At 70.7% G+C, this 55,883-nt stretch carries 55 protein-coding genes and 1 pseudogene (1 of these 56 running past the window's edge); 32 read left to right on the top strand and 24 right to left on the bottom strand.

Going from position 1 to position 55,883, the window contains the following annotated elements; genetic code table 11:
• The first annotated feature begins 143 nt into the window (after window positions 1-143).
• The 10 genes from ACWEV3_RS37360 (at window position 144) to gndA (ending at window position 12,309) form a co-directional block, all read left to right on the top strand.
• Window positions 144-1,235, top strand: a complete 1,092-nt coding sequence (locus ACWEV3_RS37360) for an ABC transporter ATP-binding protein (RefSeq protein WP_452618419.1) — start codon at window positions 144-146, stop codon at window positions 1,233-1,235.
• Between the two features lie 26 nt (window positions 1,236-1,261).
• Window positions 1,262-2,467 carry an ABC transporter substrate-binding protein gene (locus ACWEV3_RS37365; protein WP_452618420.1) on the top strand — a complete coding sequence of 402 codons (1,206 nt, stop codon included), beginning with the start codon at window positions 1,262-1,264 and terminating at the stop codon, window positions 2,465-2,467.
• A 71-nt stretch (window positions 2,468-2,538) separates the two neighbouring features.
• Entirely contained in the window at window positions 2,539-3,429 is an 891-nt protein-coding gene (locus ACWEV3_RS37370) for an ABC transporter permease (RefSeq protein WP_452618422.1), read from the top strand.
• A gap of 211 nt (window positions 3,430-3,640) precedes the next feature.
• Window positions 3,641-4,447 (top strand): ABC transporter permease, encoded by an 807-nt coding sequence (locus ACWEV3_RS37375; protein WP_452618423.1) that lies wholly within the window; start codon window positions 3,641-3,643, stop codon window positions 4,445-4,447.
• A 182-nt stretch (window positions 4,448-4,629) separates the two neighbouring features.
• Window positions 4,630-5,577, top strand: coding sequence for a LysR family transcriptional regulator (locus ACWEV3_RS37380; protein WP_452618424.1), 948 nt, complete (start codon window positions 4,630-4,632; stop codon window positions 5,575-5,577).
• 282 nt (window positions 5,578-5,859) lie between these two features.
• Window positions 5,860-6,609 (top strand): succinate dehydrogenase cytochrome b subunit, encoded by a 750-nt coding sequence (locus tag ACWEV3_RS37385; protein ID WP_452618425.1) that lies wholly within the window; start codon window positions 5,860-5,862, stop codon window positions 6,607-6,609.
• Window positions 6,610-6,617: 8 nt separating this feature from the next.
• Window positions 6,618-8,555 carry a fumarate reductase/succinate dehydrogenase flavoprotein subunit gene (locus tag ACWEV3_RS37390; protein ID WP_452618426.1) on the top strand — a complete coding sequence of 646 codons (1,938 nt, stop codon included), beginning with the start codon at window positions 6,618-6,620 and terminating at the stop codon, window positions 8,553-8,555.
• A 15-nt stretch (window positions 8,556-8,570) separates the two neighbouring features.
• Complete coding sequence (locus ACWEV3_RS37395; RefSeq protein ID WP_452618427.1) at window positions 8,571-9,326, top strand: succinate dehydrogenase/fumarate reductase iron-sulfur subunit; 756 nt, start codon at window positions 8,571-8,573, stop codon at window positions 9,324-9,326.
• 392 nt (window positions 9,327-9,718) lie between these two features.
• Entirely contained in the window at window positions 9,719-10,753 is a 1,035-nt protein-coding gene (locus tag ACWEV3_RS37400; RefSeq protein WP_452618428.1) for an L-idonate 5-dehydrogenase, read from the top strand.
• Window positions 10,754-10,860: 107 nt separating this feature from the next.
• Window positions 10,861-12,309, top strand: coding sequence for an NADP-dependent phosphogluconate dehydrogenase (gene gndA, locus ACWEV3_RS37405; protein ID WP_452618429.1), 1,449 nt, complete (start codon window positions 10,861-10,863; stop codon window positions 12,307-12,309).
• Window positions 12,310-12,397: 88 nt separating this feature from the next.
• On the opposite strand, the gene ACWEV3_RS37410 is transcribed toward gndA, so the two are convergent.
• A complete protein-coding gene (locus ACWEV3_RS37410; RefSeq protein WP_452618430.1) occupies window positions 12,398-13,771 on the bottom strand; it encodes a phenylacetate--CoA ligase family protein in 1,374 nt (457 codons plus the stop codon).
• Window positions 13,768-14,670 (bottom strand): TetR/AcrR family transcriptional regulator, encoded by a 903-nt coding sequence (locus ACWEV3_RS37415; protein ID WP_452618431.1) that lies wholly within the window; start codon window positions 14,668-14,670, stop codon window positions 13,768-13,770. The genes ACWEV3_RS37410 and ACWEV3_RS37415 overlap by 4 nt, the downstream gene beginning before the upstream one ends.
• Between ACWEV3_RS37415 and ACWEV3_RS37420 the strand changes: the two genes are divergently transcribed.
• From ACWEV3_RS37420 to ACWEV3_RS37440, 5 genes and pseudogenes are all read left to right on the top strand, one after another.
• A complete protein-coding gene (locus tag ACWEV3_RS37420) occupies window positions 14,627-15,244 on the top strand; it encodes a TetR/AcrR family transcriptional regulator (protein ID WP_452618432.1) in 618 nt (205 codons plus the stop codon). The two genes, ACWEV3_RS37415 and ACWEV3_RS37420, sit on opposite strands and share 44 nt — an antisense overlap.
• Window positions 15,241-15,834: a GNAT family N-acetyltransferase gene (locus ACWEV3_RS37425; protein ID WP_452618433.1), complete on the top strand. Its 594-nt coding sequence runs from the start codon at window positions 15,241-15,243 to the stop codon at window positions 15,832-15,834. The genes ACWEV3_RS37420 and ACWEV3_RS37425 overlap by 4 nt, the downstream gene beginning before the upstream one ends.
• 84 nt (window positions 15,835-15,918) lie before the next feature.
• The gene (locus ACWEV3_RS37430; protein ID WP_452618434.1) at window positions 15,919-16,410 is read left to right on the top strand and encodes a hypothetical protein; all 492 of its coding nucleotides are present in this window, start codon (window positions 15,919-15,921) and stop codon (window positions 16,408-16,410) included.
• Window positions 16,411-16,715: 305 nt separating this feature from the next.
• Window positions 16,716-17,933 carry a CaiB/BaiF CoA transferase family protein gene (locus ACWEV3_RS37435; RefSeq protein WP_452618435.1) on the top strand — a complete coding sequence of 406 codons (1,218 nt, stop codon included), beginning with the start codon at window positions 16,716-16,718 and terminating at the stop codon, window positions 17,931-17,933.
• A 29-nt stretch (window positions 17,934-17,962) separates the two neighbouring features.
• A pseudogene (locus ACWEV3_RS37440) lies at window positions 17,963-18,873 on the top strand (hydroxymethylglutaryl-CoA lyase).
• Between the two features lie 93 nt (window positions 18,874-18,966).
• Here ACWEV3_RS37440 and ACWEV3_RS37445 read toward each other — a convergent pair.
• The 3 genes from ACWEV3_RS37445 to ACWEV3_RS37455 all read right to left on the bottom strand — a co-directional run bounded on the left by ACWEV3_RS37445 (window position 18,967) and on the right by ACWEV3_RS37455 (window position 21,143).
• A complete protein-coding gene (locus ACWEV3_RS37445) occupies window positions 18,967-19,752 on the bottom strand; it encodes an IclR family transcriptional regulator (protein ID WP_452618436.1) in 786 nt (261 codons plus the stop codon).
• Between the two features lie 168 nt (window positions 19,753-19,920).
• Window positions 19,921-20,178, bottom strand: a complete 258-nt coding sequence (locus ACWEV3_RS37450) for a PLD nuclease N-terminal domain-containing protein (protein WP_452618437.1) — start codon at window positions 20,176-20,178, stop codon at window positions 19,921-19,923.
• Window positions 20,179-20,375: 197 nt separating this feature from the next.
• Window positions 20,376-21,143 (bottom strand): VOC family protein, encoded by a 768-nt coding sequence (locus ACWEV3_RS37455; protein WP_452618438.1) that lies wholly within the window; start codon window positions 21,141-21,143, stop codon window positions 20,376-20,378.
• Window positions 21,144-21,307: 164 nt separating this feature from the next.
• Between ACWEV3_RS37455 and ACWEV3_RS37460 the strand changes: the two genes are divergently transcribed.
• Window positions 21,308-21,454, top strand: a complete 147-nt coding sequence (locus tag ACWEV3_RS37460) for a hypothetical protein (protein ID WP_452618439.1) — start codon at window positions 21,308-21,310, stop codon at window positions 21,452-21,454.
• A gap of 40 nt (window positions 21,455-21,494) precedes the next feature.
• On the opposite strand, the gene ACWEV3_RS37465 is transcribed toward ACWEV3_RS37460, so the two are convergent.
• On the bottom strand, window positions 21,495-21,941 hold the full coding sequence (locus tag ACWEV3_RS37465) for a nucleotidyltransferase domain-containing protein (protein WP_452618440.1): 447 nt from the start codon (window positions 21,939-21,941) through the stop codon (window positions 21,495-21,497).
• Window positions 21,942-22,285: 344 nt separating this feature from the next.
• Between ACWEV3_RS37465 and ACWEV3_RS37470 the strand changes: the two genes are divergently transcribed.
• On the top strand, window positions 22,286-22,846 hold the full coding sequence (locus tag ACWEV3_RS37470; RefSeq protein WP_452618441.1) for a dihydrofolate reductase family protein: 561 nt from the start codon (window positions 22,286-22,288) through the stop codon (window positions 22,844-22,846).
• A gap of 21 nt (window positions 22,847-22,867) precedes the next feature.
• Here ACWEV3_RS37470 and ACWEV3_RS37475 read toward each other — a convergent pair whose 3' ends face one another.
• Window positions 22,868-26,113, bottom strand: a complete 3,246-nt coding sequence (locus ACWEV3_RS37475) for a BTAD domain-containing putative transcriptional regulator (protein WP_452618442.1) — start codon at window positions 26,111-26,113, stop codon at window positions 22,868-22,870.
• A gap of 273 nt (window positions 26,114-26,386) precedes the next feature.
• Between ACWEV3_RS37475 and ACWEV3_RS37480 the strand changes: the two genes are divergently transcribed.
• Window positions 26,387-27,298, top strand: a complete 912-nt coding sequence (locus tag ACWEV3_RS37480) for an alpha/beta fold hydrolase (protein ID WP_452618443.1) — start codon at window positions 26,387-26,389, stop codon at window positions 27,296-27,298.
• A complete protein-coding gene (locus ACWEV3_RS37485) occupies window positions 27,295-27,477 on the top strand; it encodes a dihydrofolate reductase family protein (protein ID WP_452618444.1) in 183 nt (60 codons plus the stop codon). The genes ACWEV3_RS37480 and ACWEV3_RS37485 overlap by 4 nt, the downstream gene beginning before the upstream one ends.
• 223 nt (window positions 27,478-27,700) lie before the next feature.
• On the opposite strand, the gene ACWEV3_RS37490 is transcribed toward ACWEV3_RS37485, so the two are convergent.
• Both ACWEV3_RS37490 and ACWEV3_RS37495 read right to left on the bottom strand, forming a co-directional pair.
• Window positions 27,701-28,513, bottom strand: coding sequence for a DUF899 domain-containing protein (locus ACWEV3_RS37490; protein WP_452618445.1), 813 nt, complete (start codon window positions 28,511-28,513; stop codon window positions 27,701-27,703).
• Window positions 28,514-28,634: 121 nt separating this feature from the next.
• Window positions 28,635-29,069, bottom strand: coding sequence for a MarR family winged helix-turn-helix transcriptional regulator (locus ACWEV3_RS37495; RefSeq protein WP_452618446.1), 435 nt, complete (start codon window positions 29,067-29,069; stop codon window positions 28,635-28,637).
• Window positions 29,070-29,170: 101 nt separating this feature from the next.
• Between ACWEV3_RS37495 and couN the strand changes: the two genes are divergently transcribed.
• The 6 genes from couN (at window position 29,171) to ACWEV3_RS37525 (ending at window position 35,684) form a co-directional block, all read left to right on the top strand.
• Window positions 29,171-30,082, top strand: coding sequence for a 4-hydroxyphenyl-beta-hydroxyacyl-CoA dehydrogenase (gene couN / locus ACWEV3_RS37500; RefSeq protein ID WP_452618447.1), 912 nt, complete (start codon window positions 29,171-29,173; stop codon window positions 30,080-30,082).
• On the top strand, window positions 30,079-30,975 hold the full coding sequence (gene couO / locus ACWEV3_RS37505; protein WP_452618448.1) for a 4-hydroxyphenyl-beta-ketoacyl-CoA hydrolase: 897 nt from the start codon (window positions 30,079-30,081) through the stop codon (window positions 30,973-30,975). The genes couN and couO overlap by 4 nt, the downstream gene beginning before the upstream one ends.
• 26 nt (window positions 30,976-31,001) lie before the next feature.
• Entirely contained in the window at window positions 31,002-31,466 is a 465-nt protein-coding gene (couM, locus tag ACWEV3_RS37510; RefSeq protein ID WP_452618449.1) for a p-hydroxycinnamoyl-CoA hydratase, read from the top strand.
• Between the two features lie 36 nt (window positions 31,467-31,502).
• Window positions 31,503-32,726, top strand: coding sequence for a lipase family protein (locus ACWEV3_RS37515; protein ID WP_452618450.1), 1,224 nt, complete (start codon window positions 31,503-31,505; stop codon window positions 32,724-32,726).
• A gap of 42 nt (window positions 32,727-32,768) precedes the next feature.
• Entirely contained in the window at window positions 32,769-34,277 is a 1,509-nt protein-coding gene (locus tag ACWEV3_RS37520) for an acyl-CoA synthetase (RefSeq protein WP_452618451.1), read from the top strand.
• Between the two features lie 87 nt (window positions 34,278-34,364).
• Window positions 34,365-35,684 carry an MFS transporter gene (locus tag ACWEV3_RS37525; RefSeq protein ID WP_452618452.1) on the top strand — a complete coding sequence of 440 codons (1,320 nt, stop codon included), beginning with the start codon at window positions 34,365-34,367 and terminating at the stop codon, window positions 35,682-35,684.
• A gap of 75 nt (window positions 35,685-35,759) precedes the next feature.
• Here ACWEV3_RS37525 and ACWEV3_RS37530 read toward each other — a convergent pair whose 3' ends face one another.
• Entirely contained in the window at window positions 35,760-36,239 is a 480-nt protein-coding gene (locus ACWEV3_RS37530; protein WP_452618453.1) for a hypothetical protein, read from the bottom strand.
• Between the two features lie 24 nt (window positions 36,240-36,263).
• Entirely contained in the window at window positions 36,264-37,688 is a 1,425-nt protein-coding gene (locus tag ACWEV3_RS37535) for a hypothetical protein (protein ID WP_452618454.1), read from the bottom strand.
• Window positions 37,689-37,799: 111 nt separating this feature from the next.
• Between ACWEV3_RS37535 and ACWEV3_RS37540 the strand changes: the two genes are divergently transcribed.
• Together ACWEV3_RS37540 and ACWEV3_RS37545 are read left to right on the top strand one after the other, a co-directional pair.
• A complete protein-coding gene (locus ACWEV3_RS37540) occupies window positions 37,800-38,273 on the top strand; it encodes a hypothetical protein (protein ID WP_452618455.1) in 474 nt (157 codons plus the stop codon).
• Between the two features lie 19 nt (window positions 38,274-38,292).
• Window positions 38,293-39,207 carry a phosphotransferase family protein gene (locus ACWEV3_RS37545; RefSeq protein WP_452618456.1) on the top strand — a complete coding sequence of 305 codons (915 nt, stop codon included), beginning with the start codon at window positions 38,293-38,295 and terminating at the stop codon, window positions 39,205-39,207.
• A gap of 47 nt (window positions 39,208-39,254) precedes the next feature.
• Here ACWEV3_RS37545 and ACWEV3_RS37550 read toward each other — a convergent pair whose 3' ends face one another.
• The 7 genes from ACWEV3_RS37550 to ACWEV3_RS37580 form a co-directional block, all read right to left on the bottom strand.
• Entirely contained in the window at window positions 39,255-40,808 is a 1,554-nt protein-coding gene (locus ACWEV3_RS37550) for a long-chain-fatty-acid--CoA ligase (RefSeq protein ID WP_452618457.1), read from the bottom strand.
• Between the two features lie 31 nt (window positions 40,809-40,839).
• A complete protein-coding gene (locus tag ACWEV3_RS37555; protein ID WP_452618458.1) occupies window positions 40,840-41,424 on the bottom strand; it encodes an RBBP9/YdeN family alpha/beta hydrolase in 585 nt (194 codons plus the stop codon).
• A 25-nt stretch (window positions 41,425-41,449) separates the two neighbouring features.
• A complete protein-coding gene (locus ACWEV3_RS37560; protein WP_452618459.1) occupies window positions 41,450-42,766 on the bottom strand; it encodes an MFS transporter in 1,317 nt (438 codons plus the stop codon).
• Between the two features lie 134 nt (window positions 42,767-42,900).
• Entirely contained in the window at window positions 42,901-43,953 is a 1,053-nt protein-coding gene (locus ACWEV3_RS37565) for a 3-keto-5-aminohexanoate cleavage protein (protein WP_452618460.1), read from the bottom strand.
• Window positions 43,954-44,001: 48 nt separating this feature from the next.
• Window positions 44,002-44,886, bottom strand: coding sequence for a TauD/TfdA dioxygenase family protein (locus ACWEV3_RS37570; protein ID WP_452618461.1), 885 nt, complete (start codon window positions 44,884-44,886; stop codon window positions 44,002-44,004).
• A 68-nt stretch (window positions 44,887-44,954) separates the two neighbouring features.
• Window positions 44,955-45,929, bottom strand: coding sequence for a quinone oxidoreductase family protein (locus tag ACWEV3_RS37575; protein ID WP_452618462.1), 975 nt, complete (start codon window positions 45,927-45,929; stop codon window positions 44,955-44,957).
• A gap of 68 nt (window positions 45,930-45,997) precedes the next feature.
• Window positions 45,998-47,038: a TauD/TfdA family dioxygenase gene (locus ACWEV3_RS37580; RefSeq protein WP_452618463.1), complete on the bottom strand. Its 1,041-nt coding sequence runs from the start codon at window positions 47,036-47,038 to the stop codon at window positions 45,998-46,000.
• A gap of 125 nt (window positions 47,039-47,163) precedes the next feature.
• On the opposite strand from ACWEV3_RS37580, the gene ACWEV3_RS37585 reads away from it, so the two are divergent.
• A complete protein-coding gene (locus ACWEV3_RS37585) occupies window positions 47,164-48,162 on the top strand; it encodes an AraC family transcriptional regulator (RefSeq protein WP_452618464.1) in 999 nt (332 codons plus the stop codon).
• Between the two features lie 7 nt (window positions 48,163-48,169).
• Here the strand turns inward: ACWEV3_RS37585 and ACWEV3_RS37590 are convergent, their stop codons facing one another.
• The gene (locus ACWEV3_RS37590; RefSeq protein ID WP_452618465.1) at window positions 48,170-48,874 is read right to left on the bottom strand and encodes a helix-turn-helix domain-containing protein; all 705 of its coding nucleotides are present in this window, start codon (window positions 48,872-48,874) and stop codon (window positions 48,170-48,172) included.
• Window positions 48,875-49,044: 170 nt separating this feature from the next.
• On the opposite strand from ACWEV3_RS37590, the gene ACWEV3_RS37595 reads away from it, so the two are divergent.
• From ACWEV3_RS37595 to ACWEV3_RS37605, 3 genes are read left to right on the top strand one after another with little or no spacing between them, the layout of a single operon-like run.
• Window positions 49,045-50,226, top strand: a complete 1,182-nt coding sequence (locus ACWEV3_RS37595; RefSeq protein ID WP_452618466.1) for a cytochrome P450 — start codon at window positions 49,045-49,047, stop codon at window positions 50,224-50,226.
• Window positions 50,227-50,231: 5 nt separating this feature from the next.
• Entirely contained in the window at window positions 50,232-51,047 is an 816-nt protein-coding gene (locus ACWEV3_RS37600) for an oxidoreductase (protein ID WP_452618467.1), read from the top strand.
• 8 nt (window positions 51,048-51,055) lie between these two features.
• Window positions 51,056-51,250 (top strand): ferredoxin, encoded by a 195-nt coding sequence (locus tag ACWEV3_RS37605; protein WP_452618468.1) that lies wholly within the window; start codon window positions 51,056-51,058, stop codon window positions 51,248-51,250.
• Between the two features lie 199 nt (window positions 51,251-51,449).
• Here the strand turns inward: ACWEV3_RS37605 and ACWEV3_RS37610 are convergent, their stop codons facing one another.
• The 5 genes from ACWEV3_RS37610 to ACWEV3_RS37630 all read right to left on the bottom strand — a co-directional run bounded on the left by ACWEV3_RS37610 (window position 51,450) and on the right by ACWEV3_RS37630 (window position 55,600).
• A complete protein-coding gene (locus ACWEV3_RS37610; protein WP_452618469.1) occupies window positions 51,450-51,938 on the bottom strand; it encodes a hypothetical protein in 489 nt (162 codons plus the stop codon).
• A gap of 92 nt (window positions 51,939-52,030) precedes the next feature.
• Entirely contained in the window at window positions 52,031-53,386 is a 1,356-nt protein-coding gene (locus ACWEV3_RS37615; protein WP_452618470.1) for a hypothetical protein, read from the bottom strand.
• Window positions 53,383-54,201, bottom strand: a complete 819-nt coding sequence (locus tag ACWEV3_RS37620) for an ATP-binding cassette domain-containing protein (RefSeq protein WP_452618471.1) — start codon at window positions 54,199-54,201, stop codon at window positions 53,383-53,385. The genes ACWEV3_RS37615 and ACWEV3_RS37620 overlap by 4 nt, the downstream gene beginning before the upstream one ends.
• A gap of 35 nt (window positions 54,202-54,236) precedes the next feature.
• Entirely contained in the window at window positions 54,237-55,064 is an 828-nt protein-coding gene (locus ACWEV3_RS37625) for a zf-HC2 domain-containing protein (protein WP_452618472.1), read from the bottom strand.
• Window positions 55,061-55,600: an RNA polymerase sigma factor gene (locus ACWEV3_RS37630; RefSeq protein WP_452618473.1), complete on the bottom strand. Its 540-nt coding sequence runs from the start codon at window positions 55,598-55,600 to the stop codon at window positions 55,061-55,063. The genes ACWEV3_RS37625 and ACWEV3_RS37630 overlap by 4 nt, the downstream gene beginning before the upstream one ends.
• Before the next feature lie 201 nt (window positions 55,601-55,801).
• On the opposite strand from ACWEV3_RS37630, the gene ACWEV3_RS37635 reads away from it, so the two are divergent.
• On the top strand, window positions 55,802-55,883 hold the 5' end (the start) of the coding sequence (locus ACWEV3_RS37635) for a hypothetical protein (protein WP_452618474.1). It continues 320 nt past the right edge of the window; the window shows 82 of its 402 coding nt (coding positions 1-82); it begins with the start codon at window positions 55,802-55,804; its stop codon lies beyond the right edge, outside the window.

Here is a 55,883-nt window from a genome sequence, read left to right on the forward strand (position 1 = left end):
CCGCAATTTCAATGGAAATCGAAGGTCCGATTTCCATTGAAATTGCGGAAGTTGTCCACACCCTCCGGCGTGTTGGGGCCCGACACGCCGGAGGACCGCAACTTCCATTGAAATTGCAGCCGGTACGGCAGGAAAGGCAAACGATGTCGCCGAATTCAACTTCACCGCTGGTCGGCAGCCCGCCGGCCGCGGTGGCGAGCGGGGCGGAGCCCGCTGTGCGGCTGCGCGATCTGCGCAAGTCCTTCGGCCAGGTGCACGCCGTCGACGGGGTCGACCTCGACATCGCCGGCGGGGAGTTCTTCTCCATGCTCGGGCCGTCGGGATCGGGCAAGACGACGGTGCTGCGCATGATCGCCGGATTCCAGTTGCCCACCAGCGGCACCGTGGAACTCGACGGCCGGGACGTCAGCCGGGCGGCACCGTTCCAACGCGACGTCAACACGGTCTTCCAGGACTACGCCCTGTTCCCGCACATGACCGTGCTGGGCAACGTGGAGTACGGGTTGCGGGTCAAGCGGGTGCCGAAGGCGGAGCGCCGCGAGCGCGCCCTGCAGGCGCTGCGCAGCGTGCGGCTGGGCGAGCACGGCGGCCGCAAGCCCTCGCAGCTCTCCGGCGGCCAGCGCCAACGCGTGGCGCTGGCGCGAGCGCTGGTCAACCGGCCGAAGGTGCTGCTGCTGGACGAACCGCTGGGCGCGCTGGACCTCAAGCTCCGGCAGGAGATGCAGCTGGAGCTCAAGCAGATCCAGCGCGAGGTGGGCATCACGTTCATCTTCGTCACCCACGACCAGGACGAAGCGCTGACGATGAGCGACCGCATCGCGGTGTTCAACCAGGGCCGCATCGAGCAGGTCGGCACCCCGGCGGAGGTCTACGAACGGCCCGCCAGCCCGTTCGTCGCCGGGTTCGTCGGCACCTCGAACCTGCTCAGCGGTTCCAGCGCGGAAGCGGTCATCGGCAGGCCGGGCGTCTACAGCATCCGGCCCGAGAAGATCCGCATCGACGGCGACCTCGACCGCGGCGCGGCACTGGGCGAGACCAGCGCCGCCGGCACGGTGACCGACGCCGTCTACGCCGGGGCGTCGGTGCGCTACGAGGTGTCGCTGGACGCGGGCGCGCGGCTTTCCGTGGTGCGCCCCAACTCCGGCACCGCCGACCTCGACCACCCCGCGGGCAGCAAGGTCCGCCTCGTCTGGCGCGACGAGCACAGCTTCCAGCTCACCGAAGCCGATCGCTGATCCCTCCGACGAACAGGAGAAATCCGATGCGCAACCGCAAGAAGATGAGCCTGCTCGCGGGCGTGCTGGCCGCCACCACCGCGGTCGCCGCCTGCGGCACGGCCGGCTCCTCGAACCCCGCGCCCGGCGGCCACGGCTTCAAGCCGCCCGCGCTGCCCGCCCTCGGCGCGCTCGGCCAGCCCGAAGGGGAGCTCAACGTCCTCGCCTGGCCCGGCTACGCCGAGGACGGGTCCAACGACCCCGCGGTGGACTGGGTGACGCCGTTCGAGCAGGAAACCGGCTGCCAGGTCAACGTCAAGCCGTTCGGCACCTCCGACGAGGCCGTGAACCTGATGAAGACCGGCCAGTACGACGTGATCTCCGCATCGGGCGACGCCTCGCTGCGGCTGGTGGCGGCGGGCGACGTCGAACCGGTCAACACCGCGCTGGTCCCCAACTACAACGACGTGTTCCCGTTCCTGAAGGACAAGCCGTGGAACAGCGTCGACGGCACCTCGTACGGCGTGCCGCACGGCTGGGGCGCGAACTTGCTGACCTACCGCACGGACAAGGTCCAGCCCGCGCCCGACTCGTGGTCGGTGATGTTCGATCCGAACTCGCCGCAGAAGGGCAAGGTCATCGCCTACGACTCGCCGATCTACATCGCCGATGCCGCCCTCTTCCTGATGAAGCACCGGCCCGAGCTGGGCATCACCAACCCCTACGCGCTCGACGACAAGCAGTTCCAGGCCGCCGTCGACCTGCTCAAGCAGCAGCGGCCGATGGTCAGCGAGTACTGGTCGGACTACCTCAAGGAGAGCCAGGCCCTCAAGAACGGCGACGCCCACGTCGGAACCGCCTGGCAGGTCACGGTGAACCTGACCCAGTCCGAAGGTGCCCCGGTCGCCGCCACGCTGCCCGCCGAAGGCGCCACCGGCTGGTCGGACACCTGGATGGTCTCGTCGAAGTCGAAGCACAAGACCTGCGCCTACAAGTGGCTCAACCACATCGTGAGCCCGCAGGCCAACGCCGAGGTCGCCGAGTACTTCGGGGAATCCCCGGCCAACCCGAAGGCGTGCGAGCTGACCGAGGACCGCAACCACTGCACGACCTACCACGCCGGGGACGCCGACTACGCCTCGAAGATCTGGTACTGGACGACGCCGATCGAGCAGTGCCTCGACGGGCGCACCGACGTGAAGTGCAAGGACTACGGCGAGTGGACTCGCGCCTGGACCGAGATCAAGGGCTGACGCGAACCGCGGCCGGTGGGTGCGAGGGGCGTCCACCGGCCGCTCACCCCGACGAGCGAGGATCGAGAGAGATGACAACCACGGCCTCCGCCGAGCGCGCTCCGCGCCGGTCGTCGAGCTTGCTGTACCGCAGACCGAGGCTTCGGCTGGGACTGCTGCTGTCCGCGCCGATGCTATGGCTGGGGCTGGCCTACCTCGGTGCCCTGGCCGCCCTGTTCATCACCGCGTTCTGGAGCACCGACCCGTTCACCGGTCAGGTGGTGATCGAGTGGTCGCTGGACAACTTCGCGACGCTGCTCACCGACGAGGTCTACCGGACCGTCACGCTGCGCACGGTCGGAATCGCCCTGCTGGTCACCGTCGTGGACGCGGTGATCGCGTTCCCGATGGCCTACTACATGGCCAAGTTCGCCTCGCCCAGGGCGCAACGGCTGCTGGTCATCGCGATCATGACCCCGCTGTGGGCCAGCTACCTGGTCAAGGCCTACGCGTGGCGGGTCATGCTCTCCGGCAACGGCGTGGTGCACTGGCTGCTGAGCCCGCTGGGCCTGGACTCCCCCGGCTACGGGCTGCTCGCCACCGTCATCACGCTGTCCTACCTGTGGTTGCCGTACATGATCCTGCCGATCTACGCGGGCCTGGAACGCCTTCCGGATTCCCTTGTGGACGCTTCCAGCGATCTGGGCGCCAAGCCGTGGCGCAGCTTCCGGTCGGTGGTGCTGCCGCTGGTCTTCCCGGCGATCGTGGCGGGCTCGATCTTCACGTTCTCGTTGTCGCTGGGCGACTACATCGCGGTCAAGATCGTCGGCGGCACCAACCAGATGCTGGGCAACGTCGTCTACGACAACATCGGCGCCGCCAACAACCTGCCCTTCGCCGCGACGGTGGCCACCGTCCCCGTCGTGATCATGCTCTGCTACCTGGCGGCGGTCCGCCGAACCGGCGCCCTCGACAACCTCTGAACCCCGCTCCGCGACCGCGTTCCGCGTATCCGCGCGGTACCCAGAACCCCGGGTTCTGACCGCGTTCCCCGCAATTTCCATTGAAATTGAACCTTCGATTTCAATGGAAATTGCGGACCCGGGAACCCGCTTCGAAGACCAGACCCAGGTGGCTGGTTCTACACCAGCCACCTAGGCCCACTCCCGAAACAGCCCACTAGGAGCCGCTGCGATGAGTGCTTCCCGAACGACCCGGCTGGTGCTGCTGGGCGCGCTCGTTCTCGGACTGGCGGTGATCTACTTCCCGCTGCTGGTCGTGCTGCTCAACTCGGTCAACGCCGACACCACGTTCGCCTGGCCGCCGTCGTCCTTCACCCTGGAGTGGTGGCACCGGGCGCTCGGCAACCAGGGCGCCCTCGACGCCCTGGCGACGAGCGCGCTGGTCGGCGTGGCCTCGACCGCGATCGCGCTGATCCTCGGCACGATGGCCGCATTCGCCCTGCAGCGGTTCCGGTTCTTCGGCCGCGACCAGGTGTCGTTGCTGATCATCCTGCCGATCGCGCTGCCGGGGATCGTCACCGGCATCGCGCTCAACAACGCCTTCCGCACCATCCTGGGCATCGACCTCGGCCTGTTCACGGTCATCGTCGCGCACGCGACGTTCAGCATCGTGGTGGTGTTCAACAACGTCGTGGCCCGGCTGCGGCGGATGGGCGGCAACCTGGAGGAGGCGTCGATGGACCTCGGCGCGGGCGGTGCCACCACGTTCCGCCTGGTGACGTTCCCGATGCTGCGCTCCGCGCTGCTGGCGGGCGGACTGCTGGCGTTCGCGCTGTCCTTCGACGAGATCATCGTCACCACCTTCACGCTCGGAACCGGCATGGAAACGCTGCCGATCTGGATCCTCAACAACCTGTTCCGCCCCAACCAGGCCCCGATCGTCAACGTCGTGGCGGCCGTGCTGATCGTGTTCTCGACGGTCCCGGTGTACCTGGCGCAACGGCTCTCCGGCGACACCAACGCCGGCGGCCGCCTCTGAGCCGCGTCCGCCCCCGGCAGAGTCACCCTTCCCCAGGCATGACGAGCGGTCCGCACGACTTGTGACATCGCACCCAGGCGTGCGGGACCGCGGGGAAAGCGCGCCCTTGTCGGGCATGCTCTACGCAACGGGCCAGATCCGCGGCCGAGCGGATGCTGGTGGTGGACTCCGGGTGGTGCCAGGTGACCTTGCAGCAGCTTCGCTACTTCCTCGCCGTCGCGCGCGCCTTGCACTTCACCAAGGCGGCCGAGGCGGTCAAGGTCGCGCAGTCCTCGCTGAGCAACCAGATCCGGGCCCTGGAGGCAGAACTGGGCGCTGAGCTGTTCATCCGCGCCCGCGGCGAGGTGCTCCTCACGCCCGCTGGGGAGGCGCTGCTACCGATCGCGACCCGGATGCTGGCCGACGCGGACGTCGCCAAGCGCGAAGTGGCCGACGTGGTCGGCGTGCACGGCGGGCTGGTCCGCCTCGGCGCGCCCCCGAGCCTGTGCGTGACGGTCCTCGCCGACGCCCTGCGCGCCTTCCACGGCGAACACCCGGGCGTGCGGCTTTCCGTGCGGGAGAACGGATCGCGCGACCTGGCGAGCGCGCTCCTCCACGGTCAGCTGGACCTCGCCCTCGTCGTCCTGCCGACCGGCGGCGTCAGCGACGAGCCCTCGCTGTCGATCACCCCGCTGCTGACCGAGGAGCTCGTCGTCGCAACGGCCGCCACCGGCACCAAGCGGCCGAGCGCGCCGATCCCGATCGAGGCGCTGCGCGACCGGCAGATGGTGCTGTTCCGCGAGGGCTACGACCTGCGGGAGACGACCCTGCGTGCGTGCGCGGAGGCCGGCTTCGCCCCGAAGCTGGCCGTCGAGGGCGGCGAGATGGATGCCGTGCTGTGCTTCGTCGAGGCCGGGCTGGGCGCGTCGATCGTGCCGAGGATGGTGCTTTCCGGGCGCCCCGGCCTGCGCGGCACCCGGCTCGCGCGCCCGGGCCTGCGCCGGACGATCGGCCTCGCGCGCAGGACCGACACGGCGCCGACGCACGCGGTGCGCGCGTTCGAAACCGCGCTGCTGGACTTCCTGCGCAGCACGGCCACCACCGGCGACCTGCCCAGCGGAGTCGAGTTCATCGGCGGAACACCGGGCTGACCGACCAGCACGGCCGCCGCGCCGTGCAGAGCGCAAGCCAGAGCGGTGCGGGCAGATCCGACCGCCTGCCTCCCCCGTGGGCCAGTGTCACCTCTCCCATCGTCTCCCGGAGAACCGACGATGGCGGCGGGCCCGATGTGACATCCGGACCAGCCGGTGCCGAGACCTGGGACACACCTGCGGCGCCGCGAGACCCCTCACGAGCCGCGATCGCCTCGGGCTATCGAGCCCAGCGTCTCACCATATTGGACAGTGCCGGAGCGCCGTGCCTAGCTTGCTTCCGTGACTCTCCAAGACGAACGAGTCGAACCCGCTCTCCGGGTCCGCGATCGAAGGCCCGCGGCCGGGCGCCGCCGGACGTCGATCGGCAGGCTGTGGTCGTCGACGGCCGGCAAGAAGATCGCCATGGCGGCGTCAGGTGCCATCCTGCTGCTGTACGTGGTGGCGCACATGCTGTCCAACCTCAAGATCTTCATCTCCCCGGCCAGCATCGACGCGTACGCGGTGTGGCTCCGCAGGCTGTTCGACGGCCTGCTGGGGTACGAGGGCTTCGTGTGGGTCGTGCGGGTCGTGCTGCTGGCCGCCGTGCTGCTGCACGCGACCGCCGCCTACCAGCTGGCGCGCCGGGCGAGGGCGGCCCGCCCGGTCGGCTACCGGCGCCGCCCGAAGGTGCAGGCGGGGTACGCGGTGCGCACCATGCGGTGGGGCGGCGTGATCCTCGCCTTCTTCGTCGTCTACCACCTGCTCGACCTCACGACCGGCCACGCCAACCCGCACGGCGTGCACGGCGAGGTCTACCGGAACGTGGTTGCCAGCTTCCAGCGCTGGTACATCGCGCTGTTCTACGCGCTGGCGGTCTGCTCCCTCGGCCTGCACATCCGGCACGGGTTGTGGAGCGCCCTGCAGAGCCTCGGGGCGATGACCGCCGCGCGGCAACGAGCCGCGAAGCTGACCGCGCTCGTGGTCGCGATCGCCATCACCGCCGGGTTCCTCTCCGTGCCGTTCGCCGTGGTGACCGGGATTGTGAAATGAGGGCAACGATGCCGCTGTACACCGAGGGCGAGCCGATCGCGGACGGCAAGGCACCGGACGGGCCGATCGCCCGCCGCTGGGAGCAGCGCCGGTTCTCCGCGCGGTTGCTGAGCCCCAACAACAAGCGCAAGCGCAAGGTGATCGTCGTGGGCACCGGGCTCGCCGGCGGTTCGGCCGCGGCCACGCTCGGCGAGCTGGGCTACCAGGTCTCCTCGTTCTGCTACCAGGACAGCCCCCGCCGGGCGCACAGCATCGCCGCGCAGGGCGGGATCAACGCGGCGAAGAACTACGCCGGCGACGGCGACAGCGTGTACCGGCTCTTCCACGACACCATCAAGGGCGGCGACTTCCGCGCCCGGGAGTCCAATGTGCACCGGCTGGCCGAGATCAGCACCCAGATCATCGACCAGTGCGTCGCGCAGGGCGTCCCGTTCGCGCGCGAGTACGGCGGGCTGCTGGACACCAGATCCTTCGGCGGCGCCCAGGTTTCCCGCACCTTCTACGCGCGCGGCCAGACCGGGCAGCAGCTGCTGCTCGGCGCTTACCAGGCGCTCGCCCGCCAGATCTCCGCGGGGACGGTGACCATGCACCCGCGGACCGAGATGCTCGACCTGGTCGTGATCGACGGCCGCGCCCGCGGCGTGGTGGTCCGCGACCTGGTCAGCGGCCGGGTGTCCACCCACCTCGCGGATGCGGTGGTGCTCGCGACCGGCGGCTACGGGAACGCGTTCTACCTGTCCACCAACGCGAAGGGCTGCAACGCCACCGCGATCTGGCGCGCGCACCGCCGCGGCGCGCTGTTCGCCAACCCGTGCTTCACCCAGATCCACCCCACGTGCATCCCGGTCAGCGGGGAACACCAGTCCAAGCTGACGCTGATGAGCGAGTCGCTGCGCAACGACGGCAGGGTGTGGGTGCCGCAGGCTCGCGGCGACACCCGGCCGCCGGAGCGGATCCCCGAAGCCGAGCGCGACTACTACCTCGAACGGATCTACCCCAGCTTCGGCAACCTGGTGCCGAGGGACATCGCCTCGCGGGCGGCCAAGAACGTCTGCGACGAGGGCCGCGGGGTCGGACCCGGCGGGCGCGGCGTGTACCTCGACTTCGCCGACGCGATCGAGCGGCTCGGCGCGGCCGCGGTGAAGGCCAAGTACGGCAACCTCTTCGAGATGTACGAGCGGATCACCAACGAGGATCCGTACCTGGTGCCGATGCGGATCTACCCGGCCGTGCACTACACGATGGGCGGCCTCTGGGTCGACTACGACCTGCGCAGCACGATCCCGGGGCTGTTCGTGATCGGTGAGGCGAACTTCTCCGACCACGGCGCGAACAGGCTCGGGGCGAGCGCCCTGATGCAAGGCCTCGCCGACGGCTACTTCGTGCTCCCGAGCACGATCGGCGACTACCTCGCCGACTGTCCTGCCGAGACGGTGACGGACAGCCACCCGGAGGCCGTCGCGGTGGCCGGTGACGTCCGCGAGCGCATCGACCGGCTGCTCGCGGTCGGCGGCGGTCGCACCGCCGACTCCTTCCACCGCGAACTCGGCGGCATCCTCTGGGAGCACTGCGGAATGGAGCGCGACGCGGCCGGGCTCCGCTCGGCGATCGACCAGATCTCCGCACTGCGCGGGGAGTTCTGGCGCGACCTCCGGGTTCCCGGCACCGGCGCCGAGCTGAACCAGTCGCTGGAGCGGGCCGGCCGGGTGGCCGACTTCCTCGAACTCGCCGAGCTGATGTGCGTCGACGCGCTGCACCGCGAGGAATCCTGCGGTGGGCACTTCCGCGCAGAGCACCAGACCGAGGACGGCGAGGCGCTGCGCGACGACGAGAACTTCGACTACGTGGCGGCCTGGGAGTTCACCGGCACCGGCAACTCCCCCGTGCTGCACCGCGAGCACCTGCAGTTCCACGAAGTCCGGCCGAGCCGGCGAAGCTATCAGTGATCAGCGGAGGCGATCATGCGTTTCACCCTGCGCATCTGGCGCCAGGACAGCCAGGATTCGGACGGGCGGCTCGTCGAGTACGTCGTGGACGACGTGCTGCCGGACATGTCCTTCCTGGAAATGCTCGACGTGCTCAACGAGCGGCTCGCCGCCGACGGCGAGCAGCCGGTCGCGTTCGACCACGACTGCCGCGAAGGCATCTGCGGCATGTGCGGGATGATGATCGACGGGATCGCGCACGGGCCGCAGCGGGAGACCACCACCTGCCAGCTCTACATGCGGCACTTCGACGAGGGCAAGCCGATCACGATCGAGCCGTGGCGGGCGAAACCGTTCCCGGTCGTGCGCGACCTGGTGGTGGACCGGAGCGCGTTCGACCGGATCATCGAGTCCGGCGGCTACATCAGCGCACCGACCGGCAGCGCGCCGGACGCGCACGCGGTCCAGGTGCGCAAGCGCGACGCGGACCGCGCGTTCGAGGCCGCGGCCTGCATCGGCTGCGGCGCCTGCGTGGCGGCCTGCCCGAACGGCTCCGGGATGCTGTTCACGGCGGCGAAAGCGACCCACCTCGGCAGCCTCCCGCAGGGCCAGCCGGAGCGGCTGGGCCGCGCGGAGAACATGCTGGAAACACATGACGACCTGGGTTTCGGGGGCTGCACCAACACCGGCGAATGCACGGTGGTGTGCCCGGTGGGCATCCCCCTCGAAACGATCGCCCGGTTCAACCGCGACGTCCTGAAGGCATCCTTCCGCGACACCGCGGCGAGCTGACCGGCGAACGGCACCCGGGTATCGCGCCGGATGGCGGCCCCGGCACGAACTCCCGCACCTGGATCCAGGCGAGATTCCCCTCGCGGTCCAGTCCTTTTCGCCCCCGGGTTCGGGGTGCCGCAATTTCCATTGAAATCGGACCTTCGATTTCAATGGAAATTGCGGACCCCCCGACACGTCTGGCGGGGAGCTCCTGTTCGGGAACAACGTCGTCGGTGTCGGCGTTGCCGGGATCGTGCGCCTGAACCTGCTGATCGACGCGGCGACCGCGGTGGACGCCGTCGTGAACTCTCTTCTCCGTCCGGCTGTCGGCCGGTCGCTCGACAGCCGGACGGCGCTCGGGTCATCTTGGTCGGCGGCATGACGGTCGTCCGCTGAGAACGGGAGTGTTCATGGCAAGCAGCACCACGACCGCTGTCGTCGCGCACGGTGCCGACGACGTGCGGGTCGAGCAGATCGCCCTCCCGACGCCTGGGCCCGGGGAGGCCGTCGTCGCGATCGCCTACGGCGGGATCTGCGGGTCCGACCTGCACTACTGGCGGCACGGTGCCGTCGGGGAGTCGGTCCTGCGCGCCCCGATGATCCTCGGGCACGAGGTGGCCGGGACCGTCGTGCGGGCCGCCGACGACGGCACGGGACCGGCCGCCGGTACGCCGGTCACCATCCATCCGGCGACCTACGAGCACACCGACGTCCGGTTCCCCGCGAACAGCCCCAACCTCTCCCCCGGCGTGCGCTACCTCGGCTCGGCCGCGCGATTCCCCCACACCGACGGCGCCTTCGCCGGCGAGGTCGTGCTCCCCGCGCCGATGCTCCGCGAGCTGCCGGCCGGGCTCGACCTCCGCGTCGCGGCACTGGTCGAACCGGCCAGCGTCGCCTGGCACGCCGCCTCGCAGGCCGGTGACCTCGGCGGCAAGCGGGTGCTCGTCGTCGGAAGCGGCCCCATCGGCGCCCTCGTCGTCGCCGTGGCCAAGCGCGCCGGCGCCGCCGAGATCGTGGCGGTCGACCTGCACGACAAGCCCCTCGACATCGCCGCCGCGCTCGGGGCGACGCGGACCCTGCGGGCCACCGAGACCGCCGCCATCGCCGCTGCCGATGCCGATGTGGTGTTCGAAGCCTCGGGCAACCACCGCGGCCTCGCGTCCGCCGTCGCCGGCGCCACCCGCGGCGGCACGGTGGTCATGGTCGGCCTGCTGCCGAGCGGCGACCAGCCCGTGCCCGTCTCGCTCGCGATCACCCGGGAGCTCCGCCTGATCGGCTCGCTCCGGTTCAACGACGAGATCGACGAGGTGATCGCCGCGATCGCCGACGGCTCGCTGGCGGTCGAACCGGTCATCACCCACACCTACCCCGTCGCCGAAGCGCTCGAAGCGCTCGGAGTCGCCGCCGACGCTTCGGTGTCCGGGAAGGTGCTGCTCGCCTTCTGAACCGCCCTGCGTCCGGTAACCGGAGCCGAGAAGATGGCGGTCGGCACACCGCGCACCGGCGCCACGACCCGACAGCTGCACGCACCATCCGAACTAGAGAGGTCCACATGGACACCAGGACAGCAACCGCGAACATCGGCGTCGTCGGCCTGGCGGTGATGGGTTCGAACCTGGCCCGCAACCTCGCCTCGCGCGAAGGCAACACCGTCGCCGTCTACAACCGCACGTACGCGCGCACCGAGGAGCTCCTCGCCGAGCACCCCGAGGCCGGTTTCGTGGCGAGCGAGACGATCGACGATTTCGTCACGTCGCTGGCGAAGCCGCGCACCGCGATCATCATGGTGCAGGCCGGGGCGGGCACGGACGCGGTGATCGACCAGCTCGTCGAGCGCTTCGAACCCGGCGACATCGTCGTCGACGGCGGCAACGCGAACTTCCACGACACCATCGCCCGGGAACAGCGGATCGCCCCCACCGGCATCCACTTCGTCGGCGCCGGCATCTCCGGCGGTGAGGAGGGCGCGCTCCACGGCCCGTCGATCATGCCGGGCGGCTCGGCGGAGTCCTACGAGACCCTCGGGCCGATCCTCGCCTCGATCGCGGCCGTCGCCGAGGGCGAACCGTGCGTCACCCACGTCGGCACCGACGGCGCGGGGCACTTCGTGAAGATGATCCACAACGGCATCGAGTACGCCGACATGCAGCTGATCGCCGAGGCGTACGACCTGCTGCGCACCGTCGGCGGCCTCCAGCCCGCGGCCATCGCCGATGTCTTCGCGAGGTGGAACGAGGGCCCGCTGGAGTCCTACCTGATCGAGATCACCGCCGAGGTCCTGCGCCAGGTCGACCCCGCCACCGGCCAGCCCTTCGTGGACATCGTGCTCGACCAGGCCGGTTCGAAGGGCACCGGCGTGTGGACGGTGCAGAACGCGCTCGACCTCGGCGTCCCGGTGGGCGGCATCGGCGAGGCCGTGTTCGCCCGCGCCGTCTCCTCGAAGCCAGCGCAGCGCGCGGCGGTGCAGCGGATCGTGAACTCGCGGCCGACGGTGCAGGAGGCCGACGGCTCCTTCGCCGACGACGTCGCCAAGGCGCTCTACGCCTCCAAGGTCGTCGCGTACGCGCAAGGCTTCGACGCCATCATCGCCGGGGCCGAGAAGTACGGCTGGGACATCCACAAGGACCGGATCGCCAAGATCTGGCGCGGCGGCTGCATCATCCGCGCCCAGTTCCTCAACCGCATCGCCGAGGCCTACGACGAGAACCCGGACATCGCCACCCTGCTCGAAGCGCCCTACTTCGCGCAGGCCGTCGCCGACGGCGAGGCGGCCTGGCGCCGCGTCGTCGCGACGGCCGCCCTCTCCGGCGTGCCGGTCCCGGGCTTCAGCTCCGCGCTCAGCTACTACGACTCGCTGGCGGTGAAGCGGCTTCCCGCCGCGCTGGTGCAGGGCCAGCGCGACTTCTTCGGCGCGCACACCTACAAGCGCGTCGACAAGCCCGGCACCTTCCACACCCTCTGGTCCGGCGACCGCACCGAAGTCGAAGTTCCCGGCCACTAGCGAGCCGCGTGCCTGCCGAGGTGAATCTCGGCAGGCACGCGGGAACGCCGGTCACCCCAAGCGCTTCACCGCCGGGTGCGGCGAATCCTCATGGCGTGGCGAGCGGGATGATCCGGCGGAACTTGCCACCGGATGACCGCTGCGGCGCCTCCTCCGCGCGTTCGAGCGTCACGTGGTCGGCTTCGTGCTCGGCAAGCAGGTGGCTGATCTCATCGCGCACCGCCTGCCACACGCGGTCGGCGTCGGCGCCGTTCGTGGGTTGCAGTCGCACGCGCAGCGTGGTGGGCGTCGTCTGGAGGATCTGGAACCCGTCGATGCCGGGAGCGCGGTCCAGCACGGTGCCGACGAGCATCGGCGAGATGCTGACGTGTCCGCCGCCGTCGGCGGGGAAGGTGAGCACGTCGGCGGCGCGACCCGCTACCCGGATGGCCGGCAGCGGGTTGCCGCAGGGGCAGAGGTCGGGGCGGAGCAGGACGCTGTCGCCGAGGTCGTAGCGCAGGAACGGCTGGACCCGGTTGGCGAGGTTGCTGATCAGGACCGTGTGCGACGGCTGCCCCGCCGGGACCGCCCGGTGATCGGCGTCCACCGGCTCGACCACGACCCAGTCGCTGTTGACGTGGTACCAGCCGTGCGCGCAGCCGACGCTCAGGAAGTTGCATTCGGTCGCGGCGTAGGCGGCGCGGACCTTGGCGTGGAACGCGGCCGCGATCCGGTCCCGGACGTCGGCCGTCAGCGTCTCACCACCCGGAATGACGACCGCCGGGCGGAGGCGCAGGCGGCCGGCCTCTTGCTCCTCGGCCAGCTGCGCGAGCGTGCTCAGGAAACCGGCGACGTTGGCGGGGTTGTACCGGTTGAGCTCGTCGACCAGGGTCGGCAGCGGCTGGTCGATCGGGAAGGACCGCATGATCCGGCCGAGCCGCGGGTGGTCGCGGCGGAACCGCTCCGCCGAGGCGACCGTGTAGAAGTGGCCGCTGGGTGCGGCGATGACGGCGGTGCGGCCGCCGCGGGCGAGCGCGCGGACGGCGTCGCGGAATCCCAGCAGGCCGCGGGTGCGTGACGAGAGGGCGGTCGGCACGGCCAGGTTCCGCTCGTCCAGCACGAACAGCCCGCGCAGACCGCTGGTTCCGGAGGTGGTGGCCACCAGGTACCGGTCCTGGAACCGCGCCCCGACGAGGTCCGGATCGGCGACGAACGCCTCGACCCGCTCGCGGGTCACCCGGCGGTCGGTGACCCAGTCGTCGAAGTGGCCCATCAGCGTCTTCTTGTCGGTGACCGGGAGCAGTGCCGGGTCGTCGACCTTGTCTGGCAGGCCGCGATAGAGCTCGCGGTAGTACGGCGAGTTCGCGCGGGCGTAAGCCACCATCTCGGCCAGGCGGGCGCGTTGCCGCCGCGCGATGGCGGCGGGCCCCTGCCGCATGTCCCGCCGTGCCTCGCGGGCGAGGCGCCGGACGCTTTCGGTCATGATGAGCTGGTCCTCTCTCCGGACGGATCCGGGCTTTCGTCGGTCGGCCGCACCGAAACCAGGCCGTGCAGGGCGACGTCGAGACCTCGCCGGGCCGCGTCCCACAGCTCGTCCTGCGACCGTCCCAATTGGACGCTCGCGAGACTCGCCTGCTGGATGGCGCCGATCACGGCGCCGGTCATCGCCGCCGCCGTGATCTGGTCGAGCCGGCCGGGGAACGCCGCCACCAGTTCACCGGCGATCCGCCGCTGCAGGTCCGACAGCAGGTACAGCCCCTTGGCCTGCAGCGCCGGCGTGGTCAGCGCCAGCCGGGCCGCCGCCGACAGCTCCGCGGGCTCCCGGCGGGGAACCTTGGGCCGGCGATGAGCGGCGTAGGCCTGGACCGCCCGCGCCAGCACCTCGCCCGGGCCCTCCTCCGGCCGGCGTTCCGCGATCGCCCCGAGCAGCACGTCGAAGTCGCGTTCGACGTCGTTGAACAGCACCTCGTCCTTGCTGCGGAAGTAGTTGAAGAACGTCTTGGGATCGACATCCGCCACGGCGGCGATCTCCGCCACCGTGGTCTGCTCGTACCCCTGCTCCTCGAACAACCTGACCGCCGCCATGACGATCCGGCGTCTGGTCAGCTGCTTCTTCCGCTCGCGCCGCGATTCCTCCACGACGCCAAGATACATCCGATGGAATTTTCCATCAACTGGAAAATGTTGCTCACCGGCACCGGACCCGCCGGCGCGGAAGCGGCGAAATGCGTTCCAGGGCCGACGGATCAGCCGCGACCCGTGGACGGGTTGCACGCGGGCGACCGGCCTCAGTAGAGTGAACATCAGTTCATTCAAAAAATCGGCGGTGGAGGCGGGAATGCCGAGGACGGCCGAGCAGTACGCCGCGATGCGCTCCGGCACGCACGAGAAGATCCAGGCCGCCGCGATCGGCCTGTTCGCGCGGAAGGGCTTCGCCGCCACGTCCGTGCGGGACATCGCGCAGGCGGCCGAGATCAGCACGGGCCTGATGTACCGGCACTACGCGACGAAGGAAGCGCTGTTCGACGACCTGGTCTCCCAGGCCGCGGACGGCCTGGCCAGGGTGACGGCGGCATTCGAGCAGGCCATCGAGCGGGAAGCGCCGCCGGCGGAGCCGATCCGGGAGTTCGTGCGCGAGTTCGCCGCGGATCTCGCGGCCGACAACGGTTTCGCCGAGTTCTCCCTGATCATGAGCCAGGCGCTGGTGATGCCCGACCGGCTGCCGCACGCGGAGCGACTGGCGGAGCAGCACCAGGCGCTCGCCGCGCGCACGACCGAGCTGATCGAGCTGGGTCAGCGCCGCGGCGAGTTCGCCGGCGGCGCCGCCGGCGACCTGACGACGTGCTTCTTCGCCCTGCTCGACGGGCTCGCGTCGATGAAGTTCGTGCTGGGCGCGGACTTCACTCCCCCGGACCCGTCCGCCGTGACGGCACTGTTGATCAAGGAGGACCGGTGACGGTAGAAGTCAGGCGCGGGAGCGAGCTGGGCGAGGAGTACCGGACGGCGATCGCCGAGGTCTACGTCGACGGGTTCGGCGAGCACCTGGAGTACTTCTCGAAGGATCGCCGCAAGCTCGTCGAGACCTTCGAGCACATGCTCGTGCTCGACCTGTTCCACGTCGCGCTCGTCGACGGCCGCCCAGCCGCGATCGCCGCCTGCACAAACGGCGTCGAATTCCCGACCCGGCACGACGTGCGCGTGCTGCGCCGGCACCTGGGACTGCTCAAGGGCACGATCGCCGACATCGCTTTCCGACGGGAGTTCCAGAAACCGTGGGCGCAGGCCGAGCCGGGGACGGCGTCGATCGAGTTCGTGGCGACGGCCGCGGCTTTCCGGGGGCGCGGAGTGGCGACCGCCCTGCTGCGGCACATGCTCGCCTTTCCGCAGTTCAAGACGTACGTGCTCGAAGACATCGCCGACACCAACGCGCCCGCGCTCGGCCTCTACGAGAAGCTCGGCTTCCGCGAGTTCAAGCGCGAGAAGGTGCGGCACACCAAGCGGACCGGGATCAACGCGTACGTCTCGATGCGCCTCACCCAGGCCTAGCGCCGGGCGCGGCCGGGCCGACGATACATGCGGAATCATGCATAAAAAGCCAAACGGGTGAACGCGCTTTACATGATCACGATCATGACGCAGATCGAACCACCCACTCCGCACTCCGTCGTCCGGGCCATGGGCAACCTCGGCGCCGAGATCCAGACCCCCGACGAGGGCACCGGCCCGGGAGACATGCCGTTCCTGCTCGGCGCGCTGCTGACCCATGTCGAACGCCTCGTCGCCGAGCAGATCGGGGACCAGACCGAGGATGTCGTCCAGGGCTGGATCCTGGCGACCGACGGGGATCCCGGCGAGTCCCTGGAACTGCTGCACCGGCGCGTCCTGCTGCTCCAGCACCAGCTCGTCACCATCGCCGAGCACACCAATCCCGATGACGCAGGCGCGCAGATCCTCAACGCCTCCAACCACGCCGCGGTCGCGATGCTGTACCTGATCAGCCTGTGGGGCGTGTGGCGCAGCGACGACAACGACCCCGAATGGATGGAGAGCACCCGCAAGGAAGCCCTGGACCGGCTGCAGGACGCCGTGTCCTACCTGAGCGCCGACGTCCGGTACCAGTGAACCGCTTCCCCCGGCGACGCAACGGAAACACCTGATTGCCAGTCGCCGAGACGGCACCCTGATCTGCGCAACGCGCTCGCGACGCCGGCCGCCGCGAGCGCGTTGCGCTGCCTCCCGGAGCTCCGGCCCGGTGAACTCGCATGCGACCACGGCGATCGCCGCACTGCGGCGCGGAACGCGAGCCGACCTCGGTCGGACAGTTGACTCACATCGTGAGTTTATGTCCATAATGCGGATGACGTCGTGGCGGAGCCGGGCACTCAGCCTCGTCCGGCGATCGGAAGCCCGTTCGCGGAAAGGGAGAAATGCACAACGACAGCAGCCGGTTCCCGCTGGCGGGCGTGCGCGTCCTCGAACTCGGCAACTACATCGCCGCCCCCACCGCCGGGCGGATGCTCGCCGACTTCGGCGCCGAGGTCATCAAGGTGGAGCGGCCCGGCACCGGCGACGAGCTGCGGGGCTGGCGGCTCCACGCCGGATCGACGTCGATGCTCTTCCACACCATCAACCGCGGCAAGAAGTCGGTCGTGCTGGACCTGAAGACCCAGCGGGGCCGCGACTCGGTGCTGGAGCTGGTGCGGCACTGCGACGTCGTCATCGAGAACTTCCGGCCGGGCACGCTGGAGAAGTGGGGCCTGGGGCCGGACGTGCTGGAAGCCGCCAACCCGGACGTGGTCCTGGCCCGCATCTCGGGTTTCGGCCAGACCGGGCCGCTGGCCGACCGGCCCGGCTTCGCCGCGGTGGCGGAGGCGATGGGCGGGCTGCGCGACCTGGTCGGCGAAGCCGATCGGCCGCCGTCCCGCGTGGGGGTGTCCATCGGGGACTCGATCGCCGGGCTGCACGCGGCCTTCGGCATCGTCGCCTCGCTCCTGCAACGCTCGGCGGCGCGCGACGCCGAGCGGCCACCGCTCGCCGATCGCGTCGTCGACGTCGCGCTGCACGAAGCGGTCTTCTCGGTGATGGAATCCCTGGTGCCCGACTACCTCGCGCACGGCGTCCAGCGCCGCCGCGTCGGAGGCCGGATGGAGGGCATCGCACCGACCAACGCCTACGCCTGCCGGGACGGCAGCAGCGTGGTCATCGCGGGCAACGGAGACTCGATCTTCCGCCGCTACATGCAGGCGATCGGCCGCCCCGACCTCGCCGACGACCCGGAACTGCAGACCAACGCGGGACGCTGGGCCAGGCGGGACGAGCTCGACGCCGCCATCGAGGAGTGGACGGGCGCGCACACCCGCGCGGAAGTCCTGGCCGCGCTGGACGCCGCCGGGGTCCCGGCCGGGCCGATCTACACGGCCGCCGACATCTGCGCCGACGAGCAGTACCGCGCCCGCGGGATGATCCAGGAGCTCGCGGTCGACACCGGCGCGGGCGAGCCCGTCGAGGTCGGATTCCCCGGCGTCGTCCCGGTCATCGGCCCGACGTCGCTCCCGGTTCGCTCGCCCGGACCGGAACTCGGCGCGCACACCGACGAGGTGCTCGGCGCGCTGCTGGAACGGCACACCGACGAGGAGCCGAAGTGACCGGCGAACCCCGGGCCGCGCTCCGCGACGTGACGTTGCGCGATGGCCTGCAGCTGACCGGCAAGCGATTGCCGACCGAACGCAAGGTGGCCGTGGTCCGGGAACTGCTGCGCCTCGGCGTGCCCGCCGTCGAGATCGGCTCGCTCGCCCGCGCCGACCTGGTGCCCGTCATGGCGAACACCCTCGAAGTCGTCGAGCGGCTCAGCCCCGACGAGCTCGCCCGCTGCTGGGTCTGGGTGGCCACCCCGCGCCACGTGCAACGCGCCGCCGAGGCCGGGGCCACTGCCTGTCGGCCTCCGACAGCCACAACCGGGCCAACATCGGACGCGGCACCGAGGACAGCCTCGCCGCCATGCCCCAGGCGGTCGAACACGCACGGGGCGTCGGCGGGCGCATCCAGCTGTGCATCGCCACCGCGTTCACCTGCCCCTTCGACGGGTTCGTGCCCGAGCGGCGGGTCCTCGACATCGCCACCGACCCGCGCACGGCAGGCGCCGTCGACATCGTCGTCTGCGACACCCTCGGCCAGGCCGTCCCCGGCCAGGTCGCCAGCCTGATCGCCAAGATCGCCGAGCACGCCCCACCGCGCCGGATCGTGTACCACGGGCACGACACCTGGGGGCTCGGCGTGGCCAACTCGCTGGCCGCCATCGCCGCCGAAGCCGCTGAGGTCGACGGCGCGCTCGGCGGCCTAGGCGGCTGCCCGTTCGCCCCTGGGGCCGGCGGCAACACCAGCACCGAGGACCTGCTCTTCGCGCTCCGCCCGGACTGGCTGACGCCCGGCACCTTCGCCCGGATCGTCGAGCTCTCCGGCGAACTCCTCGACGAACTCGGCGAACCCAACCGGTCCCGCGCCGCCCAAGGCGCCCGTTCCAGCGCCACCGCCTTCCCCTGGGCGCTCGCGCACGGCCAGGAGAACTCCGCTCAGCGTTCCTCCTGACGACTCCGCAGCCGCCCGATCTCGAACGCTCTTGGCCCCTGCAAGCAGGAGCCGGTCGCAACGCTGCGCTCTCACGCGAGCGGCGCCACCCGCTCAGCTCGGGTACCGGCCGCCGAGCGCGCGGGTGATCCGCTCCGCGTGCTCCACCAGGACGTCGACCCACTCCACGCACTTCTCGTAGGGCATCCGCAGCGTCGGCCCGTGCACCATCACCGCGCCGATGAGGTCGGCGGCCGAATCGAACACCGGCGCCGCCAGACCTGAGGCCCCGTCGACGCGCTCGCCCACCGTGATCGCGTACCCCTCGGCCGCCGTCTGCCTGATCAGCCGGTGCAGCTCGTCCCGATCGGTCACCGTGCTCTCGGTCAGCCTGGGCAGCTCGGCGTCGAGCACGCGCTCGGCCAGGCCCGGGTTCCAGGCGAGCAGCACCCGGCCGGAGGAACCGACCGTGATCGGCGCGATGTCGCCCACCGACATCGCCCTGCGCAGCGCGTGGTGGGTCTCGGCGACGGCCACGCACACCCGCTGCTCGCCTTCGACGCGGAAGAAGCACGCCGTCTCGCCGGTCGCGTCGCGCAGGTCCTTCAGCACGGGGTTGACCACGCCCAGCACGTCGAGGTCCTTGCCCGCGGCAGCGCCCCAGTAGGCCATCTGCACGCCGAGCCGGAACCGGTCCTCGGCGCGGTCCAGGAACCCGTGCGCGACCAGGTTCGTCACGAGCCGCTGCACGGTGGACTGCGGAAGCCCGGTCACCTGCTGAATCTCCCGCAACGTCAGCGACGGCTGCCGCAGCGTGAACGCGTTCAGGATCTCCGCGATCTTGCCGAGCACGAGCAGCGGACGCTGCGCTCCACCTGCGGAATCTCCACCGGTTGCCATGCCCAGAACTTACGGCAAACCACGAGCACCACCGGTACCCGCACCGTCGGCACGCCCGGCTGAACCGGCCGATGACGAGAACTCCTTGCCGCTCAAGCGTTCTCGCGGCCCGCCCCGGCCGCCCGCGACGGGTCGCCGTCGCGGCGCCGGAGCGGGCGCGCCGCAGGATCAGGCGGTCCGGTACGGGTAGCGCGTGGACCGGCGGCCGATGAAGAACCAGAGGAGGCTGCCCAGGAACGGCGCCATGAACACGAGCACGATCCAGACCAGCTTCATCCCGATGCCCTGGTGCGACGCGAGAATGCTGATCACCGCCCCGACGACCAGGACGACGTACCCGAGCACCGCGAGCGTGGCGACGATCAACCCGGCCCAGTACAGGCCGCTGTCGGCGGCGAGGGCGGCCTGCTGAACGACTGAGAGCATGACGTGACTTCTCCTGTCCGCGCCCGTAGCGCGTGCCTTCTCAGGTCGCGACCCTGCACTGCTCGCGACCGGTCAACACGGACGAACGTATTCGGCAGGCGCGTAATACCGCGTCATCCCCGGCACTGGTCTTCCGGTAGTCCGCAGGTCGTAGTCCGCGTCAATCCCCAGTCGTAGGAACCGCTTCCGCCGCAGGTTCAGCCCGCCTTCGGCGAGCCCACCTCGAACTCCGCGCCGAACGGATCCGTGATCCGGGCCAGCCGGCCGTAGATCATGTCGAAGGGCTCGCCCGCGGTGCCACCTGCCTCGACGGCCCGTCGCGCCGCCGCGTCGGCGTCCGCCACCTGAAACAGGGTCGCCCAGCGGGACTTCCCGGCGTTCGGGTCGCCGAAGATGCCGCCGATCTCGTGGCCGTCCCGCCTGCGCAGGAACGTGAAGTCCGCGTCCGGCATGTCCGGGTTGCTGTCCAGCACGTAGTCGAAGGTCGCCGCGTAGAAGTCGCGCGCGGGCTTCGGCTTCGAGGTGACCAGGTCGTTGCGCAGCAAGGAGTTCGGCTCGTTGACGATCTCGCACCCGAGGTGCGCGCCGGCCTGCCACACCCCGAACTGCGCGCCGGTGGTGTCCCTGATGATCGCCATCCGGCCCTTGTCCATCACGTCCATCGGGCCCGCCAGGACCGAGCCGCCCGCGTCGACCGCCTTGGCGACGGTGGCGTCGCAGTCATCGGCCGCGAAGTACAGGTTCCACCAGAACTCCGCGGCGTCGGGATCCGGGTTCGGCATGAGTGCCGCGACGGGCTTGCCGCGCAGCAGGCACATCGTGTACCTGCCGGTCTCCTCCGGGCCCACCTCGAACTCCCAGCCGAACAGCGCCCCGTAGAACGTCATCGCCCGATCGAGGTCCGGGATACCGAGGTCGATCCAGGTCGGCGTGCCCGCCGGCTGGGCGGTGGTCAGCTCGCTCATCACTGCTCCCCTGTCGTGTTCGTGTGGAGCGACGGTAACGACGGGGTCCGACAGCCGCACGTCGATCGCCTCGACTTCCCGTCGAAACGCCTTGCGGACGAACCGAAACGTGGACGGGTACGTCGCGATCGGGCCAGACGGGGACTGCAGCCGCAGATCGAACCGTGCGGCTGTGGAGCGCGGCGGCGGCCAGGTGCATCACGGCGTTGCGCACCGATTCCGCGTTGAACGAGATCGCGTGGTTCCCGGACGCACCGCGCATCGCTGTCACGAGCCCGGTCGGCCTTTACGTCTTCCAGCTCGCCGCCTGATGCGCGCCGGTCCCGGCGCCGGAACTCCCGGCTCGGCGTCTTACCGCCGGCAGGCGTCGATCAGGCGTGCCAGCAGGCCGTGCGGGTCTCGGAGGACTCGGATTCCGTCCAGGACCACCTTCTTCGTTCCGCTGTCCACCTCGGGTGTCGTGGCCGCCCACTCCGGTGTCGTGAAGTTCAGCTCCACCGCCAGACCCGTTTCGCGATGGCGGAGTCGCCGTTCGTGCACCACACCCCACTGCTTCGCGCGCAGCGGCGGCAGTTCCAGCGTTGTCGGGAAACCGTCAGTGCTCTCGAGGTAATCCGAGACCTTCGATGTCACCACGACGATGTCGACGTCCGACTCCGCAGTCGCAGCACCGGGTTCTCGCGCATACGAACCCACTAGGGCGACCGCCTGGACATCGATCCGCCCGTCAGCCCAGGCCCGCAGTTCCGCCGTCACCTCCTCGACTTGAGCGCTCCGGTCGGCGCTGGCGTCTTCCACGACACCTCCCATGAAACCCGATGCGGCACCCATTTCGGCCGCTGCGCAGCCTATGCGGAAAGCAAACCGCCCGAACCCGGTTCTCCACTTCCCGTCAAGCGAAAGAGACAACTCTCTCGGTCGAGGCGGCCAGGCGGCCTCCCCACCTCCGCGAAACCGCCGTCGCGGAACGGCACTGCCGCGGACCAGAAGGCGGCCGCCGCTGCCTGGCTCTCGGCGCCGGCCTCGGGGTTCGTCCGGTTCCGGGGCACCGGAGCAAAACCGTAAACATCCCGCAAGCCGTCCCCGCGAAGCTTCCAGCACACGACGACGGCCGGACGGCCCACTCGAAGGGAGCGCAAGCGATGCGCAAGTTCAAGCTCCAGGTCCAGACCACCATCGACGGCTTCATGTCGGGTCCGAACGGCGAGATGGACTGGATGACGCTGCCGTGGAGCGAGGACCTCGCCTCCTACGTCGAGGCGCTCAACGAGCCGATCGGCACGATCGTGCTGGGCCGCAAGCTCGCCGAGGGCTTCATCCCGCACTGGGCCTCGCAGCCGGCGGACGAGCCGCAGGAGGGCATCGACCGGATCAACAACACGCCGAAGGTCGTCATCTCCACCACGCTGACCGAATCGCCGTGGGAGAACACCGTCGTCGCGAGCGATCTCGTCGAGACGATCCGCGAGCTCAAGGCGCAGCCGGGCGGCGACATCATCGCCTACGGCGGTGGCACGCTCGTCGCGAGCCTGATCGCCGAGGGCCTGCTCGACGAGCTGCACCTGATCGTCAACCCGACCGCGATCGGCGCCGGCCTGCCGGTCTTCGGCGCCACCGGCTCGAACCAGCAGTTCGACTTCGTCGCCGCGACGCCGTTCGAGTGCGGGATCGTCGCCCTGCAGTACGCGCCGAAGAAGTCCTGAGCGATGGCCCGGATGCCGGGCTCAGACCGGATCCAGCACGTCCGCGTTGCCGACGGCGGCCATGAGCGCGCGGGCCTGATCCGCGGTCAGGACTCGACCTTCCGCGCGGGCGGCGTCGAACGCGGCGTCGCCCATCGCGGCGCGCGCGATGTCGGCGGCGCGGTCGATGTCGGGTCGTTCGGCGGGCAGCAGCGGCATCCCGGTGGCGTCGCGGAGGGCCTCGGCGGCGCCGAGCAGCCGGGCGGCGGTGTCGTGGTCACCGAGTGCCGCGGCGGCCGCGGCGGATCCGCCGAGTGCGAACGCGGCGTCGCGCGGGGCCTCGATGCGCTGGGCTCCGTCGAAGGCCCGCAGGTGTTCGGCCATCGCGGCGGCCGCTTCACCGCGCTGTTCCAGGACGTAGCCGAGTTCGACCTGGAGCATCGGCAGGAACAGCGGCGTTTCCGGGCCGTCGGCGTTGAGCGCGAGCAGTTCGCGGAGGTGCCGTTCGGCGTCGCCGGGCCTGCCGTCGCGGCGCGCGGTGAACGCGAGCACGATCGTTGCGAACAACCGGCCGGGGTCGTGGCCGTGGTCGGCGGACAGCACCAGCACCTGCTCGGCGAAGTCGCGGGCCCGGTCGAACTCGGCGTGCTGCATCGCGATCCAGCCGAGCCAGCCGAGGTGGGCGGCCACCTGGCCCCACATCTCCAGCTCCTGCGCCAGCACCAGCGCCTCGCGGTGGATCTCGGCGGCGCCGGCGAGATCCCCGGTCAGCTCGGCCAGGCCACCGAGCCATTCGGCGGCCTGCAGCCGGCCCCAGCGATCGCCCAGCTCGGCGAACGAGCGAGCCGCTTCCTGCGCGTGCCGCGCCAACGCGTCCACATCGGCACGGCTGTGCGCCGATTTCGCCAGTGCCAGCTGGATGGTCGCCACGCCCCAGCGGTCGCCCAGCTCGCGGCACGTCGAAAGGGTCTGCTGCACGGTCGTTTCCAGGTCCTGCTCGTCGCCCGAGTCCAATGCGGACAGGGTGAGGATCACCTCGGCGCGGGCGCGCACGGCCGGATCGTCGAGCGCGGCCAGCGCCGCCGAAACCTCGTTCCGGCGCGACGCGGCATCGTTGAAATCGCCCTGCTGGAAGGCGAATGTGAGGCGCCACGCCAACACCGGTGCCCGGTGCTGCGTGCTGCCGCCCAGTTCGAGCGCCGCATCGACCCAGCGGCGCGCCAAGCCGGACCGGCCGCGCAGCAGCCAGTACCAGGCGAGCGCGTGCACCAGCCGGAGCGCCGAGTCGGCGTCGACGTCCCGCACGAAACCGTCCAGCGCGGCACGCAGATTCGCGTCATCGGCGTCGAGACGGCTCAGCCAGCGCTGCTGATCGGCGCCGTGCAGCTCTGGTTCGGCGCGCTCGGCCAGCGCCAGGTAGTACGCATGATGTGCGTGCCGCGCCGCCACGTCTTCGCCGGCCTCCGCCAAGCGGTCGAGGCTGAACGCCGCCACCGATTCCAGCAGCCGGTAGCGCCGCCCGCTCTGCTGCAGCAGCGACCGGTCCACCAGCCGCGCGACGACATCGGCGACCGCCGCGGCGTCGAGGTGGCCGTCCGCACCGGCGGATGCCGTTGCGGCGCAGACGGTTTCGGCGGCTTCGAGAGTGCATCCGCCCGGGTGGATCGCGAGGCGGCGGAGCACGGCGCGTTCGACGTCGTCGAGCAGTCCCCAGCTCCAGTCGATCATCGCCGTGAGCGTTTGCTGCCGCGGCGGGGCGCCGCGGTGACCGGTGGCGAGCAGCCGGAACCGGTCGTCCAGCCGGGAGACCATCTCGTGCACGTCGAGCGCGCGAACCCGGGTCGCGGCCAGTTCCAGCGCCAGCGGAATCCCGTCGAGCCGCCGGCACAGGGTCGCGACCGCATCGGCGTTGTCGGCGTCCAGCGCGAAGTCGCGGGCGCTCGCGCGGGCGCGGTTCACGAAGAGCCGGACCGCGTGCGACTGCGCGAGATCGTTGAACGAGGTGTCCGGGGTGGGCACGGAAAGCGGTTGCAGCGGCACGATGTCCTCGCCGGGCAGGCGCAGCGGTTCGCGGCTGGTCGCCAGGACGTGCAGGTTCGGCGCCGCGCCCAGCAGGTACTCGGCCAGGTCCGCGGCGTGGTCGACGACGTGCTCGCAGTTGTCCAGCACCAGCAGCAGGTGCTTGTCGGCCAGCGCTTCGCCCAGTGCTTCGACGGCGTCGGCGGGCCCGTCCTCCGCGGCGCGGATGCCGATGATCTGCGCGACCTCTTCCGCGAGCCAGCCGGCCTCGTCGGTCGCGGTCGGCTGCAGCGGCCCCAGCTCGACCAGCCACGTGCCGTCCGGGAACCGGTCGGCCGCGCTCGCCGCCGCGGCCAGCGCGAGCCGGGTCTTGCCGACGCCGCCCGGCCCGGTGAGGCTGACCAGCCGCGATTCGGTGACCGCGCGGCCCAGCTCGCCGAGATCGGCGTCGCGGCCGATCAGCTCGGTGCGCTGCGCCGGGATGTTGCTGGTGCGCCGCCGAACCACGGGCTGCCGTCGCGGTGCGGCGAGGGCGGGATCCTGCGCGAGCAGCGACCGTTGCAGCTCGACCAGTTCCGGGCTCGGGTCCACGCCCAGTTCGTCGGCCAGCCGCCTGCGCAGATCCTCGTAGCCGTCGAGGGCCTCGGCCTGGCGTCCGGCACCGTAGAGCGCCCGCAGCTGGGCTGCGCGCAGGCGTTCGCGCAGGGGGTGCGCGGCGACGAATGTCGTGAGATCTCCCGCCACCTCGCGGTGTTCGCCCAACGACAGCCGCGCCTCGGCGAGTTCTTCGACGGCCACCAAGCGCAGTTCTTCCAATTGCGCGATGGCCCCCTGCGTGAAGGTCGCGTCGCGGAAGTCGGCGAAGGCGGGCCCCCGCCACAGGTCCACAGCCTCGGCGAGCACCCGGACCCGCGCCGCGGTGTCGGAGGTTTCGCGGGCGTCGGCCAGCAGCGCGCGGAAGCGCAGGGCGTCGACGTCGGCGGTGGCGAGGCGGTAGCCGGGCGGCGGCGACACCACCAGGTCCCGGCCGCCGGTCTCGGCGTCCTCCAGCGCGCGCCGCAGCTGCGAGGCCTTGGCCGCCAGCGTGCCCGCGGGATTGCCCGGCGGATCCTCGGCCCAGATGTCGTCCACCAGCCGGTCCGCGGACACCGGCTGACCGGCATCGACCAGCAGATCAGCCAGCAGGGCACGCACCTTCGCACCCGGCACGGGCACGACGGCGCCGCTGTCGGTCCACACCGTCAACGGGCCCAGCACACCGAAACGCATGAACGCAGCCTATAGAGCCTGTTTTCGCCCTCATCCCGCATATCGGCAGGTCGCGCTCTCTGCTTCGAAGCGGCGCCGCTCGGTGGCGGGACGGCGCTTTCGCGCGAAACCGTCATCGGCAGGCGTGGCGGACGGCGCTTTCGCGCGAGAACGGCACACCGGACCGCCTCCCACCGCCGCTGACCTGGGCCGGAAGGCGACCGTAAACAATCCGGAAGGTGCCGCGCGCACTGTGGTGACAACAAAGCGAACACCGCAAAACAGGAGATCACCATGAAGCGCATCGCCCTCGCCGTCACCGCCGGAACCGCAGCCACCGCACTGCTCACCGGGTGCGGCGCCGCCGATGCCCCGGCCGAACCGGCCGCCACTGCGGCTCCGGGGGCGTACGCCGATGTCAACGGCTTGCACATGTACTACGAGCGATATGGCACCCCGACCGACCAGCCGCCGCTGGTGCTGCTGCACGGCGCCCTGTCCGGCATCGGCACCGACTTCGGGCAGCTGATCCCGGAGCTCGCCAAGACCCGCGAGGTCATCGCCGTGGAGCAGCAGGCCCACGGCCGGACCGCCGACATCGACCGCCCGCTGCGCACGTCGCAGATGGCCGAGGACACCGTCGCGCTGCTGCGGCAGATCGGCGTCCAGCGCGCCGACGTCCTCGGCTACAGCATGGGCGCCGGGGTGGCGCTGGAGATCACGCTGACGCACCCGGACCTGGTGCGCAAGCAGGTGCTGCTCTCGGGCGGCCTGGGCGTCGACGGCATGCACCCCGGCGTGCTGGACGGGATCGCGGAACTGCGTCCGGAACACCTGCACGGATCGCCGTTCCACGCCGACTACCTGAAGAACGCGCCGCGCCCGGAGGACTTCCCGCAGCTGGTGTCCCGGGTCATCGACTACGACATGAACCCGGCCCCGCCGGTGTCGCCGGAGGCCGCCCGCTCGGTCAAGGCCCCGACGCTGACCGTGATCGGCGACTCCGACATCGTCCGGCCGGAGCACGCCGTCGAGATGTTCCGCCTCTTCGGCGGCGGCGTCATGGGCGACACCCCCGAAGGCCTGCCGAACGCGCAGCTGGCGATCCTGCCCGGCACCTCGCACGTCACCGCGCCGCACCGCCCCGAGCTGCTGCTGCCGATGATCCCGGCCTTCCTCGACGCGCCCGTCGAGGAAACCCGATGACGGGCGTGCTGGAGCACGGACTCGTGGACGAGCTCCACCTGCGGCTGTTCCCCGTCATCGCCGGTAGCGGGCAGCGGATCCTGGAAGGACTGACCACCCACCTGACGCCGGCCGGGACCACGACGTTCAGCAGCGGCATCGTGGTGGCCGTCCACGAACCGAAGTCGGACGCGATGTGAAAGCGCCGCCGCCCCAACGGATGTGGGAGCCCTCCGCGGAGGGCTCCCACATCCGTTTCGCGCCTTGCGCCGTGACCACGCGGAGCGCCGATTTCGCGCGAAATCGCCAACGACGCCGGGCGCCTTCGGGAGGAAGCTCGACCGCAGCCGTGCCCAAGGGGCCGTTCGCATCCTCCGGAGGCTCCGCCCGGCACCTCTTGCCGGCGTCGTCGACGAAGGCGCGTCAGTGGTGGCCGTGCCGGCCGAGGGTCTCCACGGGGGTCGCGCCGGGGCGGGTCCACTGCGGCACGGGGCGGCTGGTCGGGCCCCAGGTGGCGTTCCCGTCGGCGTCCGTGCGCCAGTACCAGCAGATCTGCGAGCCATGCCCGCCGACCGGCGAGCCGACCTGAGGGGCCTCGGGCCAGCCCTCGGGATTGTCCTCCCACGCCTCGCGGCGGCCGTAGGGCGTCATGTCGAGCAGGCCGAGGGACCCGTTGACCGGCTCGTTGCCGCGGCTCGTCGCGGAGTAGGTGAGGAACACGCGGTCGCCGTCGCGCAGGAAGCAGGTGATGTAACCCATGTCGCCGCCGACCGGCTCGTCCACGCCGCGCACCGAGTACCAGGGCTCGGTGTAGCCCATGAACTCGACGTAGGGGGCCACCTCCTCCCACCGGCCCGTGGTCAGGACGGCGAACGAGACGCCGCGGGCGTTGAGGTAAGCGGCGTCCCTCATGTGCCAGGCCGTGGTGGTGCAGCCCTCGCACTGCCCCTGGTGCGGCGCGCCGTCGTGCCACATGTGCTTGTAGACCACGAGCTCGTCGCGGCCCTGGAACAGGTCCAGGAACGGCACCGGGCCGTCGGGCCCGACGATCTCGACCGTCCCGTCGAACTCCACCATCGGCAGCCGGCGGCGGGCCGCGGCGAGGGCGTCGCCCTCGCGGGTGTGCGCCTTCTCGCGGACCAGGAGCTCGTCACGGGCGGCCTGCCAGGTGGCCAGGTCGACGACGGGCGGGCGGCCGGGCAGCGCGGCGGTCGGGTCACTCGGCGTGGTGGTCATGGTGTCCTCCGAGGTGGCTAGTGCCGGGCAGCGTCGTCCGAAGACACCAGAAAAGACCCGAGCCCCGGCCGGAACTCATCGCACCCGGACCACGTCGGGGTGACGAGTTCGCAGACGCGCGCTAAGGGAAGACGATCCGCCCGAGCGTCTCCCGCAGCTGGGCGACGACCTCGGCGGGCAGATCTCCGAAGTACGCGCCGTGCGCCTGGTCCACCAGCTCCTGCGCCTCGTCGCGCACCCGGTGCCCTTCCTCGGTGGCGGCGATCAGCCTGTTGCGGCGGTCCGCCGCGTCTGGCGTGCGCGCGACCAGGCCGCGCTCCTCCAGCTCGTCGATCAGTCCGACGATCTGGCTGGGGTCGAGCCCCATCGTCGCCGCGACGCTGCGCTGGTTGACGCCCGCCGATTGTTCGCAGGCCAGCACGAGCACCGAGTAGGAGCGCACCTTCAGGCCGAGCGGGACCAGCGCCTTGTTCACCGCGCCGAGCACCATTCCCCCCGCCCGGGAAAGCAGGAACCCGATGTCGTCCGCCAGCAACCGCGGCTGGGTCTCCGCCATGCGCCCTCCTCCGTGTAGCGGCGCAAGAGTAGCAGATCTCAATCATTGACATTTTCAATGATGGATGTTTGCCTGTGATCCACCCGACAGGAGGAGCATCGATGGATCTGAGCGGCAAGGTCGCCATCGTCACCGGCAGCGGGCGGGGACTCGGACTCGCATACGCCGAAGAACTCGCCCGCAACGGCGCCGCGGTGGTGATCAACGACGTCGACGAGGCCGCCGCGCACGCGGCCGTCGCCGAGATCGGCGCGGCGGGCGGCCGGGCCACCGCCGTCGTCGCCCCGGTCGGCACCGCCGAAACGGCCCGGAAACTGGTGGCCGGCGCGGTCGAGGCGTTCGGCCGGCTGGACGTCCTGGTCACCAACGCCGGCATCCTGCGCGACAAGGTGCTGTGGAAGATGACCGACGAGGACTTCGACGCGGTGCTCGACGTGCACCTGCGCGGCACCTTCACCTGCGTGCGCGAGGCCGTGCTGCGCTTCCGCGAGCAGGGCGCGGGCGGCCGGATCATCTGCATCGGCTCCCCCGCCGGCCAGCGGGGCAACTTCGGCCAGACCAACTACTCGGCGGCCAAGGCCGGCATCGTCGGCATGGTCCGCACCTGGGCCCTGGAACTGCAGCGCGCCGGCATCACCGTCAACGCCGTCTGCCCGGTCGCGGCGACCGCGATGACCGAGACGATCCCGTTCCTCGCGCCGCACATCAAGTCGATGAAGCGCGGCGAGCCGCTGCCCGCGGTCATCCGCCGCGAGGTCGGCATGGGCACTCCCCAGGACGCCGCCGGGATCGTCGCCTTCCTCGCGTCCGATGCCGCCGCCGGGATCACCGGCCAGGCGCTGTCGGTCGGCGGCGACCGGCTGGCGCTGTGGTCGCACCCGCAGCTGACCGCCACCGCCTTCCACGACGGCGGGTGGTCCGCCGACGACATCGCCGGGTCGTGGGGCGAGGCGTTCGCGGGCTCGGCCGAGTCGGTCGGCGAGGAGTTCCCGGCTGAGCTGGTGGCGAAATGAGCCCGGCCCGCTACGAGTGCGGCGTCGACTTCGACGCGATCGAGGCCATCGACATCCACACCCACGTCGAGATCGACGCCTGCGGGCATCGATCGCTGGACGACGAGCTGATGGCCGCCTCCGAGAAGTACTTCAAGTCCGGCGAGGAACGCACTCCCCGCATCGAATCCATCGCCGCCCACTACCGCGAGCGCAACATGGCCGCCGTCGTGTTCACCGTCGACGCCACCTCGGCCACCGGGCACGGGCCGAACTCCGTCGAGGAGATCGCGGAGCTGGCCGCCGCCCACAACGACGTGCTGATCCCCTTCGGCTCGGTCGATCCGTGGCGCGGCGAGGAGGCCGTCGGGCGGGCCCGCGCGCTGGTCGAGGACTACGGCGTGCGGGGCTTCAAGTTCCACCCGAGCCTGCAGGGCTTCGAGCCCGACGACCGGCGGTTCTACCCGCTGTACGAGGCCATCGCGGCGGCCGGCGTGCCCGCACTGTTCCACACTGGACAGACCGGAATCGGCGCCGGGCTGCCGGGAGGGCGCGGCATCAAGCTCCGCCGCTCCGACCCGATGCTCCTCGACGACGTCGCCGCCGACTTCCCGGACCTGACGATCATCATGGCCCACCCCGCGGTGCCGTGGGTCGACGCGCAGATCTCCATCGCCACCCACAAGGCCAACGTCTACCTCGACCTGTCCGGCTGGTCCCCGAAGTACTTCCCGCCCCAGCTCGTCAGGGCGGCGAACTCCGTGCTGCGCGAGAAGGTGCTCTTCGGCTCCGACTTCCCGGTGATCCAGGTCGACCGCTGGCGCAGGGATTTCGCCGCCCTCGACATCAAGCCCGAAGTGGCGCCGCTGATCTTCAAGGAGAACGCCCTGCGCGTCCTGGGCATCAAGCGCTGACGCCGCCCAACACCGACAGGAGACCCATGTCCACCACTCGCGTCGCGACCCTCGCCGACCTCAAGCCCTTGGCGGGCAAACCGCTGGGAACCAGCTCGTGGATCGAGGTGCCGCAGGATCGGATCAGCACCTTCGCCGACGCCACCGACGACCACCAGTGGATCCACGTCGACCCCGAGCGCGCCCGGGCGGAAAGCCCGTTCGGCGGGCCGATCGCGCACGGCTACCTGACGCTGGCGCTGATCATCCCGATGTGGGCCGAGGTGCTCGCGGTCGACAGCGTGACCATGGCCGTGAACTACGGGCTGAACAAGGTCCGGTTCACCAGCCCCGTGCCCGCCGGCGGCCGGGTGCGGCTGACCGCCGCGCTGAAGACGGTCGAGGACCTGCCGAAGGGCGGCGTGCAGCTGACCGTCGACGGCAAGATCGAACTCGAAGGCGCCGAGCGGCCCGCCGTGGTGGCCGAGCCGGTGTACCGCTTCTTCGAATAGCGGCCCCGCACATCCCCGAGGAATACGGAGAGAACCGTGCCATTCACACAACGGCGCATCGCCAAGGCGGCTGTCGCGACCTCGTTGGCGGCGCTGGCCTTCACCGCGTGCATCAGCGCCGGCAGCGCGGCGCCGAAGGCGGATTCGCCATCGGCCAGGCCCGGGCCGGACGGAACCACCTTCTGGGACGTCTACGAGCAGCCCCCGGAAACGGCGAAACCCGGCGACATCTACTGGATCCAGCCGCGGTCCGACGCACCGAGCGGGGCCCGGGGCTGGAACGTCGTCTACGTCTCGGAAATCCAGCCCGGCATCAAGAAGTACGTGTCCGGCGAGATCTACGTGCCGACGGGCGCGAGCAACGCCCAGCGCGACATGGTGCTCTGGAACCACGAGACGACCGGGTTGGCGGACAACTGCGCACCATCCCGCCGAAGCCTGCGCGAGGGCGACCGGTCCCGAGTCCCGGCGATCCAGGACCTGCTCGGCCAAGGCCACGTCGTCGCGATGAGCGACTACCCAGGGCAGGCGCTGCCCGGCCCCTCGCACTACATGGCGGGCCAGGTCAACGCGCGGGCGTCGCTGGACGTGCTGCGCGCCGCGCGGAACCTCCCCGAGCTCAACGCCTCCAACCGGTTCGTCGAGTACGGCTGGTCGCAGGGCGGCCAGACGACCATGCACGTCGAATCGATCGCACGGACCTACGCCCCGGAGTTCGAGGGCCTGGGCGCCGCGCTCATCGCGCCCGCCGTCCGGATCCGCGAGCTGACCGGCAATTCGATGCAGCACCCGGAACTGGCCGGCTACGTCATCTCGACGCTGCCCGGGATCAAGGCCGCCTACCCGCACCTGCGCTACGGCGACTTCCTCACCGCCGAGGCCATGGAGCAGCTACCGGTGCTCGCCGACGGCTGCTTCGACATCTGGGACAGCGCGAGCACCTTGCGCGACCCGTACCAGCCGGGCGCGATGTCCCCCGACGGCCCCTGGTGGAAGGCGCTCACCGCGGTGGACGACTTCCGGCCCGCGGGCACGATGCCGTTCGCCGTCTACCAGGGCTCGGCGGACACGACGACGCCTGTCGAGCTGACCGCCCGCGAGCGCGCGGCCCTGTGCCAGGCCGGGTCCTCAGCGGACTACCACGAATTCCCAGGGCTCGACCACGAATCCGTCGTCCCGGAGGCGGCCGCGAGGTTCCCGGGCTGGGCCGCGGACCGGTTCGCCGGCGAGGCGGCGCCGAGCAACTGCCCCCAGGGCTGATCGCGCCCGGTCCGCGACGACGACCCGAAGGAGACCCACCGCATGCGTAACGTTGGCACCGGCACCTGGCCGCACCGCCGCGCCCGCCTCTCCTCCGGCAAGACCGCGATCACCTTCCGCGGGCGCGCCACGACCTACCGCGAACTCGACGACCGGGTCACCCGGCTGGCGCACGCGCTGCGCTCGTTGGGGGTCGGCCGCGGCGACCGGGTCGCGCTGCTGAGCACGAACCACCCCGCTTATCTCGAAACGCTGTTCGCCGCGGGCCTGATCGGCGCGATCTTCGTGCCGCTCAACGCCCGGCTGACCGCGCCCGAAGTGGACTACGCGATGCGGGATTCGGGCGCCGCCGTGCTCGTCCACTCCCGGGAACTCGGCGAGGTCGCGCGGTCGGCCGCCGGCGACGCGACCCGGATCGTCCTCGACGCTGCGGACCCGGACGCTCGCGGGTACGAGGAGCTGATCGCGGCGGCCGATCCGTCCCGCATCGACGAGCCGGTCTCCCACGACGATCCGTGCTTCATCATGTACACCTCCGGCACCACCGGCCGCCCGAAGGGCGTGGTCCTCACCCACGGAAACATCGTGTTCTCCGTGATGAACGCCGTCATCGACCTCGACCTGGACAGCCACGAGGCGGCGCTGGTGTGCGCGCCGCTGTTCCACACCGCCGCCCTGGACGTCGTCGCGCTGCCGACGCTGCTCAAGGGCGGCAACGTGATCGTCGAAGAGCGCTTCGAGCCGGGCCGGATCCTCCAGGTGCTCGAACGCGAGCGCATCACCTACACCTTCGGCGTGCCGACCATGTTCGACGCGCTCAGCGCCCACCCCGCCTGGGAGACGACCGATCTGAGCGCGATCCGGCGGGTGATCGTCGCCGCGGCCCCCGTCCCGCCGCGCACCCTGCGCACCTACACCGAACGCGGGATCAAGATCTGCCAGGGCTACGGCCTGACCGAGACCGGCCCGGGCGCGCTGGTCCTCACCCCCGACGACGTGGAGCGGAAGCTCGGCACGGCGGGCGTGCCGCACTTCTTCACCGACGTCCGGATCGTCGACGCAGACGGCCGCGAGGTGGCGCCCGGCGAGCGCGGCGAGATCCAGATCTGCGGCCCGAACGTCATGCGCGAGTACTGGAACCGGCCGGACGCCACCGCCGACACCTTCACCGACGGGCGGTGGCTGCGCTCCGGCGACGTCGGGGTCGCGGACGCCGACGGGTTCGTCGCCGTCGTGGACCGCCTCAAGGACCTGATCATCTCCGGCGGCGAGAACATCTACCCGGCCGAGGTCGAGGCGGCGATCCTCGAAATGCCGGGAGTCACGGGCTGCGCGGTCTTCGGCGTGCCGCACGAGAAGTGGGGCGAAGTGGGCTTTGCCGCTGTCGCGCTGGAAGACGGCTACGAGCTCGACCACGCCCGGCTCGCCGAGTTCCTCGCGCCCCGCCTGGCCAAGTACAAGATCCCGCGGTCGCTCGTCGTGGTCGACGAGATCCCCCGCAACGCCACCGGAAAGATCCGCAAGGACCTCCTCCGGAGCCGGTTCACCTGAATCCCGGAGCTTCGCGCGAACTGGGCGACCGCGGCCATCCCGGTTCTGCGCGTCCCTCATTCCTCCGCACCTCACCGAAGGAGTCCCATGAGTGCTTCTGCTGCGGCCGAGCAGCTCTCGGCGCCCGAACGCGCGACGGAGGCGCGCCGGGTCGTGCTGTCCAGCTACCTCGGCAGCACCCTGGAGTACTACGACTTCCTGCTCTACGGCACCGCAGCGTCGCTCGTGTTCGGGCCGGTGTTCTTCGCCGGTCTCCCGCCCGCCGTCGGCACGATCGCCTCGCTCGGCACGTTCGCGGCCGGCTACCTGGCCCGCCCCCTAGGCGGTGTCCTCTTCGGACACTTCGGCGACCGGGCCGGGCGCAAGGCGATGCTCGTCCTGGCCATGACCGTCATGGGCGTGGCATCGGTCCTCATCGGACTCGTTCCGCCCGCGTCGGTCATCGGCCCGTGGGGCGCGATCATCCTCGTCGCCCTGCGGGTGCTCCAGGGCATCGCCATCGGGGGCGAATGGGGCGGGGCCGCGCTGATGGCGCTCGAACACGCCGAGCCGAAGCGCCGGGGCTACATGGCCGCGTTCACCAACGCCGGTGCCCCGACCGGAGCCGTGCTCGGCACGCTCGTGATGACGCTGTTCGCGCTGCTGCCCGAAGACGAATTCATGCGGTGGGGCTGGCGAATCCCGTTCCTGCTCTCGGCCGTCATGCTCGCGGTCGGCCTCTTCGTGCGCGCCAAGGTCTCGGAAAGCCCGATCTTCCGGGCCGCGGCCGAACGGGCCGAGAACGAGCCGGGCGCCCCGCCGATCATCGAGGTGCTGCGGCGGCCCAAGGCCGTGGTGGTGGCGGCGTTCGCGTGCCTGGCCGGATTCGCCCTGCAGACCGCGTTCACCACCTTCGGCATCACCTACGCCGTCGAACACGGCACGCCGAAACCGGATGCCCTGCTCGCGTTCGCGATCGGCCAGTTCTTCGCCATCTTCTTCACCCTCGGCTACGCCCGGCTGTCCGACCGGCTCGGCCGGCGCCCGGTGATGCTCTTCGGACTAGCGGCGATGATCGTGCTGGTGTTCCCGATCCTCGGCCTGCTCACGACGGGGAACTTCGCGACCGTCACCGCCGCGTTCACGCTGTACACGTTCTGCCACGGCGCCATGTACGGGCCGATGGCGGCGTACATCTCCGAGCAGTTCGGCACCCGAACCCGCTACACGGGCGCCTCGCTCGGCTACCAGCTCGCCACCCTGCTCGGCGGCGGCTTCACACCGGTCATCCTGGCGACCCTGGCCGCATCGTGGGGCAACGCGATCGTCCCGGTGGGCGGGTTCCTGATCGCGCTCGCCATCCTCAGCGGCGCAGTCCTCCTAGCCACCCGCGAAACCAAGAACAACGACCTGACCACGATCCACTGATGCCGGCAGGGATCGACCGAGATCACGGCGAACAGCGCGTTCACCCGTGAACCAATCAGGGCCCGGTCGGCGGGTTCATTCGCGCTCCGCGCCCGCTGGCCACACGACGTTGACCGGGATTCCGCGTTCACGCGCGGCCTGCACGACATCGCCTGTGCCACCGTAACCGCCCGATGGCCGCCCGTCCCAGACGGCGAGCATCGCGTCAACGCTGCCGAGGACGTACTCGCTGGCGGCCATGTAGGCGTCGCGGTTGGATTCCTCGAACGGCATGGTGCGAACCTGCGACGCCTCACCGATCAGCTCGTCGAACTCGGCGGCGTTGTCCGGCTTCACCTTGCGCTCGCGGTAGTCGGCGGCGGGAAGCACGACTTCGAAGGACCCGCCCACGTCGAGCACTGCTCGCGCGAAGATCTGGTCGGCGCCGCGGGCGAGACAGGTAACCCCGGCGAGTCCTTCACGGTGGACGGACAGCGCAGCCGCCAAAGCTTCCCGGACGAGGGGAACGCTCGCGGCTGTGAGGTTCGAGTGCCCGGTGATTCCGATACGCGGCAACTCCGGCCCTTTCGTCGCTCCTGGTCAGGCTGCAATGAGGTCGCGAACCGCATCGCGCGTACTGCGCACCGCCGCGAACGTCGAGAACGGCTGCGACTCACGCCAGAAGTCTCGCAGCCTCTCCCCGACACGACCGGCCGCCCACCGCTTGGCGATGGGCAGGGCCTCGTCGACGAGCTCGCACGCTCGGTCGGGTTCCGCTGTGACGAGGTATGTGCGGGCGAGTCCGATCAAGTCGAATGCCCGGTTCCTGACGCATGATGGATCGCGCAGCTCCAGGGCACGGCTGATGTACTGCTGAGCATGCCGCGCTTCCTTCGGTTCCTGGCGCGCGACAGCGAGATCGCGCCACCGCGCACCAAGCACCCCGTAGAGTTCAGCCTGGTCGAGGCCCTTTACTCGCTGATCGGATTCATCGTCGATGGACTCGGCGAAGTGGTCTTCGGCGAGCCCGGCAGCCCGACGAAACTGCTGCGCTGTCCCGGTTTGGGCATGGGACCACGCTTCACGAGTGGCCAACAGGGCGCGCAGGATCGGGCGCGCGGATTTCCTGGTGCCGTACTGGGCGAGTTGGACGAGCTCAAGGCCATCATCGAGCTGCCCCAGGTCGAAGCACTGGCGCGCGAACGCAGCAAGGGTGACCGCGGCGAAGTTGCCGTCGCCGCCGACCTTGGCGAACTGCACGGACAGCGTGTAGTAGCGCTGGGCGGCGCGGTGCAGACCGGAGTCCCACGACATCGACGCGGCGATCTCGGCCAGCTCGGCGCCCACGAGGAATCCCTCGCGTGTCGCAGCACAGTCGGACGCGTCCTTGAGTCGGTCGCTGACGTCGTTGAGCACCGCGATGACGGCTTTGCGGGCGAGTAGTCCGGTCGGTGCGTTGTTCCAGCCCTGGAGTTGTCCCGTGATTTCCCGCCAGCCGTCTAGTTCAGCTCCGCTGATCGCCGCGGTGCCCGTGAGCCGGACGTGCTGGGGCACCAGCCAGCCTTGCAGGGGCTCGGTGAGGGCTGCACCAGCGACGGCCGCTGCGGAGACCAGCGCTTTGCGTCGCGAAAGGGTCACGTCCTGACTCGTCATTTCTTCGGCAGTGGCTACGACGTCAGAAGGATGCCAGCCCGTCGGCTGTTCGTCTGCCCCCGCGGATCGAGACGGTGCCGGTGCCTGCCTACGCGGAGTGAACCCGAGTTCGCTGTCGGACTTCGCGCCGAGCACTGCACGAAATCCCGCGCGATAGGCCGCGCCCGGCCATCTGACTTCGCCACGCTCGTACCGCGCGATCTGGTGTCGATCGAGTTCGTACCGCTTGCCGGTCGACTCGAACAGGTATCGGTTCACCTCGTCGGCCAGCTCGGACCGCGACATGCACTCGTCAGGGAGGCGGCGGGACGCGGTGGCCTCCCGTGCTGCGCGAAGCGACGTGTTCGGCGTCGGCACGATGTCCCCTTTCACGATCGATCACCGAGTGTATCCACATGAGCGCAGCGGGTCAGATCGCGATCTGTCCCGTGATGGCCCGGAAAACGTGTCGGATGCCCCGCACTTTCCGACGAAGGTCAGAACATGACCAACTCGGGAGCGTCGGCAAGTCTGGAGGGCGGCCCGTCCATGAGCACGTCCAGGATTGACCTCTTGCTGACCGAGCTACGCCGCAATGCGTGGGGGTTGTGGGTGTTCGGTCCGAAGCACGGTCCCGACATCCTGGCGGCGGTGCGCAGGTGGCAGACCTGCACGGACGTGGTGATCCTCCGCGGTGAGGACGGAGAGAACGACGCGACGGCTTACCGGACACCGACCATGCCGGGCTTGGACCTGTTCGTGCCCGAGCTTGTGTCGTGGCAGTACCACTCATCGGCGGTGTGGACCCTGCGCGCCGTCCTCGCACTTCCTGAACCAGGGCACCCCCAAGCGCCGATCGCATTGCTGAAGCCGAGCCTGTTGTGCTTCCTGCCACCTGATATCGGCCGCCCCATCGCCTACCGGCCAGCGTCGATGAGCGGCGACCCACCGCACGCGGCGCAGCCGGTCTCCCCGTGAGCCGAAGAAGTGAGCACCGATGACCCGACGTGATTGGAGCGAACTACCGGCCGCCGTGCGTGCCGCGATCGAGAACCACTGCGGCACCGTGACACGAGCGGTGCTCCCGGACGCCGGGCGGAACTCGGACGTGTCCGCCACCCTGCACACCGGTGGCGGACGCGTCCTTTTCTGCAAGGCCGTTCAGCTCGACACGCCGCAGGCCCGGATGCACCGGCACGAGGCGCAGGTGAATCCGTACCTTCCGCTGGGCGTGGCTCCGCGGCTGCTGTGGCAGTCCGAGGTCGACGGATGGCTGTTGCTCGGCTTCGAGCACGTGCCGGGGCACCACGCCGACCTCTCGCCGGGATCACCGGACCTGCCGCTGGTCGCCGACACCTTGCACACGATCGGCGACGCGTTGACCCCGTCGCCGGTCAACGCGCCGCGGCTGGCTGAGCAGTGGGCGCGGCTGTCCGCATGGCGCCGCCTGGCCCACGACCAGGACGTCGAGTCCGACGAGTGGGTGCGGGACCGGCTCGACGAGTTCGTCGATCGCGAGCACCGCGCATTCACCGCGATCGACGGCGACGCGCTCGCCCACACCGACCTCCACCCGCTCAACGTGCTGGTGTCCGATCGGGCGCGGGTGGTCGACTGGGCGTGGTCGCGCCGCGCCGCGCCGTGGGTCGACGCCGGGCTGCTGGTGCTGCGCCTCATCGACGCCGGCCACACCCCGCCGGCTGCCGAACGATGGGCCGACGACGTCGTACCCGCATGGTCTTCGGTGGGCGAACAACTGCGCACCGACTTCGCCGTCGCCGTGCTCGGAGTTTGGCACCACATGGCCGGGGTCAGCCCCGGACCGCAGCGCGCGCCGCTGGTCGGAGTCGCGCGCCGCTGGGTTGCTCATCGGCTCGGAGACTCCGTCCCTCTGATTGCCGTGCAGCAGTAGCCAGAAGCGGAACGTGGGCTGACCAGGATCCGATGGTGGATTCGCTCCTACGGGGTCCGGGTCAGTTGTCGTTTGAGGATTTTTCCCGTTGCCGTCATCGGTAGGGCTTCGACGAATTCGATCAGCCTTGGGTACTTGTAGCTCGCCATCTGCTCCTTGGACCAGGCGATCAGCTCCTCTTCCGTGATCTTCGCCGCCTCCGCCAGGATGACGAACGCCTTGATCTCCTCGCCGTGGCTGTCGTTCTCGACTCCTACGACCGCGGCGAGGGAGACCGCTTCGTGGCTCATCAGCACCTCTTCGACCTCCCTCGGGTAGACGTTGAACCCTCCTCGGACGATCATGTCCTTGGCCCGGTCGACGATGTAGTAGAAGCCGTCGCCGTCCTGGCGGGCCAGGTCGCCCGTGCGGAACCAGCCGTTGCGCATCACCTCGGCCGTCTCCTCCGGCCGCTTGAGGTAGCCCTTCATGACGTTGTGGCCGCGGATGGCGATCTCGCCCACCTCGTCGGCTCCGGTCACCGCGTTCCACCGAGCATCGACCAGCTCGACCGCGACACCCCAGACCGGCAGGCCGATCGAGCCCGGCTGGGGCGCCTGCCCGCGCGGGCTGAAGAGGGCCAGCGGTGACGTCTCGGACAGGCCGTAGCCTTCGAGGATCCGGACGCCGAAGCGCTGCTCGAACCGCGAGTGGATCTCCACCGGTAGCGCCGCGCCGCCGGAGATGGCCAGCTTCAGGTTCCGCGCGATCCGCTCGACGTCGACGCCTTCGCCGAGCGCGCCGAGCAGGCCCCAGTACATCGTCGGGACGCCCGCGAACACCGTGACGTCCTCGCCGACCATCAGCCCCAGCGCCGCCCGTGCTTCGAACCTCGGCAGCAGGACCAGGGTCGCGCCGACGGAGAACCCCGCGTTCATGTCGATGCTCTGGCCGAAGGAGTGGAACAGCGGCAGCGCGACCAGGTGCGTGTCGTGCTGCACCGGGGTGCTGCCGAACATCTGGTTCGCCGTCAGGGCGTTCATCACCATGTTGGCGTGGGTGAGTTCGGCGCCCTTCGGCCGCCCGGTCGTGCCGCTGGTGTAGAGGATCACCGCGGTGTCGGTCGCCTCCCGCACCACGGTCTCGAACTCCTCGGGCTGGGCCGACAACGCTTGCGCCAGCGTCTCGGTCTCCCCGGCCGGTGCGGTGCTCTCAGCCGTGATGACGAACATGTCCCGGCAGCCCGGAGTCTGCCGGAACGCGGCGCGGCCGCGTTCCGCCGTCGGCAGGCTCGGATCCCCCTCGAAGCAGAAGTACGCCCGGGCGTCCGAATCGGCCAGGTGGTAGGCGATCTCCCGTTCCTTGAGCAGCACGTTGAGCGGTACGACGACCGCACCGGCCTTGAGGATCCCGTAGTACACGGCGGGGAACTCCGGCACGTTCGGGCAGGTGACCGCCACCTTGTCGCCCGGCCGGATCCCCCGGGAGACCAGGAGGTTCGCGATCCGGTTGGCGAGCGCGCCGACCTCCGCGTAGCTCAGCCTCCGGTCACCGCACACCAGGGCGTCGCGCCGCGGATACCTGCGGGCGGAGTCGTCGAGGAACATGGCCAGGTTCAGCACGCTTCGTCTCCTACGTCGTGGTTCGGCGGTGTCAGTGCGCGGCGTCTTCGTGCGTCCGGGCGAGCTCCCGGACGAATTCCTCGGCCCGCGGCCACGGCCCGTACCCCGAGGCGGGGTTCAGGTGCCCGACCGCGCCGAGGTCGACCAGCCGGCTGCCCCAGTCCCGGGCCAGTTCGGCCACCTGAGCCAGCCGCGCGAGGGGGTCGTTCGTGCTCGCCGCGACGATGCTGGGGAACGGGAGCAGTTCGCGCGGCGTCGGCAGCCAACCGTTGCGGTCCAGGTCGTCCGGTACCGGGTAGCCGTCGGGCAGCCGCGACTCGAAGTCCGGCGGGGTCGCCAGCAGGGCGCCCCGGATCTCGCGCGCGTGCCGCTGCGCCCAGTGGACGGTGATCATCACCCCGGCGCTGTGCGCGACGATGACGATGGGCCCCTCGATGTCCGCCACGACGCGGTCGAGTTCTGCGACCCGGGCTTCCCGGCTGAGCTTGTCGTGTTCGAGCGGCGGCACCGTGCGGGTGTTCGGCAGCTTCCCGGCGAGATGGGTCTGCCAGTGGTCGGCCACGTGGTCCCGCAGGCCCGGGACGATCACGACAGTCGGGTTTTCGGGGTTGTTCAACTGCTGCTCCGATCTTGCGCTTCGGTCATGCCGAAGGACGTCTGTCGAGTGCCGCGAGCCGCCGCAGCGCATCCGGGTAGCGGTGCTTCCCGATCAGCAGCGCCGCGATGGCTCCGAGGTAGACCAGCGGGGCGAGTTGCAGCGCCCCCAGCAGGCCGAGGCGATCGGCCAGGAGACCGATGACGAACGGCCCCGCGGCCAGGCCCAGGAGGCTGTTCGCCAGGGTCAGCGACCCGAACCCGGTGGCCCGCACGGACGCGTGCGTGAGGTTGGCGACCATGGCGGTGGCGGGCCCGGACGCGCCCGCCGAGAAGAACGCGCCGCAACCGATCACGACGAGCTGCGGAACGCCTTCCGGCAACTGGAAACCGATGATCAGCAGGACGGCGGCGGCCGCGCCGTAGGCGATCGAGGTGGTCCACTTGCGCTCCGGGCGCCGCCGGCTGGCCCGGTCCGTGATGACGCCGCAGACGATCATCCCGGCGCCGATGAGCAGGACCAGGATCGCCGAGACGAATCCGGCCGCGTCCGGGCTCATGGCGTGGTACCGGTTGAGGTAGCTGGGCGTCCAGGCCAGCAGCACGGCGGCGACGAACATCTGCAAACCGCTTCCGACGTAGGCGCAGAGCATGGAAGCGTTCGAGAACAGGCTGGACAGCGGAGCCCGGTATCCGCCGGTCGCGCCCGGCTCGACGGCGGCCTCGTCCTCGAACCGGTGCTGATCCAGCCTGCGCTGCGTGACGACCAGCCGGAACAGGACGACCAGGACCAGGCCGACGACGGCCATGAACGCCAGGGCCCAGCGCCAGCCGAAGTGGACGGCGATGAAGCCGCCGAGCGCGACGCCGATCGTCGAGCCGAACGAGCCGCCGGCCATGAACGCACCGCCGAACGTGGCGCGGACGTGGGGCGCGAACACGCTGAGCACCACCGCGATTCCGACGCTGCCGTAAGCGGCTTCGCCCACCCCCACGAGGAATCGTGCGCCGAGCAACTGGCCGTAGTCGGCCGCGATCGCGCACAGCACCGTCGCCAGACTCCAGATGGTCGCCATCAGCACCAGGCTGCGGACGCGCCCCCACCGGTCGGCGAGTACCGACAGCGGGAAGGTGAGCAGGCCGACCATCATCGCCACGACGCTGGTCAACAAGGCGAGCTGGGAATCGGACAGCGCCCACTCGGCCTTCAGGAAGGGGAACACCGCGTTGAGAACCTGCCGGGACATGTAGTCCGACAGCAACAGCCCGAAGGTCAGGGCGAAGACGACCCAGGGGTAGATCCGCGGCTTGGCGGCCGCGGTCCCGCTGGGGAGTTCCCGGGTGGGCAGAGCGTGCGACTTCATTGTCACTCCTCGGCTTGCTGCTGGTGCGTCCGGTGGAAAACCCGTCCCCCTGGCGAAAACCGGGGCCGGGGCGCGGGCCCTCGTGAGGCGCCGCGCCCCGGCCTCCTCCAATTGCGTCCGGTGGTCTCCGGCCGCTAGGCGTGGTGCGTGAAGCCGACCTGCCCCGGCTTGCGGTTCGGGGCGAACCCGATCTTGGCGAGGGTCTCGTCCGCGTCGGCGTAGGTTTCGCCGATCTTGTAGATCTCGCGGGCCTCCTTGCCGGTGGCCACCTCGCGGCCGAGCTCGCCCGCGATGCGCACCAGCTGCTCGATCTGCTGGACCGAGGTCAGCTTCGCGCCCTTGCGCCCCCAGATGGTGTCCTCGTTGCCGCACCGGGTGTGCAGCCCCATGGCGATGGCCATCGCGTTGACCGGCAGGACGCTGCGCATGAGGGTTTCCAGCGTCAGCACCGCACCGTCGGGGACGCGGCGGATGAACTCCATGATGTTGTACGGGTTGGGGCCGTCGAACCCGCCGCCGATGCCGACCCAGGTGACCATCAGCGGTCCGGTGTAGACACCGCGCCGGATCAGCCGCTCGACGGTTTCCAGCTGCGGGATGTTGGCCAGCTGGAAGTGCGGCTGGATGCCGGCCGCCTGGAGCCGCTTCAGGTGCTCCTCGACCCAGGCCGGGCCGGCCGGCACGTACATCTCGCGGTACGCCTCGGCCACCGCCGGCCGCGCGAGCGAGGTCCCGGCGACGTCGTCGTCGGTCATCAACTCCATGATGTTCATCTGGTTGGTGTTGATGGCGATGGTGACCTGGTCCGGGGCCGGGTCGAGTTCGGCCAGCATGTGGCGGGTGTCGTCGCTGAGCCACTTGGCATCGGCGCCTTCGCCTTCGGGCGCGAACGAGATCGAGCCGCCCACCTGCAGGATCATGTCGGGAACGGCTTCCCGCAGCCGGCCCAGCAGCTCGTTGAACTTCGACAGCCGCTTGGACCCCTTGCCGTCGAGCTCGCGCACGTGGATGTGCAGCACCGTGGCCCCGGCGTTGTAGCAGTCGACCGCCTGCTGGACGTGCTCGTCCATGGTCAGCGGGAGGTCCTCCCGGAAGTCCTCCGGCTCCCACTCGGGCCCGTAGGGGGCCGCAGTGATGACGAGCTTCTCCTGGTTCTCGGGGAACAGCGAGTCGTCGTGGAAGTGCATCGTTCTTCTCCTTTTCCGAAGCGGCGGAACGAAAATCCCGGAGGGAGGTCAGAACGGCCGGTCGCCGATGATCCCGGCGCGCTCCATCTTGCGGACCGCGGGCCAGTAGTCCTGGACCGCGTAGTGCTGCGTGGACCGGTTGTCCCAGATCGCGACGCTGTTCTTGGTCCAGCGCCAGCGCACCTGGTACTCCGGGATCGCGGCCTGGGCGATCAGGTAGTTGAGCAGGTTGCTCGCCCCGGGCGCGTAGTCGCTTCCGAAGCGGACGTTCTCCGGCGTGTGGAAGTTGACGAAGTGCGTGGTGAACGCGTTGACGAAGAGGACCTTCTCCTCGGTTTCGGGATGGGTGCGCACCACCGGGTGCTCCGCGTCGGGGAATCGCGCCTTCAGCCGGTGACGCTCCTCCACCGGCAGCGCCGCGCCGAAGGAGGCCTCGATGCTGTGCCGGGCGCGCAGCCCTTCGATCTGGTGCTTGATGTGGTCGGGGAGCTTCGCGTACGCCTCGGCCATGTCGACCCAGATCGTGTCGCCACCGACCGCCGGGCCTTCCACGCACCGGAGCACGCATCCCATGGGCGGGTTCACCCGCCAGGTGGCGTCGCAGTGGAAGGCGTTCTCGTAGTGCTCGGCGGGGCTGTCGAGGTCCTTGTAGATCCGCACCAGGCCCGGGTTGTCGGGATCGCTGCCGGCCACCGGGTGGTCTTCGAGCGATCCGAAGCGCCGGGCGAGCGCCACGTGGTCGGCCCGGCTGATGTCCTGGTCGCGCAGGAACAGGACCTTGTGCTTGAGCAGCAAGGCGTGCAGTTCCTCGAACAGCACGTCGTCGTGCGCGACATCGCCGAGGTCGACGCCGAACAGCTCGGCGCCGATGGTGCACGTGAGCGGCTCGTGCTCGATCGTGGTCGGCCGGGCCATCTGGACTGCGTTGGACATGATTCCTCCTCGGGTTGGTTGGTCGCGCCGTCGCCCGGAAACCGTTGCGGCGGCGAGGATTCGCTGCGTCAGAGGGAGAAGACCGAAGACCCGATGCTGCGGCCCGCTTCGAGGTCGCGATGGGCCTGCACCGCGTCTTCGAGGGCGTAGCGCTGGTTGATGCCGATCCGGATCCGCCCGCCGGCGACGTGGCCGAACAGCTCACCCGCCAGCTCCGCGCGCTCGGCCGGGTCGGCGATGTAGTCGGCGAGCGCGGGGCGGGTGACGAACACCGATCCCTTGATGGCGAGTTGCATCGCGTCGATGGGCGGGACGGGGCCGGACGCGGTGCCGAAGCACACCAGCAGGCCGCGCCGGGCGAGCGAATCGAGCGAGGACTGGAAGGTCGCCGCGCCGATGCTGTCGAAGACGACCGGGACGCCCGCCCCGTCGGTGATCTCCCGGACCCGCGCGGCCACGTCCTCCCGCTTGTAGAGCACGACGTGGTCGCATCCGTGAGCGCGCGCGACCTCGGCCTTCGCCTCCGTCGACACCGTGCCGATCACGTTGATCCCCAGCAACTTCGCCCACTGCAGGAAGATCAGGCCCACTCCCCCGGCCGCGGCGTGCAGCAGGACGGTGTCCCCCTGACGCAGCGGGTGGATGCGGCGCAGCAGGTAGGAAGCGGTGAGCCCGCGCATGGTCATCGCGGCGGCCGTGTCGAAGCCGATCTCGTCCGGGAGCGCGATCAGCGGCGCGGCGGGCATCACGCGCTCGGTGCTGTAGGCCCCGAGCGGGCTACCCGTGTACGTGACCCGGTCCCCTTCCCGGACGTGCTCCACCCCGGCGCCGACGGCTTCCACGACACCGGCGGCTTCGACGCCCATGCCCGCGGGCAGCGGGGCCGGGTAGAGGCCGGTGCGGAAGTAGGTGTCGGCGAAGTTCAGCCCGACCGCTTCGTGGCGGATGCGGACCTCGCCCGGGCCGGGATCGCCGACGTCGACGGTCTCCCACCGCATGACCTCCGGCGCACCGGTCTCGTGGAAGCGAACGGCTCGTGCCATGGCGTGCTCCTTCGCGGCACGGACGCATCGCCCGTGCCGTTGCTCGGTTGATTTCCCTGTCCGCCCGGTCAGTTCGACCGGGCGATGACGTCCCGGGGCGTCACTCCCCCGCGCCCCCGCGGACCGCCGTACCCGGCCGTCTCCCAGGTGAAGTCCGGCGGCAACTTGCGTCCATTGTGGAGAGTCAGCCAGAGCCGGCGCAGGAGGTCGTCGGCCGCCGGGCCCGCGATGCCGCCGCCCTGGGCGTGCGCGTGCAGGACCGCGTAGTTGTTGAACAGCTGGATGTCACCGGGCTCGACGTCGAAGCCGAACCGGAATTCGGCCGCGGCCGCGAGCCCGTCGATCAGCTCGAACAGCGCCACGTCGGCGGGTTCCAGCCGGGGAACCTCCGGGTACCGCTGGGCCGACTCGATGTCGCGCCGGGCGTAGCGGACGCTCAGCTTGCCGTCGCACCAGCACGCCAGCGGAACCGAGCGGTAAGGCCTTTCCGCTGGGAGCTGCTCGCCCCAGCGGTCGAACCCGAAGCGCGTGTACATCCGTTCGGCCAGGAGCGGATCCCGCCCCAGCAGCTCGTTGTACAGCGCCGCCGAGCTCACCACGGTGCTGCGCCCGCCGAGCCGCGGGCTCAGCAGCGCCGCGACATCCGAGCCACCCGTCCGCGGTTCCGGCCCCGCCGCCGCACCCGGGATGCGGCCGAGCTTGCGCCCGAAGGAGTCCTGCGAGACCGGAAAACCCAGGTACTGGGCCATTCCCCAGAAGAGCGTGTTGATCTCGGCATCGTCGTACCGCTGCACGGGAAGTCCTTTGATCACGGCGAAACCGCGCCCGTTCTCCAGCGCACGAGCGATGCGTCGCAGCTCCGCCCCCAGTGAGGGAAGGGGAAACCGCTCGCTGGTGATCCGGAGGAGCACGATCCCGTTCTTCCGCACCGCTTTCAGCGCGGAGTCCAGCTCGTCGAGGTGGGACGGCGAGAGCTCGAAACGCCACTCGGCCGGGTCGTCGAGGTCGGCCGCCCGCCACGCCGCAGCAGTCCGGCACGGCTCCCGCAGCACATCGGCGGACGGGGTCCCGATCGCCGGGGAGCCGCACTGCGTCGCTGGTTCGGCCATGACGTTCTCCATCGGAATCTCGGAGCGGGATCGGCTGTGATGGAGGCGACATTATGCGTCGACGAGGACCAGGTCTTATCCTCACGGGACACGATGATTATCACTTGGTGACATCGCGGAGAGTGATGATGAAGCCCCTCGCCCGCTACGCCTCGCTGAACAGCTACATCGACGTCAGCCACTCGGTCGGCATCGAGCCGACCCGGCTGATGCGCGGCGTCGGACTCGACCCGGCGGGGATAGCGCTCCAGGACAGGTGGATCCCGGCCGTGTCCGTCATCCGGCTCCTCGAACGGTCGGCGGCGGAGTCCGGGCACCAGGACTTCGCGCTGCAGCTGGCCGAACGCCGCCGCTTCGCCAACCTCGGCCCGCTGGGCCTGGTCATCCGCGAGGAACCCGACGTCCGCAGTGCCCTGACGATCCTGATCCGCCACGAGCACATGTACAACGAGGCCCTGCGGATGCACATGGTCGTGCGCAACGGCCTGGCGACCATCCGCGTCGGCTTCGAACTCGGCGAGCAGACCGAGACCAGGCAGGCCACCGAGCTCGCCCTCGGCACGCTGCACCGGCTCCTGCGCGATTTCCTCGGATCGCTCTGGCAGCCGATCGCGGTCTGCTTCACGCACCGCGCACCGGCCGACGCGAGCACCCACCGGAGGGTTTTCGGCCCCACGGCCAAGTTCGAGCAGGAGTTCAACGGGATCACGTTCTACGCCCACGACCTCGACGTGCCCAACAAGCGGTCGGACCCGCAGATGCGCAACTACGCCTACCAGATCCTCGATTCCCTTGATGTGCAGGGGGAAACGACGACGTCCAGCCGGGTCCGCGAGCTGATCGAGATCCTGCTGCCCACCGGTCGCTGCTCGGTCGAACAGGTCGCGCGCAGCCTCGGGGTGGACCGCAGGACGGTGCACCGCCACCTCGCCGACGCGGGCGAGACGTTCTCGTCGATCCTCGACGCGACGCGGGCCGAACTGGCCGAGAACCTGGTGGGGAACCGGCGGTACAGCATGACGGAGATCGCCGAACTGCTGTCCTTCTCCACACCGGGCAACTTCTCGCGCTGGTTCCGGGGCCGGTTCGGGTGCAGTCCCAGCCAGTGGCGCAGCCGCCGGTGATCCGCCGTCAGGGCTGGGTGGAGAGGGTCTGGCGCCAGTGCTCGGCGGCCTGGACCATGTCCCGGCCGAGGTGCTGGAAGAACCGGCTCGTGGCGCCCAGGCGGGCCCCGGCCGGGGTGGCTCCGCCGAGGAGATCGGCGCCCTGCCCGGTCAGGTCCGCCCACCTGGCCATCGACCCGACGCTGGCCAGCCACGCCTGGTACCAGACGTGCTCGTCGATCACGTACCGCTCCCGCCGGCCGTCGCGCTCGCGCCCGACCAGGCCCCGCTGTTCGAGCCAGCCGACGGCCTTGGAGACGGACGCGGGGCTGACCTGGAGCCTGGCGACGAGCTCGGCGGCGGTGGCGCTGCCGGTGTCGCTGGTGAACAGGTAGGCGAGGATCCTGGCCATCATCGCCGGAAGCCCCGTCTCGACCATCATGCCGACGAACCGCTCCTCGAACTCGCGGACCGACCGCGGGTCGCGCCCGTCGGTGTCGGCGGCCGGGATTTCCGGGTGCCCGCCCGGTTTGCGGCGCCGGGCCCGCCACGCGGTCGCCTGCTGCGCCTGGTTGGCCCGGTAGCCCCGGACCCCGCCGTTGCGCGCGACCTCGCGGCTGATGGTCGACCTCGGCCGCCCCAGCTCGCGGGCGATCTCCGCGTACCCGAGCCCGGCCGCCAGTCCGGCGGCGACCCGCCGACGCTCCTCGTGGGTCAGACGACCTCCCGGCATCCCAGCCTCCACTCCGCCACTTGTCGCGCCACCGGTGCATTCAGCATCAACGTCATTGCACCGATCATACTTCTCCTACCTGGAAGAACCGAATTAGCAGGTTGCGAACGCGCGAAATGCGGTCCTAGCGTTTCGCGCATCGCGAACGAATCACGTGGAAGGAGACCGGCATGACCCCGTCACTGCCGACCGCACGGCCGGCCGACCGCCCCTTCGACCCGCCCGAGGGGCTCGCCGAGCTGCGCGAGCAGGCGCCGCTGAGCAGGCTGAGCTACCCGGACGGGCACGAGGGGTGGCTGGCGACCAGCCACGCCCTGGTGCGCGAGGTGCTGGCCGATCCGCGGTTCAGCGTGCGGCCCGACCTGCGGCACACGCCGATTCCCGGCGTCCCCGGTAGCGACCGGCCCGCGCCGCCCGGGATCTTCAACGCCATGGACGCGCCGGAGCACACCCGGTACCGCCGCCTGCTCACCGGCCAGTTCACCGTCCGCCGCATGCGCCGGCTGACCGAGCAGATCGAGGGCATCACGGCCCAGCACCTCGACGAGATGGAGCGGCACGGCGGCCCGGTGGACCTGGTGGAGGCCCTGGCGCAGCCCGTCCCCGCGCAGGTGATCTGCGAGCTGCTCGGCGTGCCCTACGCGGACCGGGCGCGCTTCCAGGCGCACGCGCTGGACATGTTCCGGCTGGACTCGCCGCCGGAGCAGCTGGCGGCCGCCTACGGCGCGGTGCACGAGTTCGTCCGCGAGCTGGTGCTCGCCAAACGCGCCGCGCCGACCGACGACCTGCTCAGCGGTCTCACCGCCACCGACCTCACCGACGAAGAACTGGTCAACATCGGGTTCGTGCTGCTGGGCGCCGGGCTGGACACCACGGCCAACATGCTCGCGCTGGGCGCCTTCGCGCTGCTGCGCCATCCCGACCAGCTCGCCGTCCTGCGCGACGACCCCGGCATCGCCGGCCGCGCGGTCGAGGAGCTGTTGCGCTACCTGAGCATCATCCCGTTCACGATCCGCACCGCGCTGGAGGACGTCGAGCTGCACGGCGCGCAGATCAAGGCGGGCGAGACGATCACCGTCTCGATCCCCGCGGCCAACCGCGATCCCGGCCACTTCGCCGACCCCGACGTCCTCGACCTGCTCCGCGCGAGCAGCGGGCACGTGGCGTTCGGCCACGGCATCCACCAGTGCCTCGGCCAGCAGCTGGCCCGGGTGGAACTGCAGGTCGCGCTTCCCGCGCTGGTGACGCGATTCCCGGCGCTGCGCCTGGCGATTCCGGCCGAGGACGTGGCGATGCGGACCGACATGCTCATCTACGGCGTCCACCGGCTGCCCGTCACCTGGGAGGTGTAGCGGAGGTGGTCAGCAAGGTCTGCCTCGTCACCGGCGCGTCATCGGGAATCGGCCGCGCCACCGCGCTGGAACTCCTGCGCGCCGGCCACACCGTGTACGGCGCCGCGCGGCGCGTGCACAAGATGGACGCCATCCGCTCCGCCGGCGGCCACGTCCTGGAGATGGACGCGCGCGACGGCGAGGACCTCGACCGCGTGGTCGCGAGGATCCTCGACGAGCAGCAGCGGATCGACGTCCTCGTGAACAACGCCGGAACCGTCCTGCACGGCGCGATCGAGGACGTGCCGCTGGACCGGGCGCGTGATCAGCTCGAAGTCAACCTCCTCGCGCCGGCCAGGCTGGTCCAGCTCGTCCTCCCGCACATGCGCGCGCAGCGGTCCGGCACGATCGTCAACGTCTCGTCGATCGGCGGCGAGATCTCGCTGCCGCTCGGCGCCTGGTACTACGCGTCCAAGCACGCGCTCGAAGCCATCTCGGACACGCTCCGCATGGAGGTCGAGCCGTTCGGCATCGATGTCGTGATCGTCCAGCCCGGCATCATCAAGACCGAGTTCGAGGATCAGACCGCCGCGCAGCTGAGGGAATTCTCCGGCGGCGGGCCGTATCGGGACATGGCCGAGGCAATGGCCCTTCGCGGGGAAACCGGGCTGGGCGACGGCTCCGAACCCGGCGTCGTCGCGGAGGCCATCCGGCAGGCCGTCGAAGCCGACCGCCCGGACACCCGCTACGCGGTCGGCCGGCTCGCCGACGAGCTCCTGCAGCTCAACAGGTCGCTGCCGGATCGCGAATTCGACGAACTGGCCACCCGCTCGATCAAGTAGGAGAACCCGTGTGGATCACCGCCGACACCGAGCTGTGCGCGGGCGCAGGACAGTGCGCGCTCACGGCACCAGCTGTCTTCGACCAGCGCGACGAGGACGGCACCGTCATGCTCCTGCAACCGGAGCCCCCGGCGGACACCCACGAGGCGGTGCGGCAGGCCGTCCTGCTGTGCCCCACCCGCGCCATCCAGGCGGACGAGTGATGCGCGGCTGATCGCCACCTGAGGCGTCGTTTCCGGCACGCGGGCACGTAGCCGTCCGGGGCTCAAGGGCGACGGTTTCGCGCGAAATCGCCACTCCGCGTGAGGGCCGGATGGCGGTTTCGCGCGAAACCGCCATCCGGCGTCAGGCACCTTCGGGATGAGCCGGGCGGGCCGTTCCGGAACGACCTCGACGTGGACTTCATGCGCGGTAACCGCGAATCGCGTAGGTGAGCGTGCCGAGCACGGCGAGGGCCGTCGCGGTGATCGTCGCGGCGGCCGCCCCCGCTTCCGCCATCGGCCGAGCGAGCATCTGCATCGCCGGGGTGTCCTGGGGAAGCGGCAGGGCGACAGGCAACGCCCAGCCCAGCGGGAGCCACCAGCCGCGGGCGTTCCCGAGGAACGCGGCGCCGAAGGCGGCGAGCCCGGCGAAACCCGCGCAGTTCCGGACGATCACGAGGTTCGGCACCGGCTGCTCGCCGATCGCCTGCGCCGCAACGAAAACGCCGCCTACGACTGCGGCGAGCGCGACGACGTGCCCCGCCCGCAGAGGAGGCCAGCGCAGCGCGGCGGTGCGATCCAGCGCCGCGTCCGCGCCGCCGAGACCGACCGCTCCCACGGAGATCCCGAGCGCCAGCCCGGCGACCACGAGCCGGGCGGTGGTCGGCGGATCGGCTCTCCAACGGCCCAATGCCCACACCGCGGCAGTCGAGACGAGGACCACGGCGCATGCCGCCGGGACACGCCGGGAACGGAGGTACGAAGCCAGCCCTCGCACACGGATCACCCGCCCGGCGCGAGGACGGCGAGCGGATCGGGTTGGCATGCCTGGATGGCCGCGCGCAGTTGCACGACCACCTGAGGCTGGGTCTCCGGCGGCAGAGCGCGCAAGGCGTGCCAGGACGATTCCGCCAGCTCCCGGATCTCGTCGTCGCCGCCGAAGTAGGCGCGCGGCGGCGTGAACTCGTCGACGAACCAGGACGCGATGACCGTGCGGGCGGCCTGCGACTCGTCGCCGTACCACTCGTTGCATCCCGGGACGGTGCCGCTCAGGAGGCTGATCCGGACCGACCGCGCGTCCTCCCCGGCGTGTTCGAGCTCGTCGAAGTCCACCGGGAGCACGCCCGGCGGCACGTGCGGGACGCTGCCGCGAGACGGGATCTCCGCGACGACGCGCGGCGCATCCGGCAGTTTGTCCTGCAGGGACAAGGCTTCTCGCGCCGGACCGGTGAGGCCTTCCAGTTTGCGGGCGTGCGCGCGGGTGACGCACACGTCGCGGGTTTCGGTGCACACCAGCGCCGTCGCCTCCCCGTTGAGGACGTAGACGGCGTCGGCGTCGCGTGGCAAGGCGGTCAACGCCACCACGAGCCCGAGCACGGCGGGCAGCAGCGCGGCGATCCGGGTGCCGAGACGGCTCGCGGTCACCAGGCCGAGTGCGGTCGTCGCCAGCGCGGCGAACCACCCGAGCTGCACCGCGCTCACCGCGTCCGACACGGCGACGAAGGCGGTGCGCGTCGTGCCCGCCAGCATCGGTGTCAGCAGTTCCGGCACGCTCGACTCCGGCCCGGCGTAGTACTCCGCGGTGATCGTCGTGGCATGCGCGCGGATCAGGATCGCGAACCCGGCGGCCGCCACCACCGGCGGGGTCAGCAACGACGGCAGCAGCCGGCCGATGCCCATTCCGAGCCAGCCGGCCGCGACCAGCGACAGCGCTCCGACCGCCGCGGCCGGCAGCCAGCCCAGGTGGAAGAAGCCGCCGTTGGCCACCACCGAGACGCCGCCCGCGACCAGGATCGCGGCCGAGGCGGCGACCATCGCCAGGCCGACCGCCGCGGCGCTGTGCACCGACCGCTGCCACGCGGGTCGCGGCGCCGACGCGAACAACTCCGCCACCCCGCTGCGGCTGTCGCGCGTCCCCAGCAGAGCCCCGCCGCCGAGCGCCACCGGCACCAGCGCGAAGTGCATGAAGCGCAGGTAGTAGACGAAGGAATCCCATTGCAGGTACCAGGCTCCGGTGGACTTCTGCCACGGAGCGTTGGTCAGCAGGTACAGCAACCCCACCGCTGCCAGGAAGACCGCCGCGCCGGTCGCCGTCGCGCTGGAGCGCCGCAGGTCGATCCGCACCATCCGCGCGCTCACCAGGATCCCCCGGGTCGCTCGGCGTCGCCCCGGTGCCGGGCCAGCAGCGCCGAGTAGCCGCGCTCCGCCGGGCTGTCGCCGGGACTGCTCTCGCTGCCCGCTCCGAGGAGTTCCTCGCGCGTTCCGCGGAACACCAGGCGACCGCGGTCGATGAGCGTCACGTCGGCGCACGCGGCGGTGACGTCCTCCACGAGGTGCGTGGCGACCAGCACGCAGGTGTCCTGGCCGATCCGGTGCAGGAGTTCGCGGAACCGCAGCCGCTGCCCGGGATCCAGGCCCGCGGTCGGCTCGTCGAGCAGCAGGATCTGCGGGTCGTTGACGACGGCCTGGGCGATGCCGGCACGGCGCACCATCCCGCCGGAGAGCGTCCGCATCCGGTGGTCGGCCCGGTCGGCCAGGCCGACCAGCTCGATGGCGCGTTGCACCGCGCCCGGCCGGTCCTGCCTCGGGACCTCCTTGAGCCAGGCCACGTACTCGGTGAACTCGCGGAGCGTGAACCGCCGGTAGAACCCGAAGTTCTGCGGCAGGTAGCCGAGCCGCCGGCGCACCTGGCGCACCTCGTGCCCCCGGCCGATGGGGTGCCCCAGCAGTTCCAGGGTGCCGCCGGCGGGCCGGGCGACCGTCGCCAGGGCGCGCATCAGCGTCGTCTTGCCCGCGCCGTTGGGGCCGAGCAGGCCGTGCACGCCGGTGCCGAACGACAGGTCCAGGCCGTCGACCGCCAGCCGCAGTCCGGCCCGCACCCGCAGCCCCTCTGCGCGGATCTCGGCGGCGTAGGTAGTGGGCGCGATCTCCTCGGCGCTCACCGCGCGTGCCATCGTCTCCTCCTCAAGTCCACAATGGATCTCTGTGTTCACGGGCTGTCGAGCCGGGTGCAGGAGCGCGATCGCACCGCCAGCACCACCCCGCCGACCGCGAGAGCCGCACCCCAGATCGGGGCGGCGGACGGCTCCAGCGGAAGCAGCGAACCGGCCGCGAACAGGTTTGGCAGCACGACCGCCCCGGCCCACAGCGCGATGAGCCCGGCGGCCGCCCTGGTGACGCCGACGAAGCTGCCGAGGGCCAGCGATCCCGTGGTGAAGGCCAGGCAGGGCAGCAACCACCGGGCCGGCGAAGTGCCCGCCGCCCAGCCCACCACCAGCAGCATCGGGATGACCACGACCAGCACGGCCGCGGTTCGCCGCAGCACCAGCTCCACTCCCCCGCGGGCGGCGCCTGCCAGCACTTCGTGCGCCGGGTCCAGGCCGCGCGACCAGGCCGCCGCCACGCACAGCAGCGGAGCCACCGGCGCGAGCAGCAGCACCATGGACGGATATCCCTCGCGCAGCAACGGGGTCCAGGTGTCGACAGCGAGGGCCAGCAGCAGCACGAGCGCGGTCATGCCGAACCACGGCAGCATCACCGGCGACGCCCAGGCGCGCAGGTGCCGCAGCCACCGGTTCCCGGCGGGCTGCGGGGCGCTCGCGGCCACCGCAGGCTCCAACTCCGCCCACACGCCCTCCAGCAGCGCCGCCACGTCACCGGAGATGCCGGACGCCAGTTGCCCCCGGCACGCCGCGCAGGATTCGAGATGGGCTTCCACGGCCCAGGTCTCGTCGACCGTGAGCGCGGGATCGTCGCAGGTGTAGCGCCGCACCAGGTCGGCCGCGAGGTGATCGCCGTCGTGTTCGCGCGCCCTCATGACAGCGCCTCCCGCATCGCAATCCGCGCCCGCCGGGCGCGGGTTTTCACCGTTCCTTCGGGAACACCGAGCAGCAGCGCGGTTTCCCGGACCGACAGCCCGTCCAGCACCATCGCCTGCAACACCTGCCGCAGCTCCGGAGCCAGCCGCCGGAGCGCGTCGCCCACCGTTCCCCCGACCTCGTGGGCCAGCGCGTCGTCCTCGGCGGCGGGAGCGCTGATCGGCTCCGCGGCGGCCGCACGCACCTGCGCGTACCGGGCCTGCCGCCGGAAGCCGTCCACCAGGCGGCGCGCGGCGATGGTCCACAGCCACCCCACGGCGGTGCCGCCCACGGCATCTCCCGCGAACGCCCCGCCGGCGCGCCACACGGCGAGATACGTCTCCTGCATGACCTCGGCGACGAGCTGCTCGTCCGCGCACCTGCGGCGCAGCCGCAGCGCCAGCCACGGCGAGGTGCGCCGGTACAGCTCCTCGAAGGCGGCGCGGTCGCCTCGCGCGATGCGGCCGACCAATTGCGCTTCGTCCAGCGAAGCCATCGGCACCCGGTTTCCCCTCACGCCCCGGAAGACGACGACCAAGCGCCCCAGGGTTCTTCACGTGACACAGATCACTCATGAGAACCCGGAGCGACGACCGGCGCGACTTACGGCCAGATCCCACCGGACGGCCGACTCCACACCGGCGGGACGACGGAAACCAACCAAGTCCTAATAGGACCAACATCTGAGGATGTCGTTGTGCTGAAGAAGAAGGCTCTCGCCGCCATCGGATTGACCGTTGCAGCGGGCGCGATCATCATCGCCACCAGCAGTGGGGCGT

The organism is Saccharopolyspora sp. NPDC003752 (assembly GCF_053605825.1).

What these genes read in the sequence shown, in the direction of transcription:
- ACWEV3_RS37395 (WP_452618427.1), top strand. Translation starts at nt 8,571, where the DNA reads ATGCGTTTCACCCTGCGCATCTGGCGCCAGGACAGCCAGGATTCGGAC.
- ACWEV3_RS37480 (WP_452618443.1), top strand. Translation starts at nt 26,387, where the DNA reads ATGAAGCGCATCGCCCTCGCCGTCACCGCCGGAACCGCAGCCACCGCA.
- couO (WP_452618448.1), top strand. Translation starts at nt 30,079, where the DNA reads ATGAGCCCGGCCCGCTACGAGTGCGGCGTCGACTTCGACGCGATCGAG.
- ACWEV3_RS37490 (WP_452618445.1), bottom strand. Translation starts at nt 28,513, where the DNA reads ATGACCACCACGCCGAGTGACCCGACCGCCGCGCTGCCCGGCCGCCCG.
- ACWEV3_RS37540 (WP_452618455.1), top strand. Translation starts at nt 37,800, where the DNA reads ATGACCAACTCGGGAGCGTCGGCAAGTCTGGAGGGCGGCCCGTCCATG.
- ACWEV3_RS37485 (WP_452618444.1), top strand. Translation starts at nt 27,295, where the DNA reads ATGACGGGCGTGCTGGAGCACGGACTCGTGGACGAGCTCCACCTGCGG.
- ACWEV3_RS37430 (WP_452618434.1), top strand. Translation starts at nt 15,919, where the DNA reads ATGACGCAGATCGAACCACCCACTCCGCACTCCGTCGTCCGGGCCATG.
- ACWEV3_RS37570 (WP_452618461.1), bottom strand. Translation starts at nt 44,886, where the DNA reads ATGTCCAACGCAGTCCAGATGGCCCGGCCGACCACGATCGAGCACGAG.
- gndA (WP_452618429.1), top strand. Translation starts at nt 10,861, where the DNA reads ATGGACACCAGGACAGCAACCGCGAACATCGGCGTCGTCGGCCTGGCG.
- ACWEV3_RS37370 (WP_452618422.1), top strand. Translation starts at nt 2,539, where the DNA reads ATGACAACCACGGCCTCCGCCGAGCGCGCTCCGCGCCGGTCGTCGAGC.
- ACWEV3_RS37410 (WP_452618430.1), bottom strand. Translation starts at nt 13,771, where the DNA reads ATGACCGAAAGCGTCCGGCGCCTCGCCCGCGAGGCACGGCGGGACATG.
- ACWEV3_RS37450 (WP_452618437.1), bottom strand. Translation starts at nt 20,178, where the DNA reads ATGCTCTCAGTCGTTCAGCAGGCCGCCCTCGCCGCCGACAGCGGCCTG.
- ACWEV3_RS37400 (WP_452618428.1), top strand. Translation starts at nt 9,719, where the DNA reads ATGGCAAGCAGCACCACGACCGCTGTCGTCGCGCACGGTGCCGACGAC.
- couN (WP_452618447.1), top strand. Translation starts at nt 29,171, where the DNA reads ATGGATCTGAGCGGCAAGGTCGCCATCGTCACCGGCAGCGGGCGGGGA.
- ACWEV3_RS37565 (WP_452618460.1), bottom strand. Translation starts at nt 43,953, where the DNA reads ATGCACTTCCACGACGACTCGCTGTTCCCCGAGAACCAGGAGAAGCTC.
- ACWEV3_RS37520 (WP_452618451.1), top strand. Translation starts at nt 32,769, where the DNA reads ATGCGTAACGTTGGCACCGGCACCTGGCCGCACCGCCGCGCCCGCCTC.
- couM (WP_452618449.1), top strand. Translation starts at nt 31,002, where the DNA reads ATGTCCACCACTCGCGTCGCGACCCTCGCCGACCTCAAGCCCTTGGCG.
- ACWEV3_RS37545 (WP_452618456.1), top strand. Translation starts at nt 38,293, where the DNA reads ATGACCCGACGTGATTGGAGCGAACTACCGGCCGCCGTGCGTGCCGCG.
- ACWEV3_RS37575 (WP_452618462.1), bottom strand. Translation starts at nt 45,929, where the DNA reads ATGGCACGAGCCGTTCGCTTCCACGAGACCGGTGCGCCGGAGGTCATG.
- ACWEV3_RS37630 (WP_452618473.1), bottom strand. Translation starts at nt 55,600, where the DNA reads ATGGCTTCGCTGGACGAAGCGCAATTGGTCGGCCGCATCGCGCGAGGC.
- ACWEV3_RS37365 (WP_452618420.1), top strand. Translation starts at nt 1,262, where the DNA reads ATGCGCAACCGCAAGAAGATGAGCCTGCTCGCGGGCGTGCTGGCCGCC.
- ACWEV3_RS37585 (WP_452618464.1), top strand. Translation starts at nt 47,164, where the DNA reads ATGATGAAGCCCCTCGCCCGCTACGCCTCGCTGAACAGCTACATCGAC.
- ACWEV3_RS37390 (WP_452618426.1), top strand. Translation starts at nt 6,618, where the DNA reads ATGCCGCTGTACACCGAGGGCGAGCCGATCGCGGACGGCAAGGCACCG.
- ACWEV3_RS37475 (WP_452618442.1), bottom strand. Translation starts at nt 26,113, where the DNA reads ATGCGTTTCGGTGTGCTGGGCCCGTTGACGGTGTGGACCGACAGCGGC.
- ACWEV3_RS37420 (WP_452618432.1), top strand. Translation starts at nt 14,627, where the DNA reads ATGCCGAGGACGGCCGAGCAGTACGCCGCGATGCGCTCCGGCACGCAC.
- ACWEV3_RS37595 (WP_452618466.1), top strand. Translation starts at nt 49,045, where the DNA reads ATGACCCCGTCACTGCCGACCGCACGGCCGGCCGACCGCCCCTTCGAC.
- ACWEV3_RS37445 (WP_452618436.1), bottom strand. Translation starts at nt 19,752, where the DNA reads ATGGCAACCGGTGGAGATTCCGCAGGTGGAGCGCAGCGTCCGCTGCTC.
- ACWEV3_RS37625 (WP_452618472.1), bottom strand. Translation starts at nt 55,064, where the DNA reads ATGAGGGCGCGCGAACACGACGGCGATCACCTCGCGGCCGACCTGGTG.
- ACWEV3_RS37560 (WP_452618459.1), bottom strand. Translation starts at nt 42,766, where the DNA reads ATGAAGTCGCACGCTCTGCCCACCCGGGAACTCCCCAGCGGGACCGCG.
- ACWEV3_RS37455 (WP_452618438.1), bottom strand. Translation starts at nt 21,143, where the DNA reads ATGAGCGAGCTGACCACCGCCCAGCCGGCGGGCACGCCGACCTGGATC.
- ACWEV3_RS37495 (WP_452618446.1), bottom strand. Translation starts at nt 29,069, where the DNA reads ATGGCGGAGACCCAGCCGCGGTTGCTGGCGGACGACATCGGGTTCCTG.
- ACWEV3_RS37360 (WP_452618419.1), top strand. Translation starts at nt 144, where the DNA reads ATGTCGCCGAATTCAACTTCACCGCTGGTCGGCAGCCCGCCGGCCGCG.
- ACWEV3_RS37620 (WP_452618471.1), bottom strand. Translation starts at nt 54,201, where the DNA reads ATGGCACGCGCGGTGAGCGCCGAGGAGATCGCGCCCACTACCTACGCC.
- ACWEV3_RS37525 (WP_452618452.1), top strand. Translation starts at nt 34,365, where the DNA reads ATGAGTGCTTCTGCTGCGGCCGAGCAGCTCTCGGCGCCCGAACGCGCG.
- ACWEV3_RS37375 (WP_452618423.1), top strand. Translation starts at nt 3,641, where the DNA reads ATGAGTGCTTCCCGAACGACCCGGCTGGTGCTGCTGGGCGCGCTCGTT.
- ACWEV3_RS37470 (WP_452618441.1), top strand. Translation starts at nt 22,286, where the DNA reads ATGCGCAAGTTCAAGCTCCAGGTCCAGACCACCATCGACGGCTTCATG.
- ACWEV3_RS37435 (WP_452618435.1), top strand. Translation starts at nt 16,716, where the DNA reads ATGCACAACGACAGCAGCCGGTTCCCGCTGGCGGGCGTGCGCGTCCTC.
- ACWEV3_RS37580 (WP_452618463.1), bottom strand. Translation starts at nt 47,038, where the DNA reads ATGGCCGAACCAGCGACGCAGTGCGGCTCCCCGGCGATCGGGACCCCG.
- ACWEV3_RS37590 (WP_452618465.1), bottom strand. Translation starts at nt 48,874, where the DNA reads ATGCCGGGAGGTCGTCTGACCCACGAGGAGCGTCGGCGGGTCGCCGCC.